General features: G+C 46.1%; 27 protein-coding genes. 8 read left to right on the top strand and 19 right to left on the bottom strand.

From position 1 onward, the window contains the following. Window positions 1–114: 114 nt before the first annotated feature. The 7 genes from AC438_RS13655 to AC438_RS13625 form a co-directional block, all read right to left on the bottom strand. Window positions 115–2,346, bottom strand: a complete 2,232-nt coding sequence (locus tag AC438_RS13655) for a PQQ-binding-like beta-propeller repeat protein (protein ID WP_053981823.1) — start codon at window positions 2,344–2,346, stop codon at window positions 115–117. A gap of 145 nt (window positions 2,347–2,491) precedes the next feature. Then, window positions 2,492–4,222, bottom strand: a complete 1,731-nt coding sequence (locus tag AC438_RS13650; RefSeq protein ID WP_053981822.1) for a BatD family protein — start codon at window positions 4,220–4,222, stop codon at window positions 2,492–2,494. A 23-nt stretch (window positions 4,223–4,245) separates the two neighbouring features. Further along, a complete protein-coding gene (locus AC438_RS13645) occupies window positions 4,246–6,174 on the bottom strand; it encodes a vWA domain-containing protein (RefSeq protein WP_053981821.1) in 1,929 nt (642 codons plus the stop codon). Continuing rightward, window positions 6,174–7,217: a vWA domain-containing protein gene (locus tag AC438_RS13640; protein WP_053981820.1), complete on the bottom strand. Its 1,044-nt coding sequence runs from the start codon at window positions 7,215–7,217 to the stop codon at window positions 6,174–6,176. Before AC438_RS13640 ends, AC438_RS13645 begins: the two co-directional genes overlap by 1 nt. After that, complete coding sequence (locus AC438_RS13635; RefSeq protein WP_053981819.1) at window positions 7,210–7,791, bottom strand: DUF4381 domain-containing protein; 582 nt, start codon at window positions 7,789–7,791, stop codon at window positions 7,210–7,212. Before AC438_RS13635 ends, AC438_RS13640 begins: the two co-directional genes overlap by 8 nt. Continuing rightward, the gene (locus AC438_RS13630; RefSeq protein WP_053981818.1) at window positions 7,788–8,759 is read right to left on the bottom strand and encodes a DUF58 domain-containing protein; all 972 of its coding nucleotides are present in this window, start codon (window positions 8,757–8,759) and stop codon (window positions 7,788–7,790) included. The genes AC438_RS13635 and AC438_RS13630 overlap by 4 nt, the downstream gene beginning before the upstream one ends. 14 nt (window positions 8,760–8,773) lie before the next feature. Beyond that, window positions 8,774–9,736, bottom strand: coding sequence for an AAA family ATPase (locus tag AC438_RS13625; protein ID WP_053981817.1), 963 nt, complete (start codon window positions 9,734–9,736; stop codon window positions 8,774–8,776). Between the two features lie 405 nt (window positions 9,737–10,141). Here AC438_RS13625 and AC438_RS13620 point away from each other — a divergent pair, with 405 nt between their 5' ends. The 3 genes from AC438_RS13620 (at window position 10,142) to AC438_RS13610 (ending at window position 18,281) form a co-directional block, all read left to right on the top strand. Continuing rightward, window positions 10,142–15,004 carry an NAD-glutamate dehydrogenase gene (locus tag AC438_RS13620; RefSeq protein WP_053981816.1) on the top strand — a complete coding sequence of 1,621 codons (4,863 nt, stop codon included), beginning with the start codon at window positions 10,142–10,144 and terminating at the stop codon, window positions 15,002–15,004. Window positions 15,005–15,345: 341 nt separating this feature from the next. Further along, a complete protein-coding gene (locus AC438_RS13615; protein ID WP_202904768.1) occupies window positions 15,346–17,763 on the top strand; it encodes a M1 family metallopeptidase in 2,418 nt (805 codons plus the stop codon). Continuing rightward, entirely contained in the window at window positions 17,763–18,281 is a 519-nt protein-coding gene (locus tag AC438_RS13610) for a DUF6702 family protein (RefSeq protein ID WP_053981815.1), read from the top strand. The genes AC438_RS13615 and AC438_RS13610 overlap by 1 nt, the downstream gene beginning before the upstream one ends. A gap of 85 nt (window positions 18,282–18,366) precedes the next feature. Here the strand turns inward: AC438_RS13610 and AC438_RS13605 are convergent, their stop codons facing one another. The 4 genes from AC438_RS13605 to miaB form a co-directional block, all read right to left on the bottom strand. Next, window positions 18,367–19,623, bottom strand: coding sequence for a tyrosine-type recombinase/integrase (locus tag AC438_RS13605; protein WP_053981814.1), 1,257 nt, complete (start codon window positions 19,621–19,623; stop codon window positions 18,367–18,369). Window positions 19,624–19,762: 139 nt separating this feature from the next. Further along, window positions 19,763–20,620, bottom strand: coding sequence for a PA4780 family RIO1-like protein kinase (locus AC438_RS13600; RefSeq protein WP_053981813.1), 858 nt, complete (start codon window positions 20,618–20,620; stop codon window positions 19,763–19,765). Window positions 20,621–20,683: 63 nt separating this feature from the next. Continuing rightward, a complete protein-coding gene (gene tusA / locus AC438_RS13595; RefSeq protein ID WP_053981812.1) occupies window positions 20,684–20,950 on the bottom strand; it encodes a sulfurtransferase TusA in 267 nt (88 codons plus the stop codon). A gap of 8 nt (window positions 20,951–20,958) precedes the next feature. Beyond that, window positions 20,959–22,329 carry a tRNA (N6-isopentenyl adenosine(37)-C2)-methylthiotransferase MiaB gene (gene miaB, locus AC438_RS13590; protein ID WP_053981827.1) on the bottom strand — a complete coding sequence of 457 codons (1,371 nt, stop codon included), beginning with the start codon at window positions 22,327–22,329 and terminating at the stop codon, window positions 20,959–20,961. Window positions 22,330–22,744: 415 nt separating this feature from the next. Between miaB and AC438_RS13585 the strand changes: the two genes are divergently transcribed. The 3 genes from AC438_RS13585 (at window position 22,745) to AC438_RS13575 (ending at window position 24,707) form a co-directional block, all read left to right on the top strand. Then, window positions 22,745–23,074, top strand: coding sequence for a DUF1820 family protein (locus AC438_RS13585; protein ID WP_172676684.1), 330 nt, complete (start codon window positions 22,745–22,747; stop codon window positions 23,072–23,074). Between the two features lie 3 nt (window positions 23,075–23,077). Beyond that, window positions 23,078–23,887, top strand: coding sequence for an alpha/beta fold hydrolase (locus tag AC438_RS13580; RefSeq protein WP_053981811.1), 810 nt, complete (start codon window positions 23,078–23,080; stop codon window positions 23,885–23,887). A 106-nt stretch (window positions 23,888–23,993) separates the two neighbouring features. Next, a complete protein-coding gene (locus AC438_RS13575) occupies window positions 23,994–24,707 on the top strand; it encodes an NUDIX hydrolase (RefSeq protein ID WP_202904767.1) in 714 nt (237 codons plus the stop codon). 108 nt (window positions 24,708–24,815) lie between these two features. Here the strand turns inward: AC438_RS13575 and AC438_RS13570 are convergent, their stop codons facing one another. Beyond that, window positions 24,816–25,883, bottom strand: coding sequence for a DNA-binding protein (locus AC438_RS13570; protein WP_053981810.1), 1,068 nt, complete (start codon window positions 25,881–25,883; stop codon window positions 24,816–24,818). A 500-nt stretch (window positions 25,884–26,383) separates the two neighbouring features. Between AC438_RS13570 and AC438_RS13565 the strand changes: the two genes are divergently transcribed. After that, window positions 26,384–27,325, top strand: a complete 942-nt coding sequence (locus AC438_RS13565; RefSeq protein WP_053981809.1) for a site-specific integrase — start codon at window positions 26,384–26,386, stop codon at window positions 27,323–27,325. A gap of 102 nt (window positions 27,326–27,427) precedes the next feature. On the opposite strand, the gene mnmC1 is transcribed toward AC438_RS13565, so the two are convergent. The 6 genes from mnmC1 to xseA all read right to left on the bottom strand — a co-directional run bounded on the left by mnmC1 (window position 27,428) and on the right by xseA (window position 35,237). Further along, window positions 27,428–29,710: an FAD-dependent 5-carboxymethylaminomethyl-2-thiouridine(34) oxidoreductase MnmC1 gene (gene mnmC1 / locus AC438_RS13560; RefSeq protein WP_053981808.1), complete on the bottom strand. Its 2,283-nt coding sequence runs from the start codon at window positions 29,708–29,710 to the stop codon at window positions 27,428–27,430. Then, window positions 29,703–30,233 (bottom strand): flavodoxin FldB, encoded by a 531-nt coding sequence (gene fldB, locus AC438_RS13555; protein ID WP_053981824.1) that lies wholly within the window; start codon window positions 30,231–30,233, stop codon window positions 29,703–29,705. The genes mnmC1 and fldB overlap by 8 nt, the downstream gene beginning before the upstream one ends. Further along, complete coding sequence (locus AC438_RS13550; protein ID WP_053981807.1) at window positions 30,230–30,667, bottom strand: flavodoxin domain-containing protein; 438 nt, start codon at window positions 30,665–30,667, stop codon at window positions 30,230–30,232. Before AC438_RS13550 ends, fldB begins: the two co-directional genes overlap by 4 nt. A gap of 232 nt (window positions 30,668–30,899) precedes the next feature. Continuing rightward, window positions 30,900–32,279 carry a helix-turn-helix domain-containing protein gene (locus AC438_RS13545; RefSeq protein WP_082354171.1) on the bottom strand — a complete coding sequence of 460 codons (1,380 nt, stop codon included), beginning with the start codon at window positions 32,277–32,279 and terminating at the stop codon, window positions 30,900–30,902. 503 nt (window positions 32,280–32,782) lie between these two features. Beyond that, window positions 32,783–33,802, bottom strand: a complete 1,020-nt coding sequence (locus tag AC438_RS13540) for a GGDEF domain-containing protein (protein ID WP_156317085.1) — start codon at window positions 33,800–33,802, stop codon at window positions 32,783–32,785. Between the two features lie 115 nt (window positions 33,803–33,917). Next, on the bottom strand, window positions 33,918–35,237 hold the full coding sequence (gene xseA / locus AC438_RS13535) for an exodeoxyribonuclease VII large subunit (RefSeq protein WP_053981804.1): 1,320 nt from the start codon (window positions 35,235–35,237) through the stop codon (window positions 33,918–33,920). A gap of 112 nt (window positions 35,238–35,349) precedes the next feature. On the opposite strand from xseA, the gene AC438_RS13530 reads away from it, so the two are divergent. Next, window positions 35,350–36,009 carry a flavin reductase family protein gene (locus AC438_RS13530; protein WP_053981803.1) on the top strand — a complete coding sequence of 220 codons (660 nt, stop codon included), beginning with the start codon at window positions 35,350–35,352 and terminating at the stop codon, window positions 36,007–36,009. A 382-nt stretch (window positions 36,010–36,391) separates the two neighbouring features. Here the strand turns inward: AC438_RS13530 and AC438_RS13525 are convergent, their stop codons facing one another. Beyond that, window positions 36,392–42,964: an Ig-like domain-containing protein gene (locus tag AC438_RS13525; RefSeq protein ID WP_238376400.1), complete on the bottom strand. Its 6,573-nt coding sequence runs from the start codon at window positions 42,962–42,964 to the stop codon at window positions 36,392–36,394. Window positions 42,965–43,006: the final 42 nt, after the last annotated feature.

The following is a 43,006-nucleotide window of genomic DNA, read 5'->3' as shown; positions in this document are numbered from 1 at the left end:
CCTTATAAAATATCATTTGATTTTGTGCCTCGCTGTCATTTTTAATTATGAGATATAAAAAAGCCTCCGGCTCTTGACAGGGCCGGAGGCTTTTTTTACGACTTTTCGGATGTTTTACTGATCTATCCAGCGTTGCTCACCGCTACCAAGATCGAGCGCAATAATGCGGCTAGTCGAATCATCGACAATATGCAGCGTTTGCCCATCGGTTGATAAGCTGATTTTACTGGCACGGCGAATATAGTTGGGTTCGCTGTCAATACGGGTTCTTTTTCCTGTGGCTAAGTCGATACTAATTACCGCGCGCACATGGTTGTCAAAGGTATACGCGGTTTGGGTCTCAGAGTTTAACGCGAGACCTGAGGGTAGAGTCATGGCAGGACTATCTGTATTCGCGCGGCCAGAAATCACCGTGAAAGTGCGCTCGTCATCTTCGGCAACGGCAATTAAAGCATCTTGGCCAGCATCAATAAACAGAATACGTTTATTGGTGGCGTCGTAGACTAGCCCCCTTAAATTTTGCGGGCTATAGGGTGATCCATTGGTAATGGTTTCTAGCCCTTGTTCTTTTTCGTTCCAAAAAACAATGTCACCGATAGAAATAGCGTTGTTAAAACGATCACGTACAATATAGTTTTGGCCACCAAAATATACACCATCATTACTGAGCGCTATTTTTTGAGTATCTAAAACATTAAAGGCGAAATTGTGAAGCCTCATATTCCCATTATCATCTTCAACAAGAGAAATCGGTAGCGCTTTGGTTGCACCGGCTTTACGGCGATAAAGAGCGAAGTTATAGACATTATAAACTTGCTCATCGCTAGTGGCTTGTGCGAAGCGCGAAACCAAGATAACAAGATCACCTGTTGTAGGCTCTTGTGCGACAAATAAGGGTTTGGGTTTAAGCTCAAGATTAAGTATCTGGTCTTCTTCCAGGGTAAGAATCTGAGGGGTAACATTCGATATATCAACTTCAAGCGCAAAGGGCGTAAAGTTTTTACTCATACTGGAATAGGTGAGGGCATTTTTTTGTTCAGCGCTAGCATCGGTAATCAGAAGCTCTTGCGTTTCAGGGTTGATACCAAGGTCTTGAATAGTTTGCGGCCTAGTCGCATAGCCAGGTGTAATAGGCCGACCGCTTACAAGCAATGTTCTAGCGGCCGATGTATCGTCTTCTGGCTTGTTTGTGATATCGTAATCCAAAATAAATAAAGAGCTATCTTTTGCGTCAAGCACTAAAAGTTCGCCTGCACTATTGAGTGCGATATGACTGGCTTTAGTGATGGGGTAATCTTGATCATCAGAAGACAGTACCCTTAAAATACTCTCTGCAACCGTACTGTCTTCATCCTCTATCTGTGCGATATCTAGTGTGATGATTTCCTTATTATTATTCACTATAAATAATTGCTTGCCCGCACTATCGTAAGCTAGGCTATGCGCACTCGTGTCGGCTAGGTTATACGCACTCTGATCATTATTGATACTCTTAGTATTGGTGTAAATCGTTGATGCTTCTTGACTTAAGGTATCAATTTTTAGCATGTGGTAATAATAATTAGTGGCAATACTACCATCACTATTTTGATTGACGATTCTTAATGTACTTGATGCATAAAGAGTATTTTGACTGCTATCAAAATAAATATCTTTTACTTCTATATTAGGCGCTAATGGATTGGCGAGAGTATTTGCTGCAGCCATTACACTGATGGCACCAGTATTGGGTGTGTAAATAAAAGTACTCAAGCCCGTTAAGGCTATTTCATCGCCTTCATCATTGGTGACAACATACTTAAGCCCAAAGGCGTCAGCAATTAATAAACGTTCGTTCGCTTGGTCAAAGAATAGACTGCTAGGCTTGCCCCAATCAAAACCCTCTTCAACCGAAAAATCTTCTTTTTTGGCAACAACCGATGTCATACCGCTCAGGGCGTCGGTACTCACAATTTGCTCACCAGAAAGATCAAGCATATACAGAGTGTTGTTTTGAGTGTCTAACACTAAATCATTGATGGATTGCAAGGGTGAGGTGTTATCGTCATTGGCTAGAGGCGTTAAAATTGTGACGGCTTTGCTGGTTTTATCGACGGCGATAACGCCTTGTGTTGTGTCAGCGATTAACCAGCGATTATTCGCTTCATCATCAACAAAGGTGAATGCATGTAAAAATTCATTGGGGGCATAAGCGACATCGTTAGGCTCGCCATTAGTGATTGAAGGCGTGCTCGATTGAGCGCTGCTTGAGCTTGATGAGGCATCGTCATTATTATTGCTGCTATCACTGCCGCAAGCGCTCAGTAAAAAAGCCGAGAGTAAAAGAGTAAGCGAGGTAAAGCGCATAGAGGTGTCCTAGAGTGGCGCGGTATTGCGCCTATCGAGTCAAAAGGCTGTCATTTTACGGGCAGCCCGCTTGTGTGGCTAGTCTTTGTTCTTACGAAGGTTTTGCGCGGAGGCTTTGTTAACTCGCCACCCCCTCGCACAGGGCTTATGCCGGATACAGCGCGGCTAAAGGCTGCTCTTTTGTATTCGTTGCCGCTTTTTGGCTGTATTGCGTTAACGCGTTGGCCAGCGCTTTACCCACCCAAGGGCTATTGGCGGGTTTAAACAGTGCGCCATCAAGCTGCTTGAGTTCACTGAGCAAAGCGCTATCGGCGTTTGTTTTGGCAAAATACTGCTGAACATTGCATGGCTGAGCATTGTACGTACCGGCTGTTTGAGTGTGGCGGTAGAGCCATTGGTTTAACGCGTGATGACACCCTTTAGCATCATTATTATTAGCCGCTGTAATAGCGGGTGTTAACGAGGGTTGTGAGGGTATGTTATTGGCTGCTTGTTGTTCAGCGTGCGGACGTTTTTTGAACCATAAAATCCACACTAGTGCTTGCACGATATTCAATATTATTAACGCGGCACATAACCAAGGCCAGTAACCCGCGCTTGTTTGATAGATCACTTGTGGCTGCGTGTTGTCGGCTGTTTGTGCCATTGTGGGGATTTCAGTGGTAGGTAGTACCGCAGATAAGCTCTGTTCGGGCTTGGCGGTTGCTGCTTTGACCGTGATGGTTTTGGCCGGTAGTGTCGCCACTTGTAAGCTGTCACTTTGTGTGTCCCACCACGATATTTCAACTGCTGGCAGTGTGAGTGTCCCTGCACGGGTCGGGATGACAGCCATGCTTTCACTGCGAGCGCCCAGCTTGCCTTGGTCATCGGTATCGCTGGTGATTTTAGGTTGATCGGGGTAGAACTTAAAATCATCACTGTTGATGGCGTCGGCGATAGGGGGTAATTGCTCACCCGTGAGGCCACGCGCGGTTAAGGTAATTGTGCGGGTTACGGGTTCGCCTACGGTAAATTGTGGGGCTTGCTCACTCCATTTTTCGCTGAGTGTGAGCATTTTAGCTGGTAGCCAAGGCTTACTGGCGGGGTAGCTGTCGGGGCGAGGCTTGACGGTGATGGTAAAGGGGTCGGTACGTAAGCGGTGTAAAGTTGTGCGTCCTGAGCTCATACCAAAACGATTGGCCGGCGCACTTGAGCTGCGTAAATTCCATAAAAAGCTAGGGGCGTCTAATGTACCGCTGGCATTGGCTGTGACCGCAAAACGCATTTCTAAAACGTTATAGGTGGCGTGGCCAATATTTTTTTGATACTGCGCGCGCGGTAATTCTTCGAAACTGGCGCCTTTTATGGTGAAGGGTTCGGCATCAAAGTCGACGATGTTTTCTCTAAAGAAAAGCTTGAGTACAACGATAAACTCTTCTTGTACATACGCTTGATCGGTGCTGACATGGGTTTCTAAAAAAACCACTTGGCTGCCTTTGGGCAGTGCTTTCGCTTTATGAACGCTAATGTTAATAGGCTGGCTTTGAGCTTGCCCCAAGCTAAGAGGCGGAATAAGGATTTTGCCGGCTTGTTTAGGGGCTAGTGTCAGTGTCCACTGCACAACACTCGTGACTTGCCCATTGGTGTTGATGTATTGACTTGATTGATTATTCCCCAAAATATCAAAATTATCTTTTAGGCGGCTAAAGTCAGGCGCGCTTTTACTGCGGCCATTTTGATACTTAACCGTTAATGTTAAGGTTTCGTTTTCAGCAATGGTGCTGCGGTCAGCTTGCACGCTTAGGCGCTCGGCTGCCTGCGCAGTATGCAGCCAAGCGATGCTAAACACTACAGCTAAACATACTTGTAGGGTGGTTTTCATTGTTTTGCTGGCCATCGTTATTGTTCCTACTGTTATTCCTACCATCGTTTTTCTGCTTTTTGTGTTTCGTCAAAACGACCACCGCGGCGCAACTCTTGTTGGCGTTGGCGATACTTTTGTTGGAATTTTGCGCGCAATAGCCCAGAGGGGTCATCGGGCACTTTGCGTAAAAGTGTCTCGAGCATTTGTTGTTCCTCAGTTATGGGCTCTTCGGTTTTTGATATTTCAGCAGCGCTTTGAGAGCTGTTTTGAGCAGAACTCCCTTGATCAGAGCTTGCTTGACCTTGACGACTTTGATCAGTGTCAGCACTTGAACTCGCACCTTCGGAGGCGTCTTTGCCCGCACTCGCACCGGCAGAGGATGAGCTACCCTCTTGCTCTGTTTGTTGCGGGTTTTGTTCTTCAGAGGGGTCTTGATCCGAGGGATCTTGTTGATTTTGCTGTGAGTCCGATGATGTATCCTCCGATGACTCATCGCCTTGTTGTTTTTGCTCGCTATCTTGCTTTTCACCGCCTTGCTCTTTGTCGTCCTTTTCGTCCGAGTCGCCGTCTTGCTCTTTTTGCTGTTCTTGTTTTTGCTTTTTCAATTGCTCAGCGATTTGCTTATTTTTTTGGATGGCCTCTCGCTGGCTACTGTCTAAATCAGCTCCACTAGCGAGAGCGTTATCATAGGCTGTAATAGCTTGCTCAAAGTGGCCTTGCAATAACTCGGCATTACCTTGGTTAAATTTAGCTTCTACGGTATTTTGCTGGCTAAATATTTTGGCCGCTTCAGCGTAGTTACCATTTCGGTATTGGGCGGTTGCTTGCCAATGAGGGTCTTTAAAGTGCTTTGCGGCTTTATCGTAATCGTGTTTTTGATAAGCGTCAAAGCCCGCTTGATCATCTGTTTTAAAAGGGTCAGCCTGAGCCAGTGGGGGACTTATTGCGCTGTAGGGGAGTACTATTATGGCGACACCCAATAACCAACCACGCCTAAATCCTATTAACAGCAAAGGTAGGCAGGCCCAAATAAGCCAATGACCATGCTCTACCCACTGGTCAAAAAGCTGTTCTGTGCTTTCTTCGCTTTGTGTGTCATGCGCGTTGGCATTGTTGATCAGACTTTGCAAGGCGTTGATATCGGACCCATCACTGACCATAGGCACATAGTAGCTATGAGTTTCGACTGCAAACGCGCGCAGTTCGTCCTCATTTAACTTGGCCATGGCAATAGCGCCGCTGTTGTCTCGTGCAAAACCTTCTTTGCCCCAAGGTACAGGGGCACCATCGGCAGTACCTAACCCCCAAAGCGTGAGTTTATGACTGCTTGCAGCGACTAATTCTTTGAGTGTGGCAAGTGCATCGGTTGTGATTTCATCGGTGATCATTAATATTTGCCCTTTCGCAATACCGGCTTGAGTTAATAACTCGGCGGCTTGGCTGTAAGCCATTTCGGGATTGCTCCCTAGGCTGGGTAACGTATTGGGCGCTAAAGCAGGTAATAAGTTAATAATGGTTTGACTATCGTCGGTCAGTGGCGTCACGGTGTAGGCTTCACCACTAAATGCAATTAGGGCGGTTTGACCGTCGGGCCTGGCTTTGAGTAGGTCAATAATTTTTAAGCGCGAGCGAACCAAACGCGATGGGCTAATATCTTCAGCCATCATCGAAGGTGACAAGTCCCAAGCAATGACTAACGCATCTGTATTTTGAACAACCGGAGAAGGTTGCTTTTGCCATACTGGCCCAGCTAAGGCTAAGCAACTAGCCAGCCAGCAAAACGCGATAGCCGCTAGTAGCAATCCATTGCTGCGCTGAACACCACCTTGCAACAGTGTGGGTAATAACGCCGGTGATATATGTTTAAGCCATTGCTGGCTACTGTAATGACTGCGCCAGAGCAAGCCGAGTAAGCCGGCTACCGGTAGTAATGCCAATAGCCACCAAGGGCGCAAAAAATGAAACGCATCGATAAAAGTGTCCATTAGGCATGCCCTCCTGTGTGCGTTGTGTTAGTTGAGCTCGATTTTGATTTGATGGCGTGCCCAAAACCTAACCTCAATAGTGCTAAGACAATACTGAGCAGTAATGCGATAGCTAAAGGCCAGTGCATTAAGCTTTGAACCGGGCGATAGACACGCTCGTCTTGCTCGATAGGTTCAATTTCATTTAAGGCGGCGTAAATGGCGGCTAAACCTTGTGTGTCGCGTGCTCGAAAGTATTGGCCGCCGGTTTTATCTGCAATTGTTTGCAGTGTGTTCTCGTCGAGATCGGCCGAAGCTTTTTTACTGCGAGAGAAAAACCCAAAGCCATCGTCGATCAGTAAATCACTGGCAACACCAATCGTATGAATTTTAACCCCTGCAATAGCGGCTAATTCTGCGGCCTTTAAGGGGTGTGTTTCACCGGCTGTATTTTCGCCATCGGTCAGTAAGATAAGAACACGTGCTGCATCTGGTCGATCTTTTAAGCGCTTTATGCCTAAAGCAATGGCATCGCCAATGGCGGTTGCGTTACCGGCCATACCTAAAAAAGCTTCTTCTAAAAGCTGTTTGACAGTATTGCGATCAAAGGTGAGTGGCGCTTGCAGATAAGCACTGTCGCCAAATAAGATTAATCCTAAGCGGTCGCCATGGCGCTGCTCTACAAAATCGGCAACCACACTCTTTACAACATGAACACGCGGCAATAGCTTGCCGTTATATTCCATATCGGCTGCTTTCATACTGCCTGATAAATCAACGGCGAGCATGATATCGCGGCCTTCATTTTGGAGTGGAATGGGTTCGCCAATCCATTGGGGTTTGGCGCCAGCGATAACGAGCATGACCCACAACGCAAGGGCAAGCGCTTTTTGTAAGAGACTGCGCCCGTTAGAGGAGATAGCCGCGCCACTGATATTAACTAAAGTGTGATAAAACGGCACTTTCAGTGCGGCGTGTTGTTGTGTCACCTTTGGTGCCCAAAGATAGACGGCAATAGGGAGCGGTAATAGCAATAATATGAGCGGGTACGATAATTCAAACATATTGAGCCCCTGCATGATGGCTTTTTTTCATGTTGATTTTATCAAGACCGCGTTCACTGTAATGATCTTTGATCCATTGTTGCATTCGCGTTATGAGTACCGTATCGGCAGAGGCTTGAGCGCTGACAGGCGCATAAAGATTACGCTGCCATTGTTGTGCGTGCTGATCAGCGAATAACGGCCTAGCAGTGGTTGTATTGAGCCATTGCAGCCATTGCTCACCATGGGCTGTCGCAATACTGTGCCGATGACTGGGGTAGGCGTGCAACCCTACTTGTTTACTCAGTTGCATAAGTTGTTGGGCTTGTTGTTGGGCGTTGATCGGTGTTTTCTTCGAAATGTCTTGCAGTGCGTTCAGCGCAAAGCGGCGGTAGCGGTTGTGTCGGTAACGTTGAATCATTGCGATCAGCACAATACTGAGCAGGGCGATAATAGCTGCGATTAATAACCACCACCCCCAGGCTATTGGCCAATGGCCAATGGCCGCAGGCTCAATAATATCGGCCATTTGCGCTTGTATCTGCGCTTGCATCTGTGGGTCTAATCCGCTGGCCGCTGGCGTGGCGTTAGTCATATCTTCCCCCTTGATTTCGATAAAGCGTTGGCGCGGTAACCTAAGACGTCGAGGAGTAAGCCTTCAAGGTCATCATTGACAGGTGCGTTAATGCCTGTGCTCATGGCTTGATTTAATGCCTGTTTGAGCGCTTGCTGTTGCTGGTTAAAGTGTTGAGTAAACGACTGGTGCACGTGTCGGCTATTGATTGTGGTACGAGCATGACCATCTCCAATAGTCAGTAAACCTTTGGTTGGCAAGGACGCCTCTAGCGGGTCGTAAACCTTAAAAAAATTTACATCGGTATGGCGAGCCAGTGTGCATAGGGGAGCTCGAATATTTTGTGGGTCATGGCCATCAGAAATCAAATAGGCCATAGCGCCGGGTTTAATAATACGTTTGGCATCTTCAAGAAACTGCGCGAGTGAGCGGCCCGTGCGAGTCGCGGGGTTACTCAATTGCTGATTAGCGTCAACCAATGCATGAATAAAGGCTAATACAGCATTTTTCCCACGTTTAGGGCGCAGATCCCACTCGCCATGGTCACTTAAAATCATGGCGCCAATGCGATCGCCGGCATGGCATGCCGCCCAAGCAATAGCTGCAGCAATGCGTGCGGCGTACACGCACTTAAATTGATGCTGGCTACCAAAAAACATCGAAGAGCGCATATCGACCATAATAAAGATCGGACGCTCGCGTTCTTCTTCAAACAATTTTGTATGGGGTTTTTGAGTGCGCGCGGTGACTCGCCAGTCAATGGTACGGATATCATCACCGGCTTGATAGGGGCGCACTTCAGCAAAACTCATACCGCGACCGCGATAGCGTGTGCGCACGTTGCCAGCCATAATGGCATGGCTATTGCGCGTTTGTCCTAATTGTAATCTTTGACCCAGCATGCGCAGGCTAAATAAATCATCCGCTTGGCAGTAAGTGAGGTGATTACTGGTATCTAAAAAAGCGTTGATAGGATTGTTCGGTTCCATAATAGCGCTCCGGCCTAAGCGACCGGCACCAATGCGAGTAACTGATGAATAATATCGTCGGGCGTGATACCGGCGGCTTCTGCTTCAAAGCTGAGCAATAAGCGATGACGAAAAACATCGTGAATCACCGCTTGTACATTATCGGGGCTAACGTAGTCTTGGCCCTCTAGCCAAGCGTGAGCACGGGCGCAGCGATCGAGACTAATGGTGGCGCGTGGACTCACGCCAAATTCAATGTGTTTGGCCAAGGTTGCATCATAGGCGCCGGGATTGCGCGTGGCGCCTACTAGCTGCACTAAATACTCCTCGACGTTATCGGCCATATACAACGCAAGCGCTTCATCGCGGGCATCAAATAATTGCTGCTGCGTCACCTCTGTTGGCTGAGCGATAGGGTCTTTGCGCGCTTCATTGCGGTTAAGGCGTAGTATCTCACGCTCTGCGGCTATATCAGGATATCCCACACGGACATGCATTAAAAAGCGATCCAGTTGTGCCTCGGGCAGCGGGTAAGTGCCTTCTTGCTCAATGGGGTTTTGTGTGGCCATCACCAAAAAAAGTTCGGGCAATGAGTAGGTGGACTTACCGACACTAATTTGTCGTTCAGCCATGGCTTCTAAAAGCGCCGATTGGACTTTGGCCGGTGCGCGGTTAATTTCATCGGCGAGGACGAGGTTGTGAAATATCGGCCCAGGTTGAAAGTTAAACTCGCCTGTTTCAGGGCGGTAAATGTCGGTACCGGTCACATCAGAGGGCAGTAAGTCGGGGGTGAATTGTACCCGGTGAAATTCAGCCTCTAGGCCTTTGGCTAGACTATTAATGGCTTTTGTTTTGGCTAATCCTGGCGCCCCTTCAACTAACAAGTGCCCATCGGCCAATAAGGCTATGAGTAACCGATCAACCAATTGTGGCTGACCAACAATTTGATGATTTAACCAAGTTTTCAGGGCGTTAATGGCAGTTTGAGTCTCAGACATGGTGTTGCAATCCTAGTGTAGGTGAGCCGTGTATGTTTTGTGTGCGAGCTATGGCTGCGATGAGCCCAGTGCATTCCCAGCGGGAGGCACTAGACTCGCAATGATGATGTGAGTTCCGCAGATTGAAGTCTCTCATCATCGATGATGCCTTATTGGCTATGCTTAAAATACACGGTATTGAGACAATCACGATTGTGATCAATGACGGCTCAAATCTAAATGTGTATATTAAGAAGATAAAAAGCCTTAGCCTGCTGCTACGGCCTTATGTGGGGGTTGCGGGAGTAAATTCAATACTCCGCATAACAGCGCATTTCGCACAATATTCAATGCCAGTAGGTCGTATTTAAGACCCTATTGGCTAACATAAGTCAGAAAAATAATAAGTCGGTTAGGAGAATAAACATGGGTAATGTTATAGCGGCTCATCAAAAGCCCCACTCTATCACCCAGCAGCATAAACAACTTTTTGATGATGTTATCACTTGTATCACCCAGCACTATACGATCGAGGATACGACGACACTAAAAGCATTTATCAGTAAGTTATGGCAAGCGTGGCCTCAGTCTGAGCTTGATGACCGCAGAGCAGAGGATCATGCGCATTGCTTATACGGTTTGTGGCTTAGCCTTCAGGCTATTAATGCCGATGCCAATAAACCGGTATTACAGCTCAAAGTGCCTAATGTTGAAGAAGAGGGTTGGGCTTGCCATCGCACAGTATTACACTGGGCATTACCTGACAGTCCATTTCTTGTTGATACGCTGAGAATAGCGTTAAACGAATTGGGTATTGCATTGCACTTGTTAGCCAGTTGCGTGATTACTCCCCCTCAATCAGATAAAGCGTTTGCGATCATTTATGCTGAGCTAGGCTTATTAACCGATGACGAAAGTGCGGCAGTTAAAGAGCGTGTTCATGCAACAGCGCTAGAATTGCAACATGTTGTAGAGGACTACCCCAAGTTACTCGAAAAAACACAAGCCTTACAAATACAACTACAAGGCTTAGGTACCGACGAGGCCAATGAAGCCGCTGCGCTATTAAAGTGGTTAGAGGCTTCTAATTTCACTTATTTAGGGTATCGTGAATTTCGTTATGAGCCTGCTAAAACAAAAGGTAAGACGTTAGCGACAGCCGCAACGGCAAAGACGGGTCTTGGTTTGTGCCGCAAGCGTAAAGTGCATGCCCAAGATGCTACATCTCAAGCATTAATTCCCTTACATTGTATTGGTGAAGTCTGTAAGGACATCCTTGTTTTTACTAAATCAGCGACACTTGCCAAAATACATCGCGCAGTCTACCCCGACTGTATTGTGATAAAGTTATTTGATGAGCAAAATCATTGCATCGGCGAAGGGCACTTACTGGGCTTTTTTACTTATGCCGTTAGTCAAACAGCGCCCACCACTATTCCTTGGATTCGACAAAAGCTCAAAGTGGTCAATAAAGCGAGTGGTTTGGCGAAAAATAGTTATGCTTTTAGAACGCTACGCCGGGTTGTTGAAGGCTTTCCGCGTGATGAGTTATTTCAAGCTTCTAGCGAAGAGCTAACGGAAACGTTACTGGGGATTTGCCAAATTAATGAGCGTAAGAAAGTGCGTCTTTTTATGCGTGCTAATCCTTATGGCCGCTTTGTCACGGCAATTGTGTATGTGCCACGAGATATGTACAACACCCGTGTTCGTATTAAAATCGAAAATATAATCTCTAAGGCCATTCACAGTGAAGCTGTCGAGTCGACTACTTTCTTTTCGGAGTCGGTATTAGCGCGTGCTTACTGCGTATTTAAATTGCCTGAAGGTGAGTTACTCAATCTCGCCGATGAAATTGATGTGGGCGATTTACAACATCAAATCAACACGATTGCTACCGGTTGGCAAGAGCATCTCGAAACGGCATTAATCGAAGCCAAGGGCGATAAGCTAGGCTTACCACTATTTAGGCGTTATGGCTCGGCGCTATCGGTGGCTTACCAAGATGCCTATGATGCCCGAGCGGCTGTTGGCGACATCGAGCTTTTTGAGCAGGTTGCCAATAGCGGTAAAATTGCCATGCATGTCTTTAAACCACAAGGAGGGCAAGATAATCAACTGCGCTTTAAAGTGGTTAATGCCAAAACGCCCTTAGCATTATCAGATATTATTCCTATCCTAGAAAATTTAGGAGTCCGTGTACTGGGCGAAAACCCTTTTGCGCTCACATTAGATGATGAAACCTATTGGTTACATGACTTTAGCCTTGAGCTGCTGCACCGTCATGGTGATATTGATAACGCCTTTAAAAAACGCTTTAGTGAAGCTTTTGAAGCCGCATGGGAAGGCGTTATTGATAATGATGGCTTTAATCGCTTAGTGCTAGGTGCAGGCATTGCTTGGCGAGATGTTGTGATTTTACGCGCTTATTCGGCATATTTTAAACAGACACTATTCCCTTTAGATAATGACGTTATTGCTGCGGCTTTATTGCGCCATGGCGATATCACTGCTTCGCTGATTGATTGGTTTTATGCGCGCTTTGATCCCGCCTTATACACTCACGATCATGCGAATCATGATGCCAGTAATCAAAGGCTAGCTGATATCTGTGAGTCTTTAGATGCAGTGAATAGTTTAGATGATGACCGTGTGTTCCAGCGCTTTATTAGTGGCTTTAGAGCGACATTGAGAACAAACTTTTTCCAGTTGACGGGCCCGCGTGCTTGTCCTGATAGCGTTGTGTTAAAGCTATCGCCTGAGTTAATGGATGACATTCCTGCACCTAAGCCTAAATTTGAAATCTTTGTCTACTCTACCCGTGTTGAAGGCGTACACTTGCGTACCAGTATGGTTGCTCGCGGAGGCTTGCGCTGGTCTGATCGCTTAAACGACTACCGTACAGAAGTTTTAGGTTTGGTAAAAGCTCAGGCTGTCAAAAATTCCGTGATTGTTCCCAGCGGGGCAAAAGGTGGTTTTGTAGCCAAACATTTACATCATTTTACAACTCGCCAACAAATGCAAGACGAAGGTATTGCTTGTTATCAGCAATTTATTCGCGGCTTACTGAGCGTGACTGATAACCTAATAGAAGGGGAGACCATTAAACCAGATAATGTAGTATGTATTGATGGTGATGACCCATATTTAGTGGTTGCCGCTGATAAAGGCACTGCCACTTTTTCGGATATTGCGAACAAAATTTCACTCGAATACGGTCATTGGCTCGGTGATGGCTTTGCTTCGGGTGGCAGCCAAGGCTATGACCATAAAGCGATGGGCATTACAGCCAAGGGCGCGTGGATTTCGGTGCAGCGTCACTTCCGTGAAAAAGGTGTCGACATTCAAAATGACAGTATTCGCGTGGTCGGTATTGGGGATATGGCGGGCGATGTGTTTGGTAACGGTATGTTGCTGTCCACTAAACTTAAATTGGTGGCGGCCTTTAATCACATGCATATTTTTATTGATCCTACACCCGAAGCCGACTCCAGTTTTATTGAGCGTCAGCGACTATTTAATACGCCTGGCAGCACGTGGGAAGATTATAATAAGAAATTGATTTCCAAAGGCGGTGGCGTTTTTTCTCGATCAGCCAAAACGATTACTCTAAATGACGAGATTAAGCGCTGCTTTGATATTGCCGCAAACAAATTGACACCGAATGAGTTGATTACCGCTATTATCAAGGCACCTGTTGATCTAATTTGGAACGGCGGTATAGGCACTTACGTAAAAAGCAGCCACGAAAGTCATGCCGATGTGGGTGATAAAGCCAGTGATAGTTTGCGTGTTAATGGTAAGGAGTTGCGTTGTAAGGTGTTTGGTGAAGGCGGTAACTTAGGCATGACCCAGCTTGGGCGTATTGAGTTTTGCCAAGCTGGCGGTGCCTGTAATACCGATTTCATTGACAATGCTGCGGGGGTGGATTGCTCAGATCATGAAGTTAACTTGAAGATATTACTACAAGCGGTTATCGAGCGTGGTGATTTAACCGAAAAGCAGCGCAATGCCTTACTCAAAGAATACACGAATGAAATTAGTCGTTTAGTACTTGCTCATAACTTTGCACAGACCGAATGCTTAAGCCTAGCCGAACGCCAAGTGGCTAAACGCGCTGGCGAGTACCGTAAATTGATGGGGTATTTAGAAAAGCATGCGGGGTTAAATCGCAAGTTAGAGTTTTTACCGGCCGATCATATTTTAGCCAAGCGCTATGATAATGGGGACAACCTCACCCGGCCAGAACTTGCCGTATTATTAAGCTATGCCAAAGTCATGCTCAAAGCCGCATTAGCCAAAACGCAATTAGCTAATGATCCTACAATTCGAGCGATGGCGTTTTGGGCTTTCCCGCAAGGTGCGGGCGAGCGCTTTAGTGAAGATGTCCTCAATCATCGACTATTAAATGAAGTCGTCAGTACACAGCTCGCCAATGATTTTATTAATAATTTGGGAATTACAGCGGCTTATCGCTTTTTATCGGATACCAATACACCGCTGGAAGAGGTATTTACTGCTTATGTGGTTGCGCGTGAAGTGTTTGACCTGAACACATTTAATGAATACATGGTTGAGCAATGCAACGCCATGCCCGAAAGCCGAATTTACGATTTAAAAACCAAAATGGTCCGGCGCATACGCCGAGGTGTCCGTTGGTTTTTACGCAACGGCGATAAACATAAAACCACACAAGAGCATATTGCCTGTTTCAAGCCCTTATTATCCGAGGTGGCAAGTACTATTGAGCTGGCACTTGCCGGTGAATTAAAATCAGCGTGGCAGCAGCGATTTGATGACTACATTCAATTGGGTTTAAATCATCACTGGGCAACAATTATTGCTATGCCTGATAATCTATTCGCCGGTCTAGGTGTGGCAGCGATTCAACAAAATACACATGCAGCCCCGGCATTGTGCGCTCAAATTTTTTATGGCCTGCATAATTTATTGCGCATTCGAGAGTTTGCCGGTGCGGTCTCAGAGATGCCTGTACACTCGCCATGGCAAGCCATGGCAAGGGAAACCTTGCTCGAAGATATTGAATTACAACTACGGTATATGGCGGAAGTGATTGTGAAGCATTTTGATGACATCCAAAAACCCGATGATATCCTTGATACAATACAAGCATTGATCCCCGACAGTGCACTACAGCAATGGCATAGCTGGTTAAACGAATTACAGCAAGAGCATCACCGCCAAGAAAAGGATCAAGGCGATATCTCGTTATATCATGTCACTTTGCGTCAGCTATCGAGTGTCACTACGGCTGTTTTAAGTACGCAGTAGATTCGGAGCACCGCTTTTAGCCTTAGCCGCTGCCCTGTAATACAATGCAGGGCAGGGCAGCGTCATTAAGTATGACGAGTGTGCTTATCGATCATTATTAGCACGATGTACTCGTTAGGCAGTTTTTAGTTATCAAATATATTGATGACAGGCAGCAACACGCAAATTCGTATCGATAGGCTATAATAGCCAGCCACCCGATATGGTCATTTAATACCTCACGAAGACAGGGTATTTCAAACTTCAATTTTTAACCTCCTCATGCATGGGGAGCTACCTCTGGAGAATCAATGTTAATGTCGTTTTTATATCGATCAATATGCCTCATGTGGCTTGTGCCTATGGCGGTCGTCGCATCGCATGCCACCGCATCGTCTGTCCAGCAAACAAAAGGGGATTTCGTTGATAAGTTTAGACAGCTTGAAGAAGTGCTCCCCACCCCAAACCAATACCGCAATGCGGCCGGTGAGCCAGGCGATCAGTATTGGCAACAAAAGGTTGATTACCGCATTAATGTCACGTTGGATGAACGCAAACGTCGACTTAAAGCCGATCAACAAGTTACCTACACAAATAATTCGCCGTATACGCTGCGCTACTTGTGGTTGCAGCTAGAGCAAAACCGTTTTAAAGAAGACTCAATGGCTGAGCGAAGCGTTGAATTTGGCGGTATTGGCCGTCGAGGCCCCAGTACCCGTAGTATGGAAGACGGCGTAAAAGCGGGTATTAGCTTTGGTGAACTTGAGCGTCAGCAATGGCTAGCCGATCATCAAGTTGGTTACGATATTCTCAATGTCAGCGCTAGCGATGGCACGGCGCTACCCTTTGTCATAGCGGGCAGCCAAATGCGTATCGATTTACCTCAGCCGCTAGGCTCGAAAGGACAGCTATCGTTTAATATCGAATACGCCTATAACATTATTGAAGAAGATGCTGTATCGGCACGTGCCGGTTATGAGCATTTTCCGAATGATGCCCGTAAAGGCGGCAATGACATTTTTTTGTTAGCACAATGGTTCCCTCGCTTACAAGCCTACTCAGACTACGAAGCGTGGCATAACAAAGAATTTTTAGGTCGCGGTGAGTTCACACTGGAGTTTGGTGACTATGAAGTCAACATCACGGTACCGGCTGATCACATTGTATCTTCTACTGGTGAGCTTCAAAATGCGAACGCTGTGCTCACAAAAACGCAGCGCGAGCGACTCGAAAAAGCTAAAACCGCTAAGCGCCCTGTCTTTGTGGTGACAGCCGAAGAGGCTTTAGAGAACGAAAAAGAAGGCACTAAAGAAACAAAAACATGGCAATTTGTCGCTAAAAATGTACGCGATTTTGCGTGGGCTTCATCACGTAAGTTTATGTGGGATGCCAAAGGCGTTGCCCAGCCCAACAGTGCAGAGGCCCCCTTGGTTATGGCGATGTCTTTTTTCCCGAAAGAAGGCGGCGAGCTGTGGCGCAAATATTCAACCGAAGCAGTTGCGCATACTTTAGCGGTATATTCGCGCTTTTCGTTTGATTATCCGTATCCTGTTGCGCAAAGTGTCAACGGACCAGTTGGTGGTATGGAATACCCCATGATTACGTTTAACGGTCCACGCACGACTTGGCAAGAAGATGGCTCACGTACGTATACTCAAGCCGAAAAGCGCTTCTTAATCGGTGTTGTGATTCATGAAATTGGTCATATTTACTTTCCTATGACCGTCAACTCTGATGAGCGCCAATGGACATGGATGGATGAAGGCATTAATAGCTTTTTAGACGGTGTGGCGGGGCGTGAATGGGATCCAACAATCCCTTGGGGCGTCGAACCGCGTGATATCACTTGGTATATGAAGTCTGATGTGCAAGTACCTATTATGACTCAAAGTGATAGTGTTTTAATGTTGGGGCCAAACGCCTATACCAAGCCTGCCGCGGCATTGAATATTTTACGTGAAGTGGTGTTAGGGCGTGAACGCTTTGATTTTGCATTTAAAGAGTACTCGCGTCGTTGGAAATTTAAGCGCCCTACACCGGCTGATTTTTTCCGTACGATGGAAGAGGCCTCGGGTGTGGATTTAGATTGGTTTTGGCATGGCTGGTTTTATACCACCGATCACGTTGATATCAGCATCGATCGGGTTTATAAACTGCGCCTTGATACTGAAAACCCCGATATCGATTTTAAGCGTGACCGCGAAGATCATGCAATTAAGCCAACGCCATTATTTGAGCAGCGTAACCGTGCAGAAAAGCGCAAAACTTGGGTTGAATTGAATAAAGATGTACGCGACTTTTATGATGAGAATGATCGCTTTACTCCCACTAATAAAGAACGCAATGCGTACCAGCAGTTTTTAGCCGATCTTGAAGATAACGAGCGTAAGGCGCTTGAACGTGCGATCAAAGAAGATAAGCATTATTACGTACTCGATTTCTCTAACCTAGGCGGTTTGGTCATGCCTATTTTGTTAGAAATTAATTATCGAGGTGGTAAAAAAGAAATGCTGCACATCCCTGCTGAAATATGGCGTCGTTCACCTTGGAAGGTCAGCAAGTTAATTGTGAGTGATAAAGAAGTAGAATCTTTTGTCGTCGATCCTCAATGGGAAACCGCGGATGTTGATGTTGAAAATAACCACTACCCACGTCGCATTATTCCTTCGCGTATTGAAGCCTTTAAAGCCGAGAAAAGTGTCGATCCTGTTTATCGCGATATCATGCACGATATCACAACAGAAAAAGAAGACCCTAAAGTTAAGCAGCGTATGAAATAATGTTGAAGCAATATTTGAAGGCTCCTTGGAGCCTAATGGTCCTGCTGTGCGTGTGCTGGGTAATACCTGCACACGCACATAAACAGCAAGTCTCAACGACCCACATCACCGTTAATGCTATAACAGGTAATTTAGAAGTGATGCACCGGTTTCATTCGCATGACGCAGAGCATTACCTTAATCATCTGTTAAAAGATCACGGCGATCTTTTGCTTAACCCTAAACATCAACAGCTCTTAGGTCAGTATGTGGCTAAGCATTTTAAACTGTCAATCACAGAAGGCGGGGCACCGATCGATCTAACGTATGTTGGCCAAGAAGTGGAAGGCCCTTATTTTTGGGTGTATCAACAATGGCCGGTAAATGAGGTTCACACGGTTTGGATTGAGGCTGGTTTTTTCCAAGATTTATGGGGTGAATACAGCACTGAGGTCTATAGTCAGTCGGGTGTTGAAGCTAAGCGTTATCTGCTTAATCGACGGCAAAAAAGTTTGCGTATTCCATTGGTAAGCCAATAGTTATCAATATAACGTGTCAGCGCTGTTGGTAGCGATACGAATAGATAGTCTATAAAGGCTGTCCCTTTTTAAGGGGCAGCCTTTTTTAATGACTAAAAAAGTGCTTCTTTTTACCCGATAGATGGCGCTCGCGCAGATCGCTATCTATGTATTTATCGGTAGTCGCCATAGTGGCATGGCCGGCATCATCGCGAACATGTTCGCGTGGGCGTACTTTGACATCTTCACTAATCCCCGTGTGTCGGAGCCAGTGGACGGTCGCTGCGCGTAGATCTTCGGCATCGTTACCCATATTTTCTGCATGCATTTTGTGGAAGGCTAAGTCAAAGAGTTCTTGCACCAGAGTACGAATTTGACGGGTACTGGTAATGGCGCCTTTGCGGCCGACTTTAGAGACTAATGGGGTTGTTTCTCCTTGGCTTGGCAACGCAGGCAAGCCGCGGTAAACGCGATAGCGCTTAAGAGCATCCATGACTTCATCGGATACAGCGATCATGCGATTTTTATTGCCTTTACCGGTCACATAAAACCACCAGTTGCCATCCCTATCACGCTTGAAGTCGCCCATTACCGGTGTTGCACGCTCATCAGCGACTAACTCAGAAATACGTAAATACATGCCCATTAAGCAGCAAATAATAAACAATGAACGTTCATATTTAGCGGGGTTTTCTTCAGCAAGTTCACGCGCTAAATCAATCACATAGCTCCACTGTAAATTAGTGATTCGGCGCACGGGCGCTGCGCGCTGCTCGCGTTGCAAAAATTGGCTTTTTTGACGAATCAAGTTAACTGGGTTTGCGTCGGTCAGACCCTCTTGCGTTAAAAAATTATAAAACGACGATAGAATAGAAAAACTAGCCCGCACTGCCGATTGTGAAAGCGAATAATCGGCAGCGGTGGGGGTTTGCCCCATAGTGGTTTGTACTTTCGAAAGACTGGCTACAAAAGGCCGCCATGCTGGGTTTTTGATACGCGTTCCATTGCGTTTTAAAAATCGCGCAACATTTTTAGTGCCTATCCAAGCCTCGGGTGGCGCACGGTTGAAATCAATGTAAGCGGCAATGTGTTCACGTTTTAGGTGAATGACGCTGCGCTGTTCGATAAACCAAGCCCACTGCAAAATCCGTTCTAATTCGCGCCGGTAGGCATTAAAAGTTGCACTACTGCCCAAATAGCTGCATAAAAATTTCAGCGCGTATTCATAATCTTCAGGGGCGCCTTCAACAATGGCATCATCACCAAAAAAAGGCTGGACATTAAAAAATTTAGTCGCAAACGGGTTGGGCATAAACTCCGCTTGGTCAAAAATAGGACTGGGGGCGACTTGCTTGGCTTTCATGGTGTGTATCACTATTCAGGGTTGACCATTACCGTATATCACTATGCAGCAGGCGGTACTCTATAGCAATAGAGCTAGATAGAGATAACCTAGGAGTTGTTTATCTGCGTTATAAAAGACACCGTGAACGACACGCAATTTATTCGGGCTCGTCGGCTTCGCGAATACGCTCAAGTCGCTCTTGTTCTTCTTCAAAGGCGGCTTTAATTTCGAGGAGCACCGAGTCAACATTGGCCTCTTGCTCTTCGGTTTCAAATATGCCTGTCAGAGCAAAATCCGGGTCTAAATCACCCTCTTCAAAGAGTGCCCAAATTTCATCGGCATAGCGGGTATGGATAAGTTCGGGCGCAAACTGTGCGTAATATTCAGTAATATTCAGCACGTCGCGATCAAACATGGCACGTGCGTTGTTATTAGCGGCAGCATCAACAGCCTGAGGAAGATCAATAATCACAGGGCCGTAGTCATCGACTAAAACATTAAATTCAGATAAGTCTCCGTGCACCATACCCGCACATAACATACGCAAAATGTATTGCATCATTACCGCATGATCTTCACGCGCTTGATCGGCATTCATACTCACGTCGTTTAAACGCGGCGCCACGCTACCGTCTTCCATAGACACAAGGTCCATCAATAAAACGCCATCGTAACAACCGTAAGATTGAGGCACGCGGACACCGGCTTTAGCTAAGCGAATCAAGGCATCGGACTCGGCACTTTGCCAAGCTTCTTCTTGTTGATCGCGGCCAAATTTAGAGCCTTTTTCCATAGCGCGTTGGCGCCGGCTATTGCGGACTTTACGCCCCTCTTGATAGGTGACGGCTTTTTTAAAGCTACGTTTTGCCGCATCTTTATAGACTTTGGCCGCGCGTAAAGTGTCCCCGCAACGCACGACGTAAACAGAGGCTTCTTTTCCGCTCATTAAAGCGCTGACAACTTCGTCAATTAAGCCATCGTTGTATAAAGGTTGGAGTCTTTTGGGGATTTTCATAATGACTTATTTGCAGTACTTATCAGTGAGTTATTATTGTGTGATATAAAGTGCGCTTACGTATTAGTTTAACCGCTTTATATAAAATGTGTAGGTACTGCCAGTGGCTTCGCTGGCGGCGAGCTTATGACCTAAAAAATCACAAAATTTAGGAATATCTCGTTGTGTTGAGGGGTCAGTGGCAATCACTTTAACCACTCCCCCAATAGCCACATTCGCAATCGCACCGTGAAGCATCATGACGGGTTCAGGACAATATAAACCCTGAGTGTCTAATAGCGTGCTTTGTGCTTCTAACGCGGCGAGTTGCTGTGGGCTGGATGCGTTCATGCCTATCCTTAATCGTCTAATTCAGAACCTAATAAAATACCACGTAACGAGTTAGGCAGTGCCTGCTCAATGAGAACGTCGGCAAATTTACCGATTAATTCAGGCTGATCGCATTTAAAATTGACGACACGATTATTTTCGGTGCGACCAGATAATTCGCCAGGGTCTTTCTTAGAATAACCTGTCACTAAAACACGCTCGGTATTGCCAACCATTTTTCGGCTAATATCTTGTGCTTGCTGGACAATACGGTGTTGAAGAATTTGTAGGCGCTCTTTTTTGAGTGCTTCGGGTGTATCGTCCTCGTAGCTAGCCGCTGGCGTACCTGGGCGCGGGCTATAAATAAAGCTAAAAGAGTTATCAAAGCCAACCGCTTGAATCAAGTTCATGGTCGCTTCAAAGTCCTTTTCGGTTTCGCCAGGAAAGCCAATAATAAAATCTGAGCTAAAACTCATATTAGGACGCAAGGCCTTGATACGGCGCAATTTAGATTTGTATTCTAATGCTGTATGGCCGCGCTTCATGGCCATAAGAATGCGGTCAGAACCACTTTGTACCGGTAGATGGATATGACTAACCAGCTCTGGTACTTCCGCATAAACATTAATCAAGCTATCACTAAACTCAACAGGATGCGAGGTGGTGAAGCGAATGCGGTCAATGCCTGGGATTTTAGCAACCAAGGTAATGAGCTCGGCTAAGTCAACGATACCATCGGGACTCTCGCCACGATATGCATTGACGTTCTGCCCGAGAAGGTTGACTTCGCGAACGCCCTGAGTGGCTAAATGTGCGACTTCTTGCAAGACATCAGTGGCTGGACGACTGACTTCTTCGCCGCGAGTATACGGGACAACACAAAAAGTACAGTATTTAGAGCAGCCTTCCATGACCGAGACAAATGCACTAGCACCCTCGGCAGCAGGTTGTGGTAAGTTGTCGAACTTTTCAATTTCTGGAAAGCTAATATCAACCAGTACCGTGCCATTAGCTTGCGGCTTCTTTTCTATCATTTCAGGTAAACGATGCAACGTTTGCGGGCCGAATACCAGATCAACAAACGGTGCGCGCTCGGCAATAGCTTCACCTTCTTGGCTAGCGACACAGCCGCCGACACCAATAATGAGGTCGGGGTTGGTTTTTTTGAGGTTCTTCCAGCGACCCAGTTGATGAAAAAGCTTTTCTTGGGCTTTTTCGCGGATCGAGCATGTGTTGACTAAGAGAACATCAGCTTCTTCGGGGTTGTCTGTGGCAACCATTTCGTGTGATTCGCCTAGCAAATCACGCATACGTGATGAATCATATTCGTTCATCTGGCAACCGTGGGTTTGAATAAACAGCTTTTTGGTTGGTTTCGATGCGGTGGTTTGATCAGACATAAAATACGAACTCTTGGGGCTAGGCTTGGAAGCGGACTTCAAAGTGGGCTTATAAAAAAATGGGCTGTACATGCGTACAATAGCTTAAAGGCATTGCGGATTTTGCGTGAATCAGCGAACGCGCTCAGCACGCTTAAGCTACAAAATGGCCTCATATTATACGCGCTTTACTGACGCTTGCATCCCACGGCACAAATTAATCGCTTTTGTCGCAGCCTAGACCTTGTATTCTATAGACTCATTACCGGCTTTAGCCATCGTTTAAGCGTTGGCATTACAGCATAAGCTTGTTACTGTGCGGTTGTATTTTGTATTTCATACCCCATCTAGTGGGGCAAGATTTTTGGGTTTGAAGTGTATTCAGTATGCTGGATGTACTTCAAACCTTGTGTTATGTGCATTATTTGAGAAACTTATGGCCAGTTCGCCCATCTATAAAGTTGTTTTTTACAATCAAAATCAAGTGTTTGAAGTGTATTGTCGCGCGATTTATCAAAGCGAAATGTACGGTTTTATTGAAGTAGAAGAGTTTGTGTTTGGTGAGCGCTCGCAGCTGCTAGTGGACCCGAGCGAAGAAAAACTCAAAAACGAGTTTGCCGGTGTTAACCGCTCTTACATTCCTGCACATTCGGTCATTCGTATTGACGAAGTTGAAAGCGAGGGTGCTGTAAAAGTGATGGATATCAAGCCTGGTGAAAAGTCGAATATGGTGCAGTTTCCTATTCCCGGCCCTAGAAGTGATTAAGTTATGCCCGCTCACGATACGCCTGCTCACGATACGAATGTAGAACCACAACCGCTGTATTTCCGAAAGCAAGGGCAGGGCGAGCCCGTTGTCATCCTACATGGCTTGTTCGGCTCTATGGAAAACCTTGGCGCGCAAGCTCGTGCACTCGCCAAGCACTTTTGTGTGTACAGTATTGACCTCCCTAACCATGGCCGCTCAGCACATGGCGCCACTATGACGCTTAGCTCAATGGCCGCCCAAGTCAATGACTGGATGGAAGCGCAAGGCTTGCCCAGCGCGAGTTTTGTGGGGCATTCATTGGGGGGGAAGGTTGCCATGGAGCTGGTATTACAGCACCCTGAGAAATGCCAAAAATTAGTTGTGCTTGATATTGCACCCGTTCATTACGAACCGCACCACACGCAAGTCTTCAAGGGCTTACTCGCGCTTAACCCCGCCCAGCTGGTCTCGAGAACCGATGCTGATACCCAGCTCAAGCGGGAGGTGAGCGAGCCGGCTGTGCGCAGCTTTTTGCTGAAAAACCTCGTTAAAGAGGCACAAGGGTTTAGTTGGCGCATGAACTTACCTGTGATTTATGCTAGCTATCCTGACCTGATTACTGCCAATACACTGCCTGAGACCCCTTATGAGGGAGATGTGCTGTTTATTAAAGGCGGTAAGTCGGACTATATTTTAGAGCAGCATCGCGATGCGATTGCCGCGCGCTTCCCTAAAGCTAAGCTGCGCTTGGTCAGCGGGGTTGGGCACTGGCTGCATGCCGAGAAGCCCGAGCATGTTGCACAGCTCGTTATGCATTTTTTGCAGCACTAGGCAGCGTGGTGATCACTTGGTCTATTATATAAGTTAGTCTCTCTAACTGCATATGTGCCATTGCGATGGCGCAATCAATAATAATTAAAAGAATAAGGGTTTTTACGTGGATGACATAACCTCTCTTAGTGGCCCAGCGCCACAGATCAACAGTCTTCCAGATATCTCTATCGATTGTTTGGTCTTTGGTTTGGATAATGGCCGTCTCAATGTACTGCTTGCCCAGCATCGCGACGGAATTCGACAAGGGCAGTGGGCATTGCCTGGTGGGCATATCGGCGCACTAGAGGATTTGGATAATGCAGCCTCACGAATATTGCAAGATGTAACAGGCGCACAGGATTTGTTCTTAGAGCAGCTGCGGGCGTTTGGTCGCGCCGACCGTTTTCCTGGCGGGCGTGTCATTACCATTGCTTACTATGCGCTGGTCAAACAAGAAGAGTATAAGCTAGCGGCTGGCGGCCCAGCCTCGCAGGTTAAGTGGTGGGATATTCACGATGTGCCAGAGCTTGTGTATGACCACGGTGAAATTTTTGCACATGGCTTAAAATCATTGCGTCATAAAGTACGCCATGAGCCGATAGGGTTTAACTTATTGCCCGAAAAATTCACCTTACTGCAGCTCCAAGAACTCTATGAGTCTATTTTAGGTGTCAGCCTCGACAAGCCTAACTTTCGCCGCAAAATGATGAATATGAAGCTACTCTTTGATTGCAACGAAAAGCAGCAAAACGTTGCACACCGCGCTGCCGCTTTGTACCGCTTTGATCAATCGGTGTATTCCGCACTTGCCGAGCAAGGCTTTAGCTTTGAAGTGTAGTGGTCGATAGCTTTTGCCATACCACCATTGACCTGTGTACTCAGTTAAAAGCGTATATTGATCATCCAAACCATACATATCAGTACGCTATGCTGTGTATGACTTTTTCTACGTTGAGTTATTTGTCTTCTGAGTGTCTGCCTTTTGAGAAGTGGGGTGTGCCGATGGTGGCTGGTCTTTCTCACCTCGCTCGCTAATGAGTTGCTCGACAATTTGTGTTTTAACGGCTACTTCGGCCTCTAGCTTTGCTAAATGTATTTGTTTGTCTTCTTTCCAAGCTTGCAGTGGTGTTACGGTCTCTTTGAGCTTTTTAATCTCGATACTTTGCGTATGTGTGTGGGTACGTAGTTGGGCTAGCTGACCCTCTAGGGTTTGGCATTTTGATAACTGAGTGTCGAGTAAACTCTGCGCTTTGAGGTAGGCAGCTTCACGTTCGCGCTCTGTTTTTTGTGCTGTGACGCGCTCTGCGGCCAGTCGCCCGTTATCTTTATTGAGTTGGGTGATATCGGCTTGCTTAAGCGAAACGACTTGGTTAAGTGTACGAATTTCGGCATGGAGCTGCTGCGTATATTGCTCTTGTTGGCGCTGATCTTGCTCGCGCTGCTCTTTAACCGATTGACGGTAGTGTGCCATCGCTTCGCGGTTATGTTGGTGTTTTTCTTCTAGCGAGTGAATGTGATTTTGTTTTTCCTCTAGCATGGCTTGCAGCTTGGCGTTGCTTTGTGCCGCCTTGGCGAGGCTGGCCTTTAAGGTTTCTTCATTTTCTTTATGGTTCTCGATGTGTGTTAAGGCGCTGCGCAACGCCTCATCTTGACTGGCGGCCTGTTTGCTGGCGCGAGTAATCATGCCTTGCTGCTCTTCGATTTTGGCCATAAGCGTACTAATTTTTAAGTCGTAGTGCTTTTTATCTTCTTCTATAGCGGCTTGGGCCTCTTCTTTTAGGCGTAACGCTAGCTGCCCAACAAGCTCTTGAATGGGCTGACTCAGCCGTGCTTGGTTATCCAGTACTGTGGCGTTTTCTTCTTCGAGTTCGCGCAGATAGCGATGAATAGTTGATTTTGAACCCGTATTGCCCAGCGCCACGCGAACAGCATCTATTGATGGGTTTTGCCCTTTGCCTATCAGCGCTTCACGCGCCTGCTTAACTAGGGCTTTATTAATGCCGCCTCTTGCCATATTACCCTCTAGTGATTATTTTGTACTGTATTACATATTATGTATATACATACTATTTTATGTTTAGTTTATTTAAAAATAAAGCTTTTTATAGGATTTAATAATCAGAGTTATTTAATCCTATAGTCTTGAAAGCCAAATAGTCGTATCTAAAGTGTACAAAAAGTAGGGGCTGAGGCTTGAAAGCGCTGTTCTCTCCAAGCCCCTAAATATCCTCAAAAGCTGAGCACGCTAAAATGACACTCCAGTCAAGGTAACGAACAAAAAGGTGGGCAAGCTTGTTGGGTTACCGCCATCCCTGCTGAAAAAAATACAAGACCCAGCAAGGCTTAATATTGCCGATTAAGTACGCGGTTACGTTAAACTAGCGCTGAAAAGAGCCCTGAGTCATCTAGCTCCGAGAAGTACAACACTGAGAAGTACAACATCAATAAGCACAGCACCAATAAGCACAGCGCTAATAAATACAGGCACACCCATGGCAAATAAGGAGTTACTGTTTGGCCAATATCGATGATTACCTTCACGCGGCAACACGTGATAACACCCGTAAAAGTTACCGCGCTGCGGTTGAGCATTTTGAGGTATCCTGGGGAGGGTTTTTGCCAGCAACGGCCGATAGTGTGGCCCGCTACTTGGTGTGTTACGCCGAGCGCTTATCGGTGAATACTTTGCGACAAAAGCTGGCAGGTCTTGCCGCTTGGCATAGAGATCAAGGGTTTCCTGACCCAACCAAAGCCCCGCATGTTAGAAAAGTCCTTAAAGGGATTGCCGAGTTGCACCCTGTAACCCCGAAGCAAGCTAAGCCTATTTCACTGAATCATCTTACGCAGTTAGTGGCGGCATTAGATGGTGCGACTCAAAACCAAGAGCGCACACAAGCGCTGCAAGCTATTCGCAATAAAGCCTTATTACTCATGGGTTTTTGGCGAGCTTTTCGAAGTGACGAGCTGGCTCGTTTGTGTGTCGAGCACATTGAAGCGACAGCGGGTGAGGGGATGAAAATTTTTGTGCCTCGTAGTAAAGGCGATCATTCACGGTTAGGGCGACACTATAGTGCACCAGCGCTCAAACAACTCTGCCCCGTTGAGGCTTACCTTGATTGGGTGCATGCTGCGCATATTCATGAAGGGCCTGTTTTTCGCTCGATTAGCCGCTGGGGGCATTTGTCAGACCAGGCGCTACACCCAGTCAGTATTTTAGGCATTATTAAGCAGTGCTGTAAAAAGGCGAGTATTGATGATGCGCAGTTGTTCAGCAGCCACTCCTTACGCCGAGGATTTGCCACCTGGGCTAATGCGCAAGGCTGGGATACTAAGTCGTTGATGGAGTATGTGGGCTGGAAAGATGTGCAATCGGCTATGCGTTATATTGAAGCGGCCGACCCTTTTGCGCAGCAATTGTTAGCAAAAGCGCCAGCTCTCGAACTAGAGACTGATTAGATCAGTGGCAATCACTATAACTCGTGGGCAGGGTATCGCTGGTCGCCATGAAAGAGTCCGGGTAATCATTAAATAGCACCCTTATATATTTCGTAAATATTACTACGGTAAAGGGACTTTGTTTTGGGCTAAATCGCGGATTAAAAACCGGCTAGGGTGTAATTGCTTATACAGCGTTTGACTAATAGGCAATGCATTTCCAAGGATTACGCTGCTTAACAACTCTGCACATAGTGGTGTATATGCAAGGCCTCTTGAGCCATGCCCCACATTGACAAATAAATTGCGATGGTACTGCCCAGGACTATCGATGATCGCGTATTTGTTTTTTGTGTAACGGCTAAAGGCTTGTAACATCAAAGGAGCATTCGCAACAGGACCAACAAAAGGCAGGTAATCCCGAGTTGTGCACCTAAAACTGACGCGACCTTTTAGTGAATTAAGATGTAAATTGGCCGGTAATTGTATGAGATCGGACAGCATTTTAAGGTTGGCAGTGTTGTCTTGCGAGGTAACTTGGGGGGAGGAGTCTTTGGGTGAAAATGTGGCCCCAAATGTAATGCTGGATAAGTCACTTGGAGCCTGCTGCTCAGATGTTAGCAGTGGTGGTGCCACATGCCCATCACCACAAATACACGTTTTGATATGTAGTGTATGGCTGGTAGGTAATATCGCTTGCGTAATTTGCCCGCGAATTGGCTTTAAATGTAAATAGTGAGTTTGACTAAACTGCGTAGCGCTGTGGGCATTGGCGATCACTACGGCATCAAAAGCGTGTTCTTCATGCGCGATGTCTGTCATCACCTGCTGTTGCTCTCTACTCTTGCACAGTTCTAGCTGCCAGCCAGTATTGAACGGTTTAAGTGATTGCACCTTGGTATCACAGTGCACCTGAATGTTGGGGTGGCTTAATAACGCTTGGCACACCTTGCTCGGTTGCAGCCAACCGCCGTAAGGTGTATACAAACCTCCAAGCCCTATGCCTAAAGGGACTCCGGCCAATGTAGCCGCAGCATTGGGATCGCACCATTGCACCGTATTTTGCCTAGGGCTAAAACCCATGTTGTTAGCTAACGGCTCGGTTAAACGGTATTGCTGGGCAATCGTTTGTTGTAAAGCTTGTTGCTTAGCATTCTTGGCTAAGTGCAGAACGCCTGTGCGTGCACCAAAGCGCGCATAGTCGTTATGGTTGCTATAAAAGTGGTCGGCAAAGGGGAGTGCGGAATGATTAAAGTCGGCCAGTGTATCGCGTTGATGCGAAAAGCGAGTATAAATAACGCCTTGAGCATTACCACTGGCGCCGCTAGCAATAGCGCCTTCGTCGAATACGGTCACATCTAACCCTTGCTTGGCTAGGGCGTAGGCGGTGTGGCTACCGGCCAAGCCTGCGCCAATGACAGCAATGCGTTGCACCATGGCGGTGTGTTCTGGCGTTGGTGTAAGATGCCAGTTAGCGCTAGGAATCGTAGCGCTTTGCGCGCGTTGGCGCGAAGCTTTAGGCTGAGTTAAGCGCGCATTGGGTTCAATGATTTCGGCGGCCTCGGATGCTGTGATGCGGGGTGGACTGCGGTGATACACGGCCGTTACCATTTCTCGCTTTTTACCAAACCCTGTGGCTTTGTGTACACTAAAACCTTCATCGGCTAAGCCTTCGCGAAGGCTTTTAATGGCAGTAAAGGTTGCGAGTGTTGTGCCTTTTTTGCTGAGCTGTGCGAGTAATGCGTAAAGTGCAGGTTGCCACATAGCAGGGTTTTTAGCGGGTGAAAAGCCATCTAAAAACCACGCGTCAACTTTTTGAGCATTCGCCGAGTAATGTGCTTGCTGCAGAGCAACACAAGGCGTTGCGCCAGAACAGGGCAGTAATTGCTTTAAGCCCTCAAGGGCATCATCAAAAATAAGTGTTAATGTCACGCTACCGCTGGTACTGGTGCCATGAAAGTGTAATCGATGGACTCGCTGTGGGTGCGTATCAAGGTTTAAGGGGTATTGTGCCAAAAGTGCATCGGCTTGTGGTTTTAACTCGGGCCAGAGTACAAGCGCTTGTGCCATTTGCGCATGGCTCAGAGGGTATTTTTCGATACTGATGAAATGCAGCGATGCATGATGTGGCGCACTGTGAAGCCAAAGCTGCCAAGCAGCTAAAAAATTAAGCCCAGTCCCAAACCCTGTTTCGGCAATTGTAAATGACGTAAGGCCTTGCCTGTTAATCGACTCATCAGTCAATGACTGCCAGCGACTATGCAGTTTATTTTTTTCTAAGAAGACATAGCGGCATTCGTCCAAGCCGCTATCAGTATTAAAATAGAAGTCATCAAATTCAACTGACTTGGGTTGACCTCTATCGTCCCACGTAATAGTGGGAGGGTGTAGCGCGTCATTATTCATTTGCAGTAAAAGCTTTACGCAAAGTACTACACCACAACTCTATGCGTGCTTGAGACTGATCAAATTGCGTTTCATCGTCGAGCGCTAAACCCACGAAGTGTGTTTGATCATCAGTTAATGCTTTAGAGCCTTCAAAGCTATACCCTTCAACAGGCCAATACCCTACAAGTTTGGCGCCAGCATGCTTGAGCTTGTGATACAAAAAGCCCATCGCATCTAAAAACCACTCGGGGTAACCTTCTTGATCACCTTGCCCATAAAGTGCGACGGTTGCATGACTGAGGTCTAGTTCATCAAGCTCAGGCCACACCTCTTCCCAGTCTTCTTGTAGCTCGCCATAGTCCCACGTGGGTATGCCAAAAATGAGGTGCGAGTAAAATTGTGCAGTACTTAAAGGTTCGTCAGCAATATTAAAAATATCAACATGCTCGTCCCCTAAGACAGCACTGATTTTTTCTGCACTCATTTGTGTGTAGCATGTGGAGCTGCCGTAAAACAGGCCTATCGGCTTTCTATTATTCATAAAAGCTGCTCCCATCTTTGTAACCAATCAGCAGCTAAAACGTGAGGATCTTCACCGCTGGCGTTATCAATAACTAGTGGCTCACCAAGGCGTAACGCACCAATATCGGCCAGTGCATCGTCTAATTTTTGACCTGCCAGAGCAAAACTTGGATAGCTACTATCGCCTAGATTAATCACGCCATAACGCATGCCGGCGATAGCAGGGTAATCACATGTTAAATGCTGAAAGAGCGGAGCTATAGTCTGTGGTAAGTCACCCACGCCCGTGTTAGAGGTGCAAACCAGTAATACCTCGTCGGAATTGAGCTGGCCTTGGATAAAATTTTGGGTAACTCGAACAGTGTGACGTGGTGATAACAAGGCACTGCAATGCTCAGCAACCATAAGTGCTGTACCCATTACACTGCCGACAACAATATGTATATTGGCCATAAAAATCTTGCCATCAACTGGCGCTAAACCTTAATCATGAAAAGTAGCGCGGCATACTAAAGCTTTGTGCTGCGAAGTGAAACCTTAATGTTGCGCAAATTGATACACAGGCGTTAACGTGTCAGTAAGTGGGTAACCCTAGCCAATATTGTCACCATCGCAGTAACCACTGCCGTGGGGAGGAGTAAGCGACTCGTCAACAATGGCCTATGAGGCCACATACCGCTACGTGTTAGCTTGGTTCGCTGACTTTAGGCGGCATTTCATCGAGCACTTTTTGACGATATTCAGTCGGTGATACATTTGTAAAACGACTGAAAAAGCGGTGGAACGCTGACTTACTGTTAAAGCCCGATAGATTAATAATCTCTGAAATAGGACTATTAATATAGTGCGGGTCCACTAAAAGTGCTTGTGCTTCTTTAATCCGGTAAGAGTTCACAAACTCTGAAAAATTCATTTCATAAGTCGCGTTAATAATACGAGATACTTCTTTTGACGGCGCCCCTACTGCTCGCGAAAAGCGCTGTAAGTTAATGGTTGGGTTGATGTAAGCACGCTCTTCCTCCATTAACAATTTAATTTTAGCGAGTCGTTTTTCATCTTGTGATAGTTTAACCGGATTGCTAGCTGATATAGAAGCATCAGCTAATGGGGCATGACTATACGTTTGTTTGGATGAGGGGCTGTGCACTACAGCATGAGTCGGTGTAGGTGGTGCGATGTGTGGCTGCACAGGCTCTGCTTTTGCCTGTGAGGCATCGTGTGCTGCCGACTGCTGTGAGTCATGCACCCGTGAAGGTGCTATGGGTTGCCTCTGTAGAATCAAGTTCTCTTTTTCATCTAATTGGCACAGTGGGTTTACAATCGGGATAAGCCGTTTGATGATGGTAAACGAATACAAAAGTAAGATATTAATCAGCACAAAGGCAATAAAATCACTAGATTGACCAAAGTGACTAGCCATGCCGTTAGGTAAATACTGCCCAGCAATATGCACTGTTAAGCCTAAAAACCACTGCAAGCAAAAGCCGAATAGTAAAACCCTTAGCCATTTAGCATCTAAATATTCACCGCCGCTGTAATGAGTGTCATAAAGTGATGATAAATTGCGGATACTATAAAGCGCTATTGCACCATAGATCACAGGGCTCAAACGTACACATGTCCACCAAAAAAAGGTGCCCCAATTGTTAATATGCGCTTCGATAGGAGTTGTGAGCTTTTGAGTATTAAGCGCAAAAGCAATAGCGACTAAAAAACTAAACGCAATGGGGAGCGTGTGCCAAATATGGTGCTTTTTAAATGTGTAATGTTCAGATGATATTGTTTTGATATAGAACAGCAAAAGTGGGCCCTTTGTCATCAGTGCCAATGTCGTTAATGCAATAGTCAGAGGAGAGAGTACTTGTAGCTCTTCACGCAACCCTGTATTCCAAATGAGTAGCATACAGAGAGAATCAATGGCGATTGCCAAAAAGAAAAAAGCAAGCAATCGCCTAGATAAAACGGACGGTGTTGGGATCGCTTTAACTAGAAGTGCAATTAAAAAGCATTCTATGACTGTTGCTATTAGAGGTATATCAAAGAGTTGGAAATGAATTGCAGACATAGGCGCTTCGATCTTCTAGTAAAACATGCTTATCTATAACAATTTAAACGAGCATATAAGTGTTCAATAAGATAGCTGTATAAGAGCTATTGATTCTCTATAAGCCAATATCGACTTGAGTGGCGCTCATTTTAGAGTAGGGGAGCTGTAAACTTAACGCCTTAATGTCCCACATTGAATCATTTAAGCTCCCACATCTGGTATTTATAACTTTAGGCTTGGATTTGGGAGAAATCAAAATACATTTTGTTACTGATTTATTGCTAAAGCGAACCGAAAAAAGCGTTATTAAAAGGTGTTATTTTGGTTAAAAATACACAATTTTTTAGATTTTAGTGATAAGTACTCTTTTATATGCGAAAAAGACAGGTGAATAGTGGGCCTTATTTTTATGCCGAAATAGCTCATAATTGATGAGCTATTGGCTCAATATCGACTAACGGAAGTTGAGCACTAAAAAAGAATACCTCAGGGTGGCAATACCTAGGATTACTCATTGCCAATTAGTAAGGCCCCTTGTAAACCACCTGATTTCTACCGTTATTTTTGGCTTCATATAAGCCTTCATCTGCACGCTTCAAGCATGACTCTAAACTGTCTTTGGCAGTAATATGTGTAACTCCCATAGATACCGTCACTTGTTTATGGGCGATAAGCTGGCTATGAGCTAAGACTTTACGCAATCGATTCATACTGTCTTTAACAGGCGTTTCTTCTATGTTGGTAATAATTAGGCAAAACTCTTCACCACCGACCCTAAATAACCGATCTTGGGGTCTAATATTGTTTTTAATCACTTCGGTCATGGCCATGAGCACATTGTCGCCACTTTCATGACCATAGTTATCATTAATGGATTTAAAATAATCAATATCGAGTAAGGCAACGGCTATGCGATATTTCAGTCGTCTGACGTTAGCTAGAGCGATTGCAAACTCTTCATTAAATGCTCTACGGTTACCGATATTAGTAAGTACATCGGTTCTCGCAATTTCTACTAATGCTTGACGTTGATACTCATTACGTTTGGCAAAAATATACGAAAATAATGCTGTTGCGCCTAATGTTATGCTGAAGGTTGTGACGTGAACAATGGACGGGAATGTACTTGGGTGTGTGATAACTGCGCAAAAGCCAAAACAGCTCAGTAGGGCAGCATGGCGAGGAGGTACCAAGGAGAACGAAAACAATACCATTGCATAGAGCCAGTACGGTGACACCTCATTATTATTAAAAGTCGTTAATACAAACCCGCAGCTAATGCTCGTAGCCATTATCATCGCTGCAGCTTGGCTGTTTCGGGTTAGCCAGCCATAAGAGGCGATGCCTATCGTTGCAATCACCATACACAAGTCAAGGAAAAATATAATCCACTGGCCCTCTAAAGCCCTAAAAACCACAAATGGTGACAAGGTAAGCGTAACAAAAACACCCAAAATACACACAACAGATAAGTGAAAGTCAGCTCTTAATCGTCCTCTTATGAGTGTCAGTATTCGATGCTTTTGAGGGGTGTGAGGCACGCTTAACTCTCTAAACTGTTGATGAAATAATAGGCAGTTACCAAAGTATAGACGTACCGAGTCAATAAAGATTTAGTATTATCACCGCGTGAATATTGTTAGAGTATAAATATTGCTATAGCGTGAGAGTTTCGAGTATGCCATCTTGCAAAGTGATACGCAGTTGAGTGTTTGGCTGAACATTCTCGACCGAGCTAATAACGCAGCCTTGTGCATTGCGCGCAATCGCATATCCGCGATGCAGCGTATTCAGTGGGCTAACAGCGTTTAATAGCGCTACCTGATTCATGTAGCGCTGGCGCCGGCGGTCGAGCAGGGCACAGATGGCTTTTTGTAATCGCTGAAGTAGCTGCTTCTTTTTTTGTTTAATCTGCTGCAAATGTTGCTTAGGGTTATTGCTATTGAGCTGCTGAAGCTGGGCATTAAAGGCTGTACGCTTTGATGTTATAGCCATGTGGATAGTTTTGTGTAGCCGCAATTCGTAAAAATCTAAGCGTTGCTGATGGTTCCGCAAGGCTTGCTGTGGGTTGTGAAGAGCAATAGAGGCCAAGTCTAAGCGTCGCTTATTATCGACAATAGATGTGTTGATCTGCTTATATAGCTGTCGTTTCTTCTCTATTAAAGTGGTGCGCAGGGCTTGAATATCGGGCACTGCTGCTTCGGCGGCAGCCGAAGGAGTAGGGGCGCGTACATCAGCGACAAAATCAGCGAGAGTAAAGTCTACCTCATGACCCACAGCGCTAATAATCGGAATTAAACTAGCATAAATGCTGCGCACAAGCTGTTCGTTATTAAAGGCCCATAAATCTTCTAGACTACCGCCACCTCGACCTAGAATAATAACATCACATTGTAACTGCTTATTGGCTAGGCCCAGTGCTTTGATTAGGCTTTGAGGGGCCTCGGTACCTTGTACTTGTGCTGGGTAAATAATGACATTGGCCAGTGGATAGCGTCGTTTAAGCACCGATAAAATATCATGCACTGCGGCACCAGTAGGGCTGCTAATCACACCTATCGTTTTTGGCATTGGCGGAAGAGGGCGCTTGGTTTGCTCCGCAAATAGCCCTTCGGCCATTAAGGTATTTTTAAGCGCCTCATACTGCTGGTGCAAATCACCTAACCCGGCTTTTTGTAAATTATTAACAATTAACTGATAATCGCCGCGCCCCTCATAAAGGCTCACATTGGCCTGCAAAAGAACTTGATCGCCGGCTTGAATGGGCGATCGAATGCCGATATTCTTATTCCGAAACATTGCGCAACGCACCTGAGCACGCGCATCTTTCAGTGTAAAATACCAGTGCCCAGAGCTAGGTTGCGCTAAATTAGTGAGCTCGCCCTGAACCCAAACACTGGGCAGGCTTTGCTCTAACGCACGCTTAGCACTTTGGTTTAGTTGACTCACCGATAAGATGTTTTTTGTTTTACTCACTGTAATTCACAAGCTCTAACCGTTATTAAGCCAGTATCTTAACTTAATACCACCTGCTTTTTAGCCACAAATACTGTTTATTTACTCACAAAACGTCGAACAGGGTTATTCAATGATTATTGACTTCACTAAACTCACGTCTGCACAACGATACTTCGCTATGGTGCAATGCATTGTACCTAGGCCTATAGCGTGGGTATTAACACCGAACGGAGACCTAGAAAGCGGCGAACCATATAATTACAATTTAGCGCCTTACTCTTTTTTTACCGGTATCTGCAGTAGCCCACCATTGATTATGCTGTCGGCAGGCAAAAAACCTTCGGGGAAGGATGCAGGTGAAACCAAAGATACTGCCAAAAACATACTCCGACATAAGCATTTTGTAGTCCATATTGCCAGCACAAATCAAGTGGATGATCTCAATGCAAGCGCGCAAACATTGGACTATGGGCAGTCGGAAATCGATAAGCAAGCACTCATGTTAGCTGAATTTCCAGGTTTTAATTTACCTAGGCTACAAAATTGCAAAGTGGCCATGGCGTGTAGGTTATATAGCTCACACGAGATTGGAGATGCACCACAAACGATTGTATATGGTGAAATAAAGCAGCTGTACATCGACGACACAATAACCAATAGTGAAGAGTACTTAAATAACCCTGATAGTCGCCTAATCATAGATCCCGAAGCCTTAGATCCCTTAGCACGACTCGGCGGCAACGCTTACAGTCAAATAGGCGCTAAGTTCGACGTTAAAAGACCGACATAACATATAAGTGGTTATAAGCTTAAACCTCCTTAATCTTAACAACCCCTTACTTCCGGTAATCACAATTACCGGAAGTAAGGGGTGAATCTAGGTGCACTCTTTCTTTATTTAATAAGACTGATTTTTTATTTTACTTTATCTCTAGTTGTGCGGACTCTGTTGAGAAACATCACACTGTCAAGGTTCTGTAGTTACTTTCCATACTTGAGATACGTCTTACTGAGCGGTAAAGCGTATCCCAATAACATAAGTATGCGATATAGCCCTTGTGGTTTATGCCTAAATACTGGAGGGCTAAATGTAGAACGCATTAAAGCCTAGGCAGCTGCGAGCTGTGTAAATGCAGCATCCATGCTGGGCCTCGCCATATTAAATCGTCGCTTTAAAAGGATATCGATTTGCATTGTTGTTTGTGTTGCTGAATTTTAATGACCGATTGCATGAGTAGTAAGCACAGCAGTAACCATAGACTCCATAAGCCCCAAGCCCCACCACCACGCAAGCCGGTTTCTATTTCACCTTTGTCGACTGCAACAGGGGCAACGGCGGGCGGCTCTTCGGCGACAGGTAATATTATTGGTAGTCCTATCGCTATTGGATCTTTGATCAAGCCATTGACATCCCCTTGGCCATCCTCATTCGCACCATCGTTATTTTCTCCGTCGTTTAATCCCCCGTCAATGATTGTAAGCTGTAAGCACTCATGGCCAGGGTTTAAACCTGTACGATAGGCATTACTCCCTGCGATAGGACAAACCCCCTCTTTGCCATCTTCCCACGTTGATGTTGCATAGTTATCGGTTTCACTGATCGTAAAATCTTGCCAGCCCGTTAACGGTGCATATTTGCGCAATACCGCACCCGTTGGAATGGTCGTATTCAGTGGAATAATAATGCGTGCACTAGCACCCACGTAAGGGAGGTTAATCACTTCATAATCGTAGATGTGTTGATAGCTATATTCAGTATCTTGTGGCGATACCGCACTGTAACCGCGATCAACTAATTGCTCTACAGCATGATTAAGCTCCGTTTGTGTTAACACAATGCCTTGTGCACGGTTTGCTTGCGCTAATTGCCCTGCCCTTAATCGCACGGCTTTATCGCTAAAAAGCCTACCCTCAACGCTGACGGGGCTATCGGCATTTAAGTAACGCCCACTCTTTGTTTGCACGGTAGTCAAATATCCCATATCAGCACTGTGATCATCGGCAATATCGGGATGTCTATCGGCATCACTATCACGCAAGGCCTGTGTCGTGACAACCTCAATAATTTGTTCGGTAATCGATTCATGTTGCGCCAGTGTGATACTTAATGTCACAGTGTAAAGCCCCGGTGCTAGCGCGCTAGGATCTAACATGAGTACTGCCGCATTATGAGTGCCTGTGATAGCTGCATTTAAAGAGGTATCGCGACTACTCCAAGAGTACAGCGGTACCGTATCTGGATCGCGAGGGTCGCCAAACACATGGTAGTTACCAATACGACCTACCAAGCTAACTGCTCCGTTATCGGCGGCTATGTTGATCACCTCATCACCGGCTTGTGCTATGTCAATCCAAATGACAGGCTTGACTGAGCGCCCTTCATAGCGATTAGCACTGAGTAGATAGCTCTTTGCGGCATCAAATAGCGCTTCGGTAGTATCACTTGAAAGTAAATCGGTACCGATCACTTGCTCGAGTAAGTCATTAAAACCGTCATTATCGCTATCGCTACTCCCATCACCATCTATATCCGTGTTTTCTACCCAGTCAGGTATCCCGTCACCATCACGATCATCTTCGGCACCATTAAGCGGATCACCACCGTAACGGACTTCAATCACATCAGGATAACCATCGCGATCAAAGTCGGCTTGGTCAGGGTCGACCATACCGCTGATAGGATTCACAGGTTGTGAGGGTAATTGCACTTGAATACTCTCAAGGTATTGCTCCGCAACATCTGGCACACCGTTTTGATCAGCATCGACGCGTGAGCGTGCCTCAACGTTGTTATCAGAACCTTCTAACGAATCAGCAATACCATTGTCATTGTTGTCGAGTAACTCAGCACCATCACTGCCGACTTTTCCGTCACCATCAGGGTCTATAAGCTGCGCTAACTCACTACCGGCAGCCTCAATTAAATCGCTGATACCATCGCCGTCACTATCCAGCGAGCGCGTATCAGGAATATTATCAAAGTCCCTATCGATAAACTCTGCACGCTCACCGCCCACAAAAGGATCGGCTAAATCACCTAATCCATTACCGTTATTATCGGCAAATGAACCCGTACCCACCCTACCGTCTCCATCAGGATCCAATAGGGACAAGCCTGACTCACTCAGGTCAGTGAGCCCGTCGCCATCAGAGTCTAAATCAAGCAGATCAGGACGACCATCGCCGTCGGTATCCATCGCTAATAAAGGCAGCTGTCCTAAAGCATTATCAACAGTATCAACGACACCGTTACCGTTAATATCTTCGCCATCAATACGTCCATCGCCATCAAAATCGCGATCAAAACCACCCACCTCATCGAGATCGGGCACGCCATCGTTATCGCTGTCAATATCAAGTACATTGGGTATTGCGTCACCATCGCTATCGATGCTGTTGGCGGTATCAATAATGCCGTTTGCATCGAGATCTGCGCGTATGCTGCCATTAATATCCGCATCGACGGCATCATTGATGCCGTCTGTATCTACATCTATTTTACCATCATCTAATAGGCCGTCATTATTGGCATCCGCATCAAAGCGATCGGCAATGCCATCGCCATCACTGTCTTTACTAATAATGACCGCATTCTCATTAAGATCAGTAATACCATCATTATCAGAATCACCGTCTCGGTGATTGGGAACACCATCACTATCGCTATCAATAATTTGGCCCCCACTCGATTCTTCACTGTCTAATAAATGGTCATTATCGCTATCGAGATCAAGGTAATCGGGCTCATTATCGCCATCACTATTGCGCGGCGCTGCAGGGTTATCACCAGCTTCTAGAGCATCACTTAAAGAGTCGTTATCACTGTCTAGGTCCCGATAATTTGAGAGGCCGTCGCCATCAGTATCCACATCGCCTTCAATATTATCGGGCAAACCATCATTATCACTATCGAGATCTTGAAAGTCTGACACGCCATCGCCATCGGTATCGGTTACCTCATAGTGATCATCAATACCATTGCTATTGTCATCGTCACCCAGGGTTAAGGCAACATCAAGACTATCAATCAAACCGTTGCCGTCACTATCAACCGTTGGTTCTACGTAAGCAATTTGATTTTCTTGTTGATCTGTAATGCCATCGTTATCGGAGTCTAAATCTAAATAGTCGGGTAAGTCATCACCATCGGTATTTAGCGGCTCAAAGCGATCATCGACACCATCCTCGTTCTTATCGACACCGCCGGTTATAGCAGCGTCAATCGCATCATCCAAGCCATTAGCGTTAGTATCCACTCCTAAAGGGGCAGGTACATTTAAGCTTTCGAGTGTATCCAGAATGCCATCGCCATCGCTATCCACATCAACAAAATCAGCTAAACCGTCGTTGTCGCTATCTGGTGGTAGTAGAGGGCTGCCATGCGCTTCGAGAGTGTCAGCTAAGCGATCGCCGTCGCTATCTCTATCACGGAAGTCATAGTCACCGTCGCCATCGGTATCTACTGGTTGATTAGCGATATCCCCGACTTCAATAACATCAGGAATTTCATCATTATCACTATCAAGGTCTAGGTAATCAGGCACTGTATCGCCGTCGCTATCTAACGGTAAAATAAGGTCAGCAAGGCCGTCACCATCACTGTCTACAGCGAGCAAAATTTCAGCATCAAAGGCATCATCGATGCCGTTATTATTGCTATCTGTGGCCACAATACCTGCTTCAATGCCGTCAGGAATGCCGTCGTTATCGCTATCAGGATCGAGGTAGTTGGCTATGCCATCACCATCGCTATCACCTTGACCATCAAGTAGGTTGGGCAAACCATCACCATCCGCATCTGCAGCAGGGTCAAAGGTTGAGTGGCTAATATCACGACGCGCAGGTACCGCCGCATCACCCGCTCTATTAGCAACGTTAGCAACCACGGTTTCGATTGCTGCAAGCGCTTGTGCATCAGCCGCTGGTAGCGTGATAGCCCAAGTTCCCTCGGTCACGACTCCTGAGTACGTTTTATCATTAATCACCAATTGTACTGTTTGGTTAGATTCTACATTTGCTGTGCTGCCGGTTATTATCACATCAGCATTATCTTCGATAGCACTAATAGTATCGTCGCCAGCAATCACATCAAGACTAATACTCGGTAAAATAACAGTATGTTGAATATCACGAGTTGCTTGCGGAGCCGCATCTTGTGCAATATTTGTGACATCGGCAACGACTGTTTCACGCATATCTAGCCTTTGAGCATCGCTCGCTGGCATAACTATTGACCAACGACCCTCACTCACCGTAGTGGTGTAGGTGACATCATTAATACCCACGGTAACCGTTTGGCCAGCTTCTACGTTATTGGTTGTTCCTGTAATGGTGACGGGGCTATCATCTTCGAGGGCATTCACAATGTCATCGCCCGAAATCGTATCTATGCCAATTAAAGGGGTCGATACAGTATGTGAGACGTTACGACGCGCGGACTCAGCCGTATCACCAGCAAGGTTAGAGACATCTGCGGTAACGACTTCAGTAATACCTAAAGCTTGAGCATCTTCGGCAGGTAATGTGACTGACCAAGCTTGATCAGTGACAATACCCGTATAGGTTTTCCCGTTGAGTGATACTGTTACAGCTTGGCCATCTTCAACGTTAGTGGTTGTACCAGTAATCATCAGATGGGCATCGTCTTCAAGCGCGTTAATAATGTCATCGCCTGCAATTGTATTAATACTAATCTGTACAGCGCTGTAGGATGAAGCGGCTTGAACGGCTGCTGTATTTTCAAGATGACCAGCATCTTGTGCGACACCACCGGCTATATCCAGGGTAATACTGCCTGACCCCACAGCCATTAAATCTTCGTCTGGGGTGACATCCACCGTATAAGTTGTTCCGTTAATGGCAGTAAAGTTAGTCAGGCTCGCATTAGTAGCAGCAATATCATCTACAGCAAAGCCTGTCACCGCTTCACTAAATTGCAGTGTGGCGGTAAATGTGCCAGTAGTGGTAATAGGCACATTTTCAATACTCACTTGTGGCGCAATAGCATTATCGTAAAGACTGAGCGCTTGGCGTGCCGCGAGGTTATCGCTATCTCCAGCATCTTGCGCAACAGCGGCGGTAATATCTAATGTGATAGTGCCGGTTCCTGCTGCTACTAAAGATGCATTCGGCTCAACATCTACGATATAGGTATCGCCATCCACCGCGATAAAATTAGACAAATTGGCATTGATCGCCGTGATATCACTTAGCTCAAACCCAGTGACTGCTTCACTAAATTGTACCGTCGCTGCAAATGGTCGTGTTGTTGTTGCTGGCACATCTTGAATCACGACCTCTGGGGCTTTCGCATTATCATAAACACTAGCCACTGGTTGAGCCGCTGAATTGGCGCTGTTGCCAGCATCTTGTGCAACGGCGCTGTCTACATTCAAGATAATATTACCAGTACCTGTTGCCACTAGACTTTCATGCGGCGTAACAAGCACGGTATAGGTATCGCCATCAACAGCGATAAAATCTGAAAGCTCAGCATTCGTCGCCGTAACATCGCTTAAACTAAAGCCTGCCACATTTTCACTAAATTGTAATGTGGCGGTAAAAGCGCCTGTAATAGTAGCAGGCACATCGGCAATAGTGACACTCGGCATCATGGCATTATCATATACGCTGAGCGCTTGTAGGGCTGCAATATTGCTATTGGCGCTAGCATCTTGTGCTGCACCATTGGCAATATCTAATGTGATTGTGCCACTACCAGCTAATACTAAAGCGGCATTTGGCGCAACTGTGACGGCGTAGGTATGACTATTGAGTACCGTAAAATCTGTTAGCTCAGCATGATTCGCTAAAATATCCTCTACGGTAAACCCTGTGACTGACTCGCTAAATTGCAAGGTTGCAGTGAACGCGCCCGTTGTTGAAGCCGGTACGTTTTGGATCATCACTGTAGGGATATCATCTTCGCGATAATCAATATCACCGGTATTATTGTGATTAGGCAGTGCATTTGGAGTATTAATAGTGCCATTCACATCGTTATAATCATCCATAGTTTCTATGGCCTGATCCCATCCGTTCATACCAACAACGCCCGCTAAAATAAGCCCTGCCTCCTGTGTGTCACTCAACGTATCATTGTCACTATCACGATCAAGGTAATCAGGTAAACCGTCGTTATCACTGTTCACAACCAATAGCCCATCGCTATAACTCAGGTCATAACCCTGATCATCATAGGTATTAGAGGGCGCAATATAGCTGGTTGTAGTTTGCGCTTCGGTGTTATCTGGCAAGCCATCAGCATCACTGTCTAAGTCACGGAAATCTAAAATATTGTCGTTATCGGTATCACCATTGTTTTGAGCATAGGTATTTTCAATCTGATCACTAATACCATCATTATCTGCATCAAAATCGCGATAATCGGGGACGCGATCGCTATCAGTATCTACTGGCAAATGACTAATCACATTCGAATCGCTACCTGACTGCACGGCATCAACAATACCATCCAAGCCTACGGCATTAATGCTATCGAGCTTGCCGTCGTTATCGGTATCTAACGCGATAAAAACGAGACTGCCACTTTCCATTAAATCGCTAATAGCGTCGTTATCACTGTCCAAATCCAAGTAATCGGGCAGTAAATCACCGTCGGTATCAGTAGCGCTGTCGAGTGCTACTGCACTTAAGCTGTCGTCACTTTCGAGTGCGGCCACAAAGCCATTGGCGCCATAAGCTGTTGCAGCATCGGTACCACCGGCTTCGGTAATACTAATCACACCATCAGCATTGCTGTCTAAGCTAGCTACTCCCACTGCAAT

This window comes from Marinagarivorans algicola (genome assembly GCF_001292705.1).
GTDB classification, from domain to species: Bacteria; Pseudomonadota; Gammaproteobacteria; order Pseudomonadales; family Cellvibrionaceae; genus Marinagarivorans; species Marinagarivorans algicola.
Note: the sequence above shows the minus strand (reverse complement) of the source record. Positions and strands in the feature narration are given on the sequence as shown.

What these genes read in the sequence shown, in the direction of transcription:
- AC438_RS13655 (WP_053981823.1), bottom strand. Translation starts at nt 2,346, where the DNA reads ATGCGCTTTACCTCGCTTACTCTTTTACTCTCGGCTTTTTTACTGAGC.
- AC438_RS13650 (WP_053981822.1), bottom strand. Translation starts at nt 4,222, where the DNA reads ATGGCCAGCAAAACAATGAAAACCACCCTACAAGTATGTTTAGCTGTA.
- AC438_RS13645 (WP_053981821.1), bottom strand. Translation starts at nt 6,174, where the DNA reads ATGGACACTTTTATCGATGCGTTTCATTTTTTGCGCCCTTGGTGGCTA.
- AC438_RS13640 (WP_053981820.1), bottom strand. Translation starts at nt 7,217, where the DNA reads ATGTTTGAATTATCGTACCCGCTCATATTATTGCTATTACCGCTCCCT.
- AC438_RS13635 (WP_053981819.1), bottom strand. Translation starts at nt 7,791, where the DNA reads ATGACTAACGCCACGCCAGCGGCCAGCGGATTAGACCCACAGATGCAA.
- AC438_RS13630 (WP_053981818.1), bottom strand. Translation starts at nt 8,759, where the DNA reads ATGGAACCGAACAATCCTATCAACGCTTTTTTAGATACCAGTAATCAC.
- AC438_RS13625 (WP_053981817.1), bottom strand. Translation starts at nt 9,736, where the DNA reads ATGTCTGAGACTCAAACTGCCATTAACGCCCTGAAAACTTGGTTAAAT.
- AC438_RS13620 (WP_053981816.1), top strand. Translation starts at nt 10,142, where the DNA reads ATGGGTAATGTTATAGCGGCTCATCAAAAGCCCCACTCTATCACCCAG.
- AC438_RS13615 (WP_202904768.1), top strand. Translation starts at nt 15,346, where the DNA reads ATGGCGGTCGTCGCATCGCATGCCACCGCATCGTCTGTCCAGCAAACA.
- AC438_RS13610 (WP_053981815.1), top strand. Translation starts at nt 17,763, where the DNA reads ATGTTGAAGCAATATTTGAAGGCTCCTTGGAGCCTAATGGTCCTGCTG.
- AC438_RS13605 (WP_053981814.1), bottom strand. Translation starts at nt 19,623, where the DNA reads ATGAAAGCCAAGCAAGTCGCCCCCAGTCCTATTTTTGACCAAGCGGAG.
- AC438_RS13600 (WP_053981813.1), bottom strand. Translation starts at nt 20,620, where the DNA reads ATGAAAATCCCCAAAAGACTCCAACCTTTATACAACGATGGCTTAATT.
- tusA (WP_053981812.1), bottom strand. Translation starts at nt 20,950, where the DNA reads ATGAACGCATCCAGCCCACAGCAACTCGCCGCGTTAGAAGCACAAAGC.
- miaB (WP_053981827.1), bottom strand. Translation starts at nt 22,329, where the DNA reads ATGTCTGATCAAACCACCGCATCGAAACCAACCAAAAAGCTGTTTATT.
- AC438_RS13585 (WP_172676684.1), top strand. Translation starts at nt 22,745, where the DNA reads ATGGCCAGTTCGCCCATCTATAAAGTTGTTTTTTACAATCAAAATCAA.
- AC438_RS13580 (WP_053981811.1), top strand. Translation starts at nt 23,078, where the DNA reads ATGCCCGCTCACGATACGCCTGCTCACGATACGAATGTAGAACCACAA.
- AC438_RS13570 (WP_053981810.1), bottom strand. Translation starts at nt 25,883, where the DNA reads ATGGCAAGAGGCGGCATTAATAAAGCCCTAGTTAAGCAGGCGCGTGAA.
- mnmC1 (WP_053981808.1), bottom strand. Translation starts at nt 29,710, where the DNA reads ATGAATAATGACGCGCTACACCCTCCCACTATTACGTGGGACGATAGA.
- fldB (WP_053981824.1), bottom strand. Translation starts at nt 30,233, where the DNA reads ATGAATAATAGAAAGCCGATAGGCCTGTTTTACGGCAGCTCCACATGC.
- AC438_RS13550 (WP_053981807.1), bottom strand. Translation starts at nt 30,667, where the DNA reads ATGGCCAATATACATATTGTTGTCGGCAGTGTAATGGGTACAGCACTT.
- AC438_RS13545 (WP_082354171.1), bottom strand. Translation starts at nt 32,279, where the DNA reads ATGTCTGCAATTCATTTCCAACTCTTTGATATACCTCTAATAGCAACA.
- AC438_RS13530 (WP_053981803.1), top strand. Translation starts at nt 35,350, where the DNA reads ATGATTATTGACTTCACTAAACTCACGTCTGCACAACGATACTTCGCT.